68 protein-coding genes, 2 tRNA genes, 1 pseudogene and 1 riboswitch (2 of these 72 cut by a window edge) are annotated in these 54397 nt (G+C 64.0%); of the genes and pseudogenes, 42 read left to right on the forward strand and 29 right to left on the reverse strand.

Features of this window, described 5'->3' with window-relative positions; genetic code table 11:
* On the forward strand, positions 1-55 hold the 3' portion of the coding sequence (locus tag LCM4576_RS28720; protein WP_071035776.1) for a glutathione S-transferase. It extends 542 nt beyond the left edge of the window; the window shows 55 of its 597 coding nt (coding positions 543-597); the start codon falls outside the window, past its left edge; it ends in the stop codon at positions 53-55.
* A 91-nt stretch (positions 56-146) separates the two neighbouring features.
* Positions 147-527 carry a TfoX/Sxy family protein gene (locus LCM4576_RS28725; protein WP_052457857.1) on the forward strand — a complete coding sequence of 127 codons (381 nt, stop codon included), beginning with the start codon at positions 147-149 and terminating at the stop codon, positions 525-527.
* Between the two features lie 90 nt (positions 528-617).
* On the opposite strand, the gene LCM4576_RS28730 is transcribed toward LCM4576_RS28725, so the two are convergent.
* Entirely contained in the window at positions 618-1265 is a 648-nt protein-coding gene (locus LCM4576_RS28730; protein ID WP_071035777.1) for an outer membrane protein, read from the reverse strand.
* A 410-nt stretch (positions 1266-1675) separates the two neighbouring features.
* Between LCM4576_RS28730 and LCM4576_RS28735 the strand changes: the two genes are divergently transcribed.
* From LCM4576_RS28735 to LCM4576_RS28780, 10 genes are all read left to right on the forward strand, one after another.
* Positions 1676-2440 (forward strand): SDR family oxidoreductase, encoded by a 765-nt coding sequence (locus LCM4576_RS28735; protein ID WP_071035778.1) that lies wholly within the window; start codon positions 1676-1678, stop codon positions 2438-2440.
* Entirely contained in the window at positions 2437-4521 is a 2085-nt protein-coding gene (gene uvrC, locus LCM4576_RS28740; RefSeq protein ID WP_071035779.1) for an excinuclease ABC subunit UvrC, read from the forward strand. Before LCM4576_RS28735 ends, uvrC begins: the two co-directional genes overlap by 4 nt.
* Positions 4522-4685: 164 nt before the next feature.
* Entirely contained in the window at positions 4686-5282 is a 597-nt protein-coding gene (pgsA, locus tag LCM4576_RS28745; RefSeq protein ID WP_071035780.1) for a CDP-diacylglycerol--glycerol-3-phosphate 3-phosphatidyltransferase, read from the forward strand.
* Between the two features lies 1 nt (position 5283).
* Positions 5284-5541, forward strand: a complete 258-nt coding sequence (gene moaD, locus LCM4576_RS28750; protein WP_071035781.1) for a molybdopterin converting factor subunit 1 — start codon at positions 5284-5286, stop codon at positions 5539-5541.
* A 1-nt stretch (position 5542) separates the two neighbouring features.
* Positions 5543-6019 (forward strand): molybdenum cofactor biosynthesis protein MoaE, encoded by a 477-nt coding sequence (locus tag LCM4576_RS28755; protein WP_071035782.1) that lies wholly within the window; start codon positions 5543-5545, stop codon positions 6017-6019.
* Between the two features lie 189 nt (positions 6020-6208).
* Complete coding sequence (locus LCM4576_RS28760) at positions 6209-6622, forward strand: YbaY family lipoprotein (RefSeq protein ID WP_083354914.1); 414 nt, start codon at positions 6209-6211, stop codon at positions 6620-6622.
* Between the two features lie 211 nt (positions 6623-6833).
* Positions 6834-7103, forward strand: a complete 270-nt coding sequence (locus LCM4576_RS28765) for a hypothetical protein (RefSeq protein ID WP_041010778.1) — start codon at positions 6834-6836, stop codon at positions 7101-7103.
* 206 nt (positions 7104-7309) lie between these two features.
* Positions 7310-7371, forward strand: a riboswitch (Fluoride riboswitch).
* A gap of 97 nt (positions 7372-7468) precedes the next feature.
* A complete protein-coding gene (gene crcB, locus LCM4576_RS28770) occupies positions 7469-7903 on the forward strand; it encodes a fluoride efflux transporter CrcB (RefSeq protein WP_071035783.1) in 435 nt (144 codons plus the stop codon).
* A 3-nt stretch (positions 7904-7906) separates the two neighbouring features.
* A complete protein-coding gene (crcB, locus tag LCM4576_RS28775; RefSeq protein ID WP_071035784.1) occupies positions 7907-8329 on the forward strand; it encodes a fluoride efflux transporter CrcB in 423 nt (140 codons plus the stop codon).
* A 31-nt stretch (positions 8330-8360) separates the two neighbouring features.
* On the forward strand, positions 8361-8705 hold the full coding sequence (locus LCM4576_RS28780; protein WP_040984734.1) for a DUF190 domain-containing protein: 345 nt from the start codon (positions 8361-8363) through the stop codon (positions 8703-8705).
* On the opposite strand, the gene LCM4576_RS28785 is transcribed toward LCM4576_RS28780, so the two are convergent.
* Together LCM4576_RS28785 and ndk are read right to left on the reverse strand one after the other, a co-directional pair.
* Complete coding sequence (locus LCM4576_RS28785) at positions 8680-8928, reverse strand: hypothetical protein (protein ID WP_131803310.1); 249 nt, start codon at positions 8926-8928, stop codon at positions 8680-8682. The genes LCM4576_RS28780 and LCM4576_RS28785 overlap by 26 nt on opposite strands.
* Positions 8929-9101: 173 nt before the next feature.
* On the reverse strand, positions 9102-9524 hold the full coding sequence (gene ndk / locus LCM4576_RS28790) for a nucleoside-diphosphate kinase (protein WP_071035786.1): 423 nt from the start codon (positions 9522-9524) through the stop codon (positions 9102-9104).
* Positions 9525-9716: 192 nt separating this feature from the next.
* Between ndk and LCM4576_RS28795 the strand changes: the two genes are divergently transcribed.
* Positions 9717-9941 (forward strand): hypothetical protein, encoded by a 225-nt coding sequence (locus tag LCM4576_RS28795; protein WP_071035787.1) that lies wholly within the window; start codon positions 9717-9719, stop codon positions 9939-9941.
* Here LCM4576_RS28795 and LCM4576_RS28800 read toward each other — a convergent pair.
* Positions 9938-10234 carry a DUF1905 domain-containing protein gene (locus tag LCM4576_RS28800; protein ID WP_071035924.1) on the reverse strand — a complete coding sequence of 99 codons (297 nt, stop codon included), beginning with the start codon at positions 10232-10234 and terminating at the stop codon, positions 9938-9940. The genes LCM4576_RS28795 and LCM4576_RS28800 overlap by 4 nt on opposite strands.
* A gap of 22 nt (positions 10235-10256) precedes the next feature.
* Positions 10257-10949 carry a glutathione S-transferase family protein gene (locus tag LCM4576_RS28805; protein WP_071035788.1) on the reverse strand — a complete coding sequence of 231 codons (693 nt, stop codon included), beginning with the start codon at positions 10947-10949 and terminating at the stop codon, positions 10257-10259.
* 54 nt (positions 10950-11003) lie between these two features.
* On the opposite strand from LCM4576_RS28805, the gene LCM4576_RS28810 reads away from it, so the two are divergent.
* The 3 genes from LCM4576_RS28810 (at position 11004) to LCM4576_RS28820 (ending at position 13453) form a co-directional block, all read left to right on the forward strand.
* Positions 11004-11513 carry a DinB family protein gene (locus LCM4576_RS28810; RefSeq protein ID WP_071035789.1) on the forward strand — a complete coding sequence of 170 codons (510 nt, stop codon included), beginning with the start codon at positions 11004-11006 and terminating at the stop codon, positions 11511-11513.
* A 267-nt stretch (positions 11514-11780) separates the two neighbouring features.
* Positions 11781-12398, forward strand: coding sequence for a hypothetical protein (locus tag LCM4576_RS36630; protein ID WP_071035925.1), 618 nt, complete (start codon positions 11781-11783; stop codon positions 12396-12398).
* Between the two features lie 269 nt (positions 12399-12667).
* The gene (locus tag LCM4576_RS28820; RefSeq protein WP_071035790.1) at positions 12668-13453 is read left to right on the forward strand and encodes a GGDEF domain-containing protein; all 786 of its coding nucleotides are present in this window, start codon (positions 12668-12670) and stop codon (positions 13451-13453) included.
* Between the two features lie 33 nt (positions 13454-13486).
* Here LCM4576_RS28820 and LCM4576_RS37590 read toward each other — a convergent pair whose 3' ends face one another.
* From LCM4576_RS37590 to LCM4576_RS36950, 4 genes are all read right to left on the reverse strand, one after another.
* Entirely contained in the window at positions 13487-13615 is a 129-nt protein-coding gene (locus LCM4576_RS37590; RefSeq protein WP_274534988.1) for a hypothetical protein, read from the reverse strand.
* Between the two features lie 253 nt (positions 13616-13868).
* Positions 13869-14171 (reverse strand): DUF982 domain-containing protein, encoded by a 303-nt coding sequence (locus tag LCM4576_RS28825; protein ID WP_071035791.1) that lies wholly within the window; start codon positions 14169-14171, stop codon positions 13869-13871.
* A gap of 252 nt (positions 14172-14423) precedes the next feature.
* Complete coding sequence (locus LCM4576_RS28830; RefSeq protein ID WP_071035792.1) at positions 14424-16505, reverse strand: ATP-dependent helicase; 2082 nt, start codon at positions 16503-16505, stop codon at positions 14424-14426.
* 120 nt (positions 16506-16625) lie between these two features.
* Entirely contained in the window at positions 16626-16793 is a 168-nt protein-coding gene (locus tag LCM4576_RS36950) for a hypothetical protein (protein ID WP_198540329.1), read from the reverse strand.
* A 151-nt stretch (positions 16794-16944) separates the two neighbouring features.
* Here LCM4576_RS36950 and LCM4576_RS28835 point away from each other — a divergent pair, with 151 nt between their 5' ends.
* A complete protein-coding gene (locus LCM4576_RS28835; RefSeq protein ID WP_040984755.1) occupies positions 16945-17127 on the forward strand; it encodes a hypothetical protein in 183 nt (60 codons plus the stop codon).
* A gap of 328 nt (positions 17128-17455) precedes the next feature.
* Here LCM4576_RS28835 and LCM4576_RS28840 read toward each other — a convergent pair whose 3' ends face one another.
* Positions 17456-18424 (reverse strand): LysR substrate-binding domain-containing protein, encoded by a 969-nt coding sequence (locus LCM4576_RS28840; protein ID WP_071035793.1) that lies wholly within the window; start codon positions 18422-18424, stop codon positions 17456-17458.
* Positions 18425-18537: 113 nt separating this feature from the next.
* On the opposite strand from LCM4576_RS28840, the gene LCM4576_RS36955 reads away from it, so the two are divergent.
* From LCM4576_RS36955 to LCM4576_RS28865, 6 genes are all read left to right on the forward strand, one after another.
* A complete protein-coding gene (locus LCM4576_RS36955) occupies positions 18538-19371 on the forward strand; it encodes a hypothetical protein (RefSeq protein WP_040984759.1) in 834 nt (277 codons plus the stop codon).
* Positions 19371-20495 carry a DMT family transporter gene (locus LCM4576_RS28850; RefSeq protein ID WP_083354913.1) on the forward strand — a complete coding sequence of 375 codons (1125 nt, stop codon included), beginning with the start codon at positions 19371-19373 and terminating at the stop codon, positions 20493-20495. Before LCM4576_RS36955 ends, LCM4576_RS28850 begins: the two co-directional genes overlap by 1 nt.
* Positions 20473-20697 (forward strand): hypothetical protein, encoded by a 225-nt coding sequence (locus tag LCM4576_RS28855; RefSeq protein ID WP_244508478.1) that lies wholly within the window; start codon positions 20473-20475, stop codon positions 20695-20697. The genes LCM4576_RS28850 and LCM4576_RS28855 overlap by 23 nt, the downstream gene beginning before the upstream one ends.
* Before the next feature lie 29 nt (positions 20698-20726).
* Positions 20727-20864 (forward strand): hypothetical protein, encoded by a 138-nt coding sequence (locus LCM4576_RS36635; protein WP_157900519.1) that lies wholly within the window; start codon positions 20727-20729, stop codon positions 20862-20864.
* A gap of 188 nt (positions 20865-21052) precedes the next feature.
* Positions 21053-21493 (forward strand): MucR family transcriptional regulator, encoded by a 441-nt coding sequence (locus tag LCM4576_RS28860; protein WP_040984823.1) that lies wholly within the window; start codon positions 21053-21055, stop codon positions 21491-21493.
* Positions 21494-21496: 3 nt separating this feature from the next.
* Complete coding sequence (locus tag LCM4576_RS28865; protein ID WP_071035794.1) at positions 21497-21802, forward strand: hypothetical protein; 306 nt, start codon at positions 21497-21499, stop codon at positions 21800-21802.
* Between the two features lie 100 nt (positions 21803-21902).
* On the opposite strand, the gene LCM4576_RS36405 is transcribed toward LCM4576_RS28865, so the two are convergent.
* The 4 genes from LCM4576_RS36405 to LCM4576_RS28875 all read right to left on the reverse strand — a co-directional run bounded on the left by LCM4576_RS36405 (position 21903) and on the right by LCM4576_RS28875 (position 23580).
* The gene (locus tag LCM4576_RS36405; protein ID WP_131803312.1) at positions 21903-22103 is read right to left on the reverse strand and encodes a hypothetical protein; all 201 of its coding nucleotides are present in this window, start codon (positions 22101-22103) and stop codon (positions 21903-21905) included.
* Positions 22104-22178: 75 nt separating this feature from the next.
* Positions 22179-22373 carry a hypothetical protein gene (locus LCM4576_RS36410; RefSeq protein WP_131803313.1) on the reverse strand — a complete coding sequence of 65 codons (195 nt, stop codon included), beginning with the start codon at positions 22371-22373 and terminating at the stop codon, positions 22179-22181.
* Positions 22374-22404: 31 nt separating this feature from the next.
* Positions 22405-23130 carry a lysozyme inhibitor LprI family protein gene (locus LCM4576_RS28870; protein ID WP_071035795.1) on the reverse strand — a complete coding sequence of 242 codons (726 nt, stop codon included), beginning with the start codon at positions 23128-23130 and terminating at the stop codon, positions 22405-22407.
* Between the two features lie 204 nt (positions 23131-23334).
* On the reverse strand, positions 23335-23580 hold the full coding sequence (locus tag LCM4576_RS28875) for a hypothetical protein (protein ID WP_041010790.1): 246 nt from the start codon (positions 23578-23580) through the stop codon (positions 23335-23337).
* A 105-nt stretch (positions 23581-23685) separates the two neighbouring features.
* Between LCM4576_RS28875 and LCM4576_RS28880 the strand changes: the two genes are divergently transcribed.
* Entirely contained in the window at positions 23686-25563 is a 1878-nt protein-coding gene (locus LCM4576_RS28880; RefSeq protein ID WP_071035796.1) for an ABC-F family ATP-binding cassette domain-containing protein, read from the forward strand.
* Between the two features lie 38 nt (positions 25564-25601).
* Here the strand turns inward: LCM4576_RS28880 and LCM4576_RS28885 are convergent, their stop codons facing one another.
* The 4 genes from LCM4576_RS28885 to LCM4576_RS28900 form a co-directional block, all read right to left on the reverse strand.
* Positions 25602-26918 (reverse strand): LLM class flavin-dependent oxidoreductase, encoded by a 1317-nt coding sequence (locus LCM4576_RS28885; protein ID WP_071035797.1) that lies wholly within the window; start codon positions 26916-26918, stop codon positions 25602-25604.
* Between the two features lie 15 nt (positions 26919-26933).
* The gene (locus tag LCM4576_RS28890; RefSeq protein ID WP_244508477.1) at positions 26934-28250 is read right to left on the reverse strand and encodes an NtaA/DmoA family FMN-dependent monooxygenase; all 1317 of its coding nucleotides are present in this window, start codon (positions 28248-28250) and stop codon (positions 26934-26936) included.
* A gap of 139 nt (positions 28251-28389) precedes the next feature.
* On the reverse strand, positions 28390-28701 hold the full coding sequence (locus tag LCM4576_RS28895) for a hypothetical protein (RefSeq protein ID WP_071035798.1): 312 nt from the start codon (positions 28699-28701) through the stop codon (positions 28390-28392).
* Positions 28702-28712: 11 nt separating this feature from the next.
* On the reverse strand, positions 28713-30242 hold the full coding sequence (locus LCM4576_RS28900; protein WP_071035799.1) for a sodium:solute symporter family transporter: 1530 nt from the start codon (positions 30240-30242) through the stop codon (positions 28713-28715).
* A 206-nt stretch (positions 30243-30448) separates the two neighbouring features.
* Here LCM4576_RS28900 and LCM4576_RS28905 point away from each other — a divergent pair, with 206 nt between their 5' ends.
* Complete coding sequence (locus LCM4576_RS28905; protein WP_071035800.1) at positions 30449-32554, forward strand: molybdopterin oxidoreductase family protein; 2106 nt, start codon at positions 30449-30451, stop codon at positions 32552-32554.
* 24 nt (positions 32555-32578) lie between these two features.
* Here LCM4576_RS28905 and LCM4576_RS28910 read toward each other — a convergent pair whose 3' ends face one another.
* Positions 32579-35359, reverse strand: a complete 2781-nt coding sequence (locus tag LCM4576_RS28910) for a sel1 repeat family protein (protein WP_071035801.1) — start codon at positions 35357-35359, stop codon at positions 32579-32581.
* 201 nt (positions 35360-35560) lie between these two features.
* Here LCM4576_RS28910 and dapB point away from each other — a divergent pair, with 201 nt between their 5' ends.
* From dapB to LCM4576_RS28930, 4 genes are all read left to right on the forward strand, one after another.
* Positions 35561-36334 carry a 4-hydroxy-tetrahydrodipicolinate reductase gene (dapB, locus tag LCM4576_RS28915; RefSeq protein WP_071035928.1) on the forward strand — a complete coding sequence of 258 codons (774 nt, stop codon included), beginning with the start codon at positions 35561-35563 and terminating at the stop codon, positions 36332-36334.
* Between the two features lie 213 nt (positions 36335-36547).
* Positions 36548-37507 carry an ABC transporter substrate-binding protein gene (locus tag LCM4576_RS28920; protein ID WP_071035929.1) on the forward strand — a complete coding sequence of 320 codons (960 nt, stop codon included), beginning with the start codon at positions 36548-36550 and terminating at the stop codon, positions 37505-37507.
* A 159-nt stretch (positions 37508-37666) separates the two neighbouring features.
* Positions 37667-38521, forward strand: coding sequence for an ABC transporter ATP-binding protein (locus LCM4576_RS28925; RefSeq protein WP_071035802.1), 855 nt, complete (start codon positions 37667-37669; stop codon positions 38519-38521).
* 13 nt (positions 38522-38534) lie between these two features.
* Positions 38535-39407 carry an ABC transporter permease gene (locus LCM4576_RS28930; RefSeq protein WP_071035803.1) on the forward strand — a complete coding sequence of 291 codons (873 nt, stop codon included), beginning with the start codon at positions 38535-38537 and terminating at the stop codon, positions 39405-39407.
* Here LCM4576_RS28930 and LCM4576_RS28935 read toward each other — a convergent pair whose 3' ends face one another.
* Positions 39408-40796, reverse strand: coding sequence for a sensor histidine kinase (locus tag LCM4576_RS28935; protein WP_071035804.1), 1389 nt, complete (start codon positions 40794-40796; stop codon positions 39408-39410).
* The gene (locus tag LCM4576_RS28940; protein WP_071035805.1) at positions 40793-41470 is read right to left on the reverse strand and encodes a response regulator; all 678 of its coding nucleotides are present in this window, start codon (positions 41468-41470) and stop codon (positions 40793-40795) included. The genes LCM4576_RS28935 and LCM4576_RS28940 overlap by 4 nt, the downstream gene beginning before the upstream one ends.
* A 481-nt stretch (positions 41471-41951) precedes the next feature.
* Between LCM4576_RS28940 and LCM4576_RS28945 the strand changes: the two genes are divergently transcribed.
* From LCM4576_RS28945 to LCM4576_RS28960, 4 genes are all read left to right on the forward strand, one after another.
* Positions 41952-42185, forward strand: coding sequence for a DUF680 domain-containing protein (locus LCM4576_RS28945; protein ID WP_071035806.1), 234 nt, complete (start codon positions 41952-41954; stop codon positions 42183-42185).
* 63 nt (positions 42186-42248) lie between these two features.
* Positions 42249-42455, forward strand: coding sequence for a DUF680 domain-containing protein (locus LCM4576_RS28950; protein ID WP_041010800.1), 207 nt, complete (start codon positions 42249-42251; stop codon positions 42453-42455).
* A 333-nt stretch (positions 42456-42788) separates the two neighbouring features.
* A complete protein-coding gene (locus LCM4576_RS28955) occupies positions 42789-42995 on the forward strand; it encodes a DUF680 domain-containing protein (RefSeq protein ID WP_041009182.1) in 207 nt (68 codons plus the stop codon).
* Positions 42996-43290: 295 nt separating this feature from the next.
* Positions 43291-43548, forward strand: a complete 258-nt coding sequence (locus LCM4576_RS28960) for a DUF680 domain-containing protein (RefSeq protein WP_040988316.1) — start codon at positions 43291-43293, stop codon at positions 43546-43548.
* Positions 43549-43653: 105 nt separating this feature from the next.
* Here the strand turns inward: LCM4576_RS28960 and LCM4576_RS28965 are convergent, their stop codons facing one another.
* Genes LCM4576_RS28965 through purM form a run of 3 tightly spaced genes read right to left on the reverse strand, consistent with a single transcriptional unit; the run spans position 43654 to position 45961 of the window.
* Positions 43654-44169, reverse strand: a complete 516-nt coding sequence (locus LCM4576_RS28965; protein ID WP_071035807.1) for a histidine phosphatase family protein — start codon at positions 44167-44169, stop codon at positions 43654-43656.
* Between the two features lie 8 nt (positions 44170-44177).
* A complete protein-coding gene (gene purN, locus LCM4576_RS28970; protein WP_071035808.1) occupies positions 44178-44885 on the reverse strand; it encodes a phosphoribosylglycinamide formyltransferase in 708 nt (235 codons plus the stop codon).
* Positions 44882-45961, reverse strand: a complete 1080-nt coding sequence (gene purM, locus LCM4576_RS28975; RefSeq protein ID WP_071035930.1) for a phosphoribosylformylglycinamidine cyclo-ligase — start codon at positions 45959-45961, stop codon at positions 44882-44884. Before purM ends, purN begins: the two co-directional genes overlap by 4 nt.
* 175 nt (positions 45962-46136) lie before the next feature.
* On the opposite strand from purM, the gene LCM4576_RS28980 reads away from it, so the two are divergent.
* The 5 genes from LCM4576_RS28980 (at position 46137) to LCM4576_RS29000 (ending at position 49377) form a co-directional block, all read left to right on the forward strand.
* Entirely contained in the window at positions 46137-46769 is a 633-nt protein-coding gene (locus tag LCM4576_RS28980; protein ID WP_083354911.1) for a CDP-alcohol phosphatidyltransferase family protein, read from the forward strand.
* On the forward strand, positions 46666-47928 hold the full coding sequence (locus LCM4576_RS28985; protein ID WP_116398028.1) for an AI-2E family transporter: 1263 nt from the start codon (positions 46666-46668) through the stop codon (positions 47926-47928). Before LCM4576_RS28980 ends, LCM4576_RS28985 begins: the two co-directional genes overlap by 104 nt.
* Position 47929: 1 nt before the next feature.
* A complete protein-coding gene (gene hdaA / locus LCM4576_RS28990; protein ID WP_041009186.1) occupies positions 47930-48634 on the forward strand; it encodes a DnaA regulatory inactivator HdaA in 705 nt (234 codons plus the stop codon).
* Positions 48635-48703: 69 nt separating this feature from the next.
* Positions 48704-48958, forward strand: a complete 255-nt coding sequence (locus LCM4576_RS28995; RefSeq protein WP_041009750.1) for a FitA-like ribbon-helix-helix domain-containing protein — start codon at positions 48704-48706, stop codon at positions 48956-48958.
* The gene (locus LCM4576_RS29000) at positions 48955-49377 is read left to right on the forward strand and encodes a type II toxin-antitoxin system VapC family toxin (RefSeq protein WP_041009188.1); all 423 of its coding nucleotides are present in this window, start codon (positions 48955-48957) and stop codon (positions 49375-49377) included. Before LCM4576_RS28995 ends, LCM4576_RS29000 begins: the two co-directional genes overlap by 4 nt.
* 30 nt (positions 49378-49407) lie before the next feature.
* On the opposite strand, the gene LCM4576_RS29005 is transcribed toward LCM4576_RS29000, so the two are convergent.
* Positions 49408-49989 (reverse strand): hypothetical protein, encoded by a 582-nt coding sequence (locus tag LCM4576_RS29005; RefSeq protein WP_131803314.1) that lies wholly within the window; start codon positions 49987-49989, stop codon positions 49408-49410.
* A gap of 332 nt (positions 49990-50321) precedes the next feature.
* Positions 50322-50398: transfer RNA gene (locus tag LCM4576_RS29010), tRNA-Pro, on the reverse strand.
* An 81-nt stretch (positions 50399-50479) separates the two neighbouring features.
* Between LCM4576_RS29010 and LCM4576_RS37595 the strand changes: the two genes are divergently transcribed.
* The gene (locus LCM4576_RS37595; protein ID WP_274534989.1) at positions 50480-50602 is read left to right on the forward strand and encodes a hypothetical protein; all 123 of its coding nucleotides are present in this window, start codon (positions 50480-50482) and stop codon (positions 50600-50602) included.
* A gap of 15 nt (positions 50603-50617) precedes the next feature.
* Here the strand turns inward: LCM4576_RS37595 and LCM4576_RS29015 are convergent, their stop codons facing one another.
* The 3 genes and pseudogenes from LCM4576_RS29015 to LCM4576_RS37830 form a co-directional block, all read right to left on the reverse strand.
* Positions 50618-51793, reverse strand: coding sequence for an NAD(P)/FAD-dependent oxidoreductase (locus tag LCM4576_RS29015; protein WP_071035931.1), 1176 nt, complete (start codon positions 51791-51793; stop codon positions 50618-50620).
* A 134-nt stretch (positions 51794-51927) separates the two neighbouring features.
* Positions 51928-52362: a YybH family protein gene (locus LCM4576_RS37825; protein WP_407067409.1), complete on the reverse strand. Its 435-nt coding sequence runs from the start codon at positions 52360-52362 to the stop codon at positions 51928-51930.
* Positions 52336-52896 (reverse strand): annotated as a pseudogene (locus LCM4576_RS37830) (NADPH-dependent FMN reductase); the annotation flags it as partial. The pseudogene LCM4576_RS37830 and the gene LCM4576_RS37825, both read right to left, overlap by 27 nt.
* A 245-nt stretch (positions 52897-53141) precedes the next feature.
* Between LCM4576_RS37830 and LCM4576_RS29025 the strand changes: the two are divergent.
* The 3 genes from LCM4576_RS29025 to LCM4576_RS37605 all read left to right on the forward strand — a co-directional run.
* Positions 53142-53447, forward strand: coding sequence for an ETC complex I subunit (locus LCM4576_RS29025; RefSeq protein WP_041009755.1), 306 nt, complete (start codon positions 53142-53144; stop codon positions 53445-53447).
* 54 nt (positions 53448-53501) lie between these two features.
* Positions 53502-53578 (forward strand) — tRNA-Arg (locus tag LCM4576_RS29030).
* A gap of 295 nt (positions 53579-53873) precedes the next feature.
* Positions 53874-54397, forward strand: partial view of a CatB-related O-acetyltransferase gene (locus LCM4576_RS37605; RefSeq protein WP_071035812.1) — the 5' portion only. It continues 97 nt past the right edge of the window; the window shows 524 of its 621 coding nt (coding positions 1-524); it begins with the start codon at positions 53874-53876; its stop codon lies beyond the right edge, outside the window.

Below are 54397 nucleotides of genomic sequence, written 5' to 3' on the forward strand. Positions count from 1 at the left end.
GGCCGCGCGGTTTGATGAGAAGTTCCCGGAACTGAAAGGCAGCGTGYCGGGGTAGATACAGCTGATCTCCCCCCTCGGAGATTGGCGAGCTTGAACACCATCCGCCTCCATGCTTGCATGACATCACCCAAGTCGGAGTGGTGAGCATGGCAAAGCCCTCGACCAGTGCCGCGCCTGACCCGATGGTCGCACGCCTGCGCGCCGCTCTCGGCAAGCGCGCCTTCACCGAGCAGAAGATGTTCGGCGGCACCTGCTTCATGATCGACGGCAACATGCTGATCGGTACTTCGAAGCGCGGGCTTCTGGTGCGCGTCGGCAAGGACGCGCATGCGGCCGCCGCGGCACTTCCTCATGCGGGCACGATGGAGATGGGCGGGCGCTCGATGGAAGGCTATATCCGCGTCGCGCCGGAAGGCACGGCAACCGATGCCGATCTCGCCGGCTGGCTCGACCGCGCATTGGCTTTCGTCGGGACGCTGCCGGCGAAGGCAAAGGCCAAGTCGCCGAAGGGTCGACATGAGGGCTGACCGAGGGGCGCACAACCCTTTGCCGGTTTTACGGGCACAAAAAAAGCCGGGCGCAAGGCCCGGCTTTTCCGTGTCGTGGCTTCTAACGACTTAGAACTTCATACCGACGCCGAAGGTGACGCGGTTGTCCGAAGRCTTGACCTTGCCGGTGTCGCCGAAGTTCTTGCTGCCGTAGTCGRTGTAGCGGTACTCGACGCGGCCGAACACGTTGTCCGTGATCTTGATGTCGGTACCGGCACCGGCGGTCCAGCCGAGCATGGCCTTGTTGTCGTGCACGCCGGTGAAGCTGTCGTCGATCTTCTGATCCTTAACAGCCAGACCGCCCGTGCCATAGAGCAGGATTTCGGGGGTCACGGCATAGCCGAGGCGAGCGCGCAGCGAGCCTTCGATGCCGGTCTTGGCCGAAAGGTCGTTGTCCGAACCTTTGGTGCCGTTGTAGCCGAGGTCGGCTTCAGCACCGTACACGAAGTTCTCCTGCTGCCAGTTGTAGCCGCCGAAAACGCCGCCGATGAAGCCCTTGGTCTTGGCGTCGACGCCGGGGGCCTTCACATGGCCGCCGAAGCCGTAGCCGAGATTGATACCGGCATAGGGCCCGGCCCAGGAAGCGACCGGAAGCTCGGCAACCGGGGCGGGAGCCGGCGGCTCTTCGGAAACGACGTCGGCCGCAAAGGCGGTACCACCAAGGGCGAACAGCCCGAGCGCAGCGGCGAGCGGCGCGAATTTGAGATTGGTCTTCATTATATACTCCTTAAGCCACAAGACACTTAGGCTTGTTTGTTCATGAAACGCCCCGGCCCGTCCGGGGGGATAAACGGGCTTGGCGCTCAACGGTTCCAAATGTCGTGCTGAAATGCGGCTGAAGCGAACCTGAACTTGGGTCATTCCCCGGCGCGAATGAGGCCGAAAAGTGACGTTGCATCTTCGCAACAGCGAATGTCAGCAGGTTAAACATGTTGCGCTGCACACCRCTTGGTTCAAGGGGTCCAGCGACATATATTGCGGTGAGTGGYGCCCCGAATCCGGCGGGGCGCAAGCGCATCCGGGCCGCTTTGCCACATTCCTGCCCCAGGTGGAAACGGCATTTAACGCTTGGCCCGTCATATTGTGCCGGCTTCCCGGAATCGTGAAGCCGATTGAGGATTGACACCATGAGACAAGCCACGGCCGTCGCGCTGGTGACGGGTGGAGCAAGGCGGATCGGCAAGGCGATCGTCGAGGATCTGGCCGCCAATGGCTTCGCCGTCGCCATCCACGCCAACCGGTCAAGCGACGAGGCCGAGGCGCTGGTGCGGAAGATCATGGGCCAGGGCGGTCGCGCCGCCGTGGTCGTCGCCGACCTCACAAACATGGATGCTGTCGGCGATCTCATCGGCAGGGCGCAGGCCGCGCTCGGCCCTGTCACACTGTTGGTCAACAATGCGTCCCTGTTCGTCGACGACCGCGTGGAGGATTTCGACTGGCGGGCCTGGGACCGCCATTTCGCTATCCATGTCAAGACGCCGGCGCTGCTGGCGCAGCACTTCGCCCATGCCCTGCCCGAAGGCGAGGAGGGGCTGATCGTCAACGTCATCGACCAGCGCGTCTGGCGGCCGACGCCGCGCTATTTCTCCTATGCGCTGTCGAAATCGGCGCTTTGGACGCAAACGCAGATGCTGGCGCAGGCGCTCGGGCCCCGCATTCGCGTCAACGCCATAGGCCCCGGTCCGACGCTGAAGAACAAGCGCCAGGACGATGATGACTTCGGCAAACAAGTCGAGGGCCTGATCCTGAAGCGTGGCCCGCAATTGCCCGAATTCGGCGCCACGATCCRCTATCTCTGGCAGGCGCGCTCGGTGACAGGCCAGATGATCGCGCTCGACGGCGGCCAGCATCTTGCATGGCAGACGCCCGATGTGACAGGCATGGTGGAATGAGTCCCACAGCCCAAAGACATAAACGCAACGGCGCCGCCGACGACCTGCCGCCCGATGTCGATCTCGACATCGAGGACGAGGCGGCGGAGGAGATCGTCGAACCGGAGTCGATCCCGACCGGCCCCGAAGTCGCCTTCACGGCCATCGACTGGACGCCGCATGCCGGCGACGCCGACGGCATGGTCGGTGCGGAGGTGATCCAGACCTTCGTCAAGCGGCTGCCCAACCAGCCCGGCGTCTATCGCATGATGAACGCTGCCGGCGACGTGCTCTATGTCGGCAAGGCGCGCAGCCTGAAGAAGCGCGTCACCAATTATGCGCAGGGGCGTTTCCACACCGCCCGCATCGGCCGCATGGTGCGCGAGACGGCGACGATGGAGTTCGTCGTCACCCGCACCGAGATCGAGGCGCTGCTGCTCGAGGCCAAMCTCATCAAGCGGCTGAGGCCCCGCTTCAACGTGCTGATGCGGGACGACAAGTCGTTCCCCTACATCCTGCTCACCGGTGACCATGTCTCGCCCGGCATCTACAAGCATCGCGGCGCGCGATCGCGAAAAGGGGACTATTTCGGCCCCTTCGCTTCCGCCGGCGCGGTCGGCCGCACCATCAATTCGCTGCAGCGCGCCTTCCTGCTTCGAAGCTGCACCAACTCCTTCTACGAGAACCGCACAAGGCCCTGCCTGCTCTACCAGATCAAGCGCTGCGCCGGTCCCTRCACCGGCGAGATTTCGCATGAGGGCTATGCCGAGTTGGTCGCGGAAGCCAAGGATTTCCTCTCCGGCCGCAGCCAGAAGGTGAAGACCGAAATCTCGGCCGCCATGCAGYAGGCCTCCGAAGAACTCGATTTCGAGCGCGCCGCCATCTACCGCGACCGTCTTGCCGCGCTCTCGCATGTGCAGGCACATCAGGGCATCAACCCGCAGACGGTCGAGGAGGCGGACGTCTTCGCCATCCACCAGGAAGGCGGCCAGACCTGCATCCAGGTGTTCTTCTTCCGCACCGGCCAGAATTGGGGCAACCGCGCTTATTTCCCCAAGGCCGATCCGGCGCTCGAGCCGGCCGAGGTGCTGGGCTCGTTCCTGGCGCAATTCTATGACGACAAGCTRCCGGCGCGGACGCTGCTGCTGTCGCAGACCGCGCAGGAGCAGGAACTGCTCGCCGAGGCGCTCTCCACGCATGCCGGCCGCAAGATCACGATCTCGGTGCCGCAGCGCGGCGAGAAGAAGGACCTGACCGATCACGCGCTGCAGAATGCACGCGAGGCCCTCGGCCGCAGGCTGGCCGAGACCTCGACCCAGGCCCGGCTGCTCAAGGGTTTTGCGGACACCTTCGGCTTGGAAAAGCCGCCGGTGCGCATCGAGGTCTACGACAACTCGCACATCATGGGCACCAACGCGGTCGGCGCCATGGTCGTGGCTGGCCCGGAAGGTTTCGTGAAGAACCAGTACCGGAAATTCAACATCCGCTCGACCGAGATCACGCCGGGCGACGATTTCGGCATGATGCGCGAAGTGATGCAGCGGCGCTTTTCGCGGCTGCTCAAGGAGCATGGCGACGTCCAGCCCGGYCCGACCGTCGAGGACGAAGCCGGCGAGGAGGATCTGGTCGCCGGCAATGGCGGCTTTCCGGCCTGGCCCGACGTCATCCTGATCGACGGCGGCCAGGGCCAGATGACGGCCGTGCGCCAGATCCTGGCCGACCTCGGCGTCGAGGACCGGGTTGTCGCCATCGGTATCGCTAAAGGCCAGGACCGCGACGCCGGCCGCGAGYGCTTCTTCGTCAAGGGCAGGGAAAGCTTCATGCTGCCGGTGCGCGACCCGGTGCTCTATTTCGTCCAGCGCCTGCGCGACGAGGTCCACCGTTTCGCCATCGGCTCGCATCGTGCTCGCCGCAAGAAAGAGATGGTCAAGAGCCCGCTCGACGAGATCGCCGGCATCGGCCCCGGCCGCAAGCGCGCGCTGCTGCTCGCCTTCGGCACTGCCAAGGCGGTCAGCCGCGCCGCGGTCGAGGACCTGATCAAGGTCGACGGCATTTCGGAGCATGTGGCGAAGCTGGTCTACAATCACTTCCACGAGAGCTGAAGGCCGGTTTCGAGCACGGAAGTTTGACAGATCGGACGATGGGCCGCAGAGGCCCCGGTAGACACAAATGCTATTTTTCCCTGGTCAATCGAATCTCGCCTGTTGACCCCCTACATTCGCTTCTGATTTGAGTACGTCTGGCGGAGGAGATTTCCCGAGACGACATGGCACAACGCGCGTTCAACCTGCCGAACATCCTCACCTATGCTCRCATCGTCGCGGTGCCGTTGGTCGTGCTGTGCTTTTTTCTTGAGGGACATCTGAAGTCGTCCGACTTCGCCCGCTGGTCGGCGCTGGTCATTTTCCTGCTCGCCTCGATCACCGATTACTTCGACGGCTATTTCGCGCGCGCCTGGCAACAGACCTCCAACATCGGCAAGATGCTCGATCCGATCGCCGACAAATTGCTGGTCGCCACCTGCCTGCTCCTGCTTGCCGCCGACACCGACCGCCATGGCGGCATCGCCGGCTGGTCGTTGTGGGCGGCCATCATCATCCTGTGCCGCGAGATCCTGGTCTCGGGCCTGCGCGAATATCTGGCCGCCTTGAAAGTGTCGGTGCCRGTGACCCAACTCGCCAAATGGAAGACCACCATCCAGATGGTCGCCATCVCCTTCCTGTTGGTCGGCCCGGCCGGCGACAAGATCTTTCCGCTGACCACCCAGATCGRCCTGGTGCTTCTGTGGGTCGCGGCCCTCGTCACGCTCTACACCGGCTATGATTATTTCCGCGCCGGCCTCAAGCACATCATGGACGAGTGAGATGTCCACGAAGCTCATCTATTTCGCCTGGGTACGCGAGCGGATCGRCAAGCCGGAAGAGGATGTCGACTTGCCTTCCGGCATCGAGACGGTCGCCGACCTGCTGCGCTGGCTGAAGTCGCGCGGCGAGGAGTATGAGAACGCGCTGCGGTATCCGGACGTCATCCGCGTCGCCATCAACCAGGAACATGTCGGCCACCGCGAGAAGATCGCCGGCGCGCGCGAGATCGCGCTGTTTCCGCCGATGACCGGGGGCTGAGATGGCCGGCGTTGTGYCCGCCATCCGCATCCAGCGCGAGGACTTTGACATCGCCGCCGAGATCGCCGGCCTGACCGTCGGCAGGACCGATATAGGCGCCGTGGTCACTTTTTCCGGCCTTTGCCGTGACGAGCAGGGCGCGCTGTCGGCGCTCGAGCTGGAGCACTATCCCGGCATGGCGGAGGCCGAGATCGGCCGCATCGCCGCCGAGGCGACTGAGCGCTGGCCGCTGCAGGGGCTCACCGTCATCCATCGGCATGGCAAGATAGCGCCGGGCGAGAACATCGTGCTGGTGGTCGCGGCCTCGTCGCACCGGCAGGCGGCCTTCGAAGCTGCGAATTTCCTGATGGATTATCTGAAGTCGCGCGCCCCCTTCTGGAAGAAGGAACATCGCGCCGACGGCACCGAGGGCGGCTGGGTAGAGGCCAAGGAAGCCGACGATCGCGCGGCGGACCGCTGGAAGAAACAGGGCGAATAATGCATGTCGCCCAGAAGTGTGCAGCGGTTCTGGGGCAACGACATGCATCAAAAAATGCATGTCGCCCAGAAGTGCGCAGCGGTTCCGGGGCAACGACATGCATCAGAAAAAACTCCCGTTCGGCCAWCGAACGACCGCAATCCTTCCCAAGCCTGCCGGTTGGTTTGATTTGCTTGGCGGAGCAGGGTCATGCTGGACCGCATCGCGGAGTTCTTCATCTTCGGGCTGGTGCCGCTGGTCGTCGGCGTGCTTGCCGTGCCGGAAGTGACCGAGGCCGGCGAGAAGACGATCGCGGGCGAGGTGACCTATCGCGAGCGCATCGCCTTGCCGCCGGATGCCGTGCTCATGATCGAGCTCGCCGATGTCTCGCTGGCCGATGCGCCGGCGACCGTGATCGCCAAGCGCAGGATAGCGCCCACCGGCCAGGTGCCGATCAAGTTCGACATCGGCTTCGATCCCGAGGCGATCCAGAAGGACCGGACCTACGCTCTGCAGGCGCGCATCACGGTCGGCGAACGGTTGATGTTCATCACCGACACAAGCCGCCAGCTCGATCCGCTGGCCGGGAAGCCGCAGACGGTGCTGCTGAAAATGGCGCGCTGACGTCGCGCGCCGGCTCGACCGCGCGAAGCTTGCCATCGCAGAAAAGGACAGCCGCATCTTTTCACCCTGGAAACTGTGTTCGCCGGAATAAACCGGCGGCGCCAAGCGTTGACTTATGCAGATGGCGGGCAGGCAAAGGGACGAACGTCCCTTCACTCAAACCGCCAGGCCGAATGCGCAGGATCGATCTGGCACTCAATGGAGACCAGATATGAAGAAGCACACGCTCATTCTCGCAGTCACAGGCGTATCGCTGATTGCCTTCGCCGGTTTCGCCCGCGCGGACGACCATCTGTTCAATGCCACGCAGCATGGCCTCAGCCCCGACAGCCAGCCCTTCCAGACCAACAAGGCCGGCCATAGCGGCGACCTTGCGCCTGGACAGGGCAGTCCGTTTACCGGCGAGGAGACGAAGACGCCGTCCACTGACACCGAGGCGGCGAACGCCCACGCGAATGTGAAAGACCGTCAAGCCAAATGATCTTTTGCCCGCCGGGAGGGGCGGCGGGCTTTTTGAGTGGTTCCAGGAAAAGCGAGACCCGGTTTTTCGTCCGGAAATAAAGCGACAGAACGGGTTCGCCGTTTCCACGAAACGGTGAAGCATCCCACAGGCCGACCCGTCTCGACGGTTCCGCCTTCATTCAGCCACGTAGCAATTGACCGCGCCGCCGCGACTGCCTAGGCTCGTTCGAAAATGGGGATGGGGTTCCCCCGAAACCGCCCTTGTGGCTGATGACTCCTGCCAGGCGTGCTCTTGCGCGGCAGGATTTGTTTTCCCGCTCGTATCATGCCTGATTTCGTGAAGTGATTCCGGTGCGGAATCGCGTTTGGAAAGGCATTGAAGCGATGACCCTTGCGGCTTGCGCCCTGGTCCTGATCGGCGGTTTCCTCGGCGGCGTTTGCCGCTTTTTCCTGTCCGGCGTGGTCGGCCGCGGCGTCGGCGAGACCTTTCCCTGGGGCACGCTGGCGGTCAACGTCTCCGGCGCCCTTGCCATCGGCGCCTTCGCYGGCGCGGCGCGGTCCGTCGGCGGCATCTTCGCCAGCGATCTCGTCCGCGACCTCGTCGTCGTCGGCCTGTTCGGCGGCTATACGACCGTGTCGTCCTTCTGCCTGCAGACGCTGAACCTCGGGCTCGACGGCGAAGGGCGGCTCGCCGCCTTCAACGTCGTCGCTTCGGCGGCGCTGTGCGTGCTGTTCGTCGCCCTCGGCTTTTGGGCGGTGGTCTGGGTGGTTGGTTCAACCACCTGGGTGGTTGGTTCAGCCACCGGGGCTGCGGGCTGAGCGATGGTGGACAGGCAGACGGCGATGCGGCTTTATCTGGCGGTCGGCTGTGGCGCCGCTGTGGGTTCCCTGACCCRCTTCCTGTCGGGCTACGTCATCGTCTCGCTGCTCGGCCTGAACGCGCTTTGGTCAACCGCTTTCGTCAATGTCGTCGGCTCGTGGGTCATCATGGCCTTCGCCACGATGACCGGGCCGGACGGCCGTCTGATGGTCAGCCAGGCTGCCCGCAATTTCGTCATGGCCGGCTTTTGCGGCGGGCTCACCACGTTTTCGGCAATGAGCCTCGATACCTTCCTCCTGCTGTYTCAGGGCGACTGGCCGCTGGCCGCGACCTATCTCATCAGTGTCGTCGGGCTGTCGCTGGCCGCCGCATGGCTGGGCTATCTCATGGCGTCCAGGCTCAATCGTTTGCCGGTCGAAAGGTGATCGGGCTAAAAGAGATCAGGGAGAAGAGAAGATGGAACTTCCCGCGCAATGCGCGCTGCTCAGGATCTTCTTCGGCGAGGACGACAGGGCCGCTGACGGCAAGCCGCTGCACGAGGCGATCGTCATCAAGGCGCGCGAGGCGGGCATGGCCGGCGCCACGGTGCTGAGAGGTCCGCTCGGCTTCGGCCGTTCCAGCGTGCTTCACACCGCCAAGATCCTGCGCTTGTCGCAGGATCTGCCGATCGTCGTCGAGATCGTCGACGCGCCGGAGAAGATCGATGCGCTGATCCCGGAGATCAAGGCGCTGACCAAGACAAAGAGCTGCCTGATCACCAGGGAGAAGGTCGAGGTCATCCGCTACGGCGACGGGGACTGAACCCGCCGTCTTCCGTCACCCCGCCACRAAGCCGGCGGCCGATCGTCCCTTCGTCGAAGATACCGGCGGAAAAGAGCTTCATGGCCTCTATCGCCAAGTCCGACGCCTCGGGACTCCCTATGACGATGCCGCGCTCCTCGCAGACCTCGTCATAGATGCGTTTTAGCAGGACGAGATCGTCCGGATAGGCAACGCCACTTTTAGAAACATGAGGCTTGATCATGCTTCCCTCCCTCTGTTCGAGCGGAGCGCGGTGGTCGCTCACAGCTGGCGACGCCCAGCGTAATTTCGTCGCCGACGTCATCGAACCTAGGGCAGACGGCGGATGCGACCACCCGTTTCGAAACAAAAACGGCCCGCTCGAGCGGGCCGTTCCGTAGAACTCGAGTTTGCGGCTCAGCCGACGATTTCGGTATCCGAGAACCAGTACTTGATCTCCTGCGCGGCGGTCTCCGGCGCGTCCGAGCCATGCACCGAGTTTTCGCCGATCGACAGCGCATGCACCTTGCGGATGGTGCCCTCGGCGGCATTGGCCGGGTTGGTGGCGCCCATCACTTCGCGGTTCTTGGCGATGGCGTTCTCGCCCTCCAGCACCTGCACGATGGTAGGCGCCGACGACATGAATTCCACCAGCTCGCCGAAGAAGKGACGATCCTTGTGGACAGCGTAGAAGCCTTCGGCCTCGCGGCGGCTCATCCATACGCGGCGCGATGCGACGACGCGCAGGCCGGCGTCTTCCAGCATCTTGGTGATGGCGCCCGTCAGGTTGCGCTTGGTCGCGTCCGGCTTGATCATGGAGAAGGTGCGTTCGATCGCCATAGGGTCGTCCTTGTTCTTGGGAATGGAAATTGGGGTGGCGGGCTCTATACAAGCCGCCCGGCGGCTTGCCAAGGGGAGGCGGGACAGGGGAGGCGGGTTCTGGTCAAGGCGAACCCTTTGCGGGATAATTAGGCGGCTGCGAATGTGCTTCGCACGGAAATCCGGGGCGTTGCGGCAGCGGAGCCCGAGGCGATGAACTGGCCTTATCTCAGGCGCGGCGATATCTGCGGCATCATTATCATGGCGGTGGTTCTTGCCGCGATCGTCTTGGTCGGACTGTTCTTTCCACGGCTCGGACAGCAGAATTTCGGCTTCGGCCCGGAATGGCAATGTATCCGGATGGAAAAGGGCGACCCGATCTGCGTCAAGCTGGTCGAGAAGGACGCGTCGACCAAGGAGCGCCGGAATAGACGCTAAAGCTCGATCTCGATGGTCAGGGTCGGCTTGTCGCCCGCCTTGAGATCTTCGCGCTGACGCACCGGGGACTTGACCGGTAACAGCAGGCTGCCGGATGCCTTGTCGGGAAAGAGCGATGTCTGCCACCTGGTCTTGCCGATCACTGCCGTGACGCCGAGCGAGCCCCAAGGGCGCGCCAGTCCCGTCATCGCCGCCTTGATCCGCGCCGCGACGTCCGTCGGCAGCGTCACGAAATGCCAACCGCCCTTGCCGGGGTAGACCCAAATCTCGGCCCGCATCTCATAGCGCAACATGGCAGTCCGGTGCTCGCCGCGTTCACGCCGCGGCCGCGACCTGCCGGCCGATCCCGCCATGCAGGTCGAGGCAGCGCTCGAACCAGCGCGCGATGCTGTCGCTGTCGTCGAGCAACTGGAAAGGCGAGGCAATGCGAGCCCATTGCAGCGCGCCGAAGACGATGTAGTCGGCAAACAGCGGCGAGGCGCCGCCGATGAAGGGCTGATAGGTGAGCGTCGAGCRCAGCGGCTCCAGCGCGGCGCGGAAGGCCGAGAGGCCGGCATCGCGATTGGCCACGACGTCTTCCAGCCGCTTGCCGTAGCGCCGTTCACGATCCTCGCGGAAGTAGCGGCCATTCGTCTCGTCCTGCATAGCATGCAGGTCGATCAGCGCCACCGTCGCGACATAAGGGTGGATGGTGAGTTGCGACCAGCGCTCTACGAAGCGCGCCGTCGCCTTGCCGCCTTCGCCGCCGAATAGCGTCGGCCGGTCCGGATAGGTTTCGTCGAGATAGAGCGCTATGGCGAAGGAATCGGCCACCACGCGCTCGCCGTCGCGGATCACCGGCACCGTCTTCGACACGCCGCCTTCCACCTTGGGCACGTCGAGGAAGCGCGTCGGCACCTTGGTCGCGGTAAGCCCCTTGTGGGCCAGCGCCATCTTCGTCTTCCAGCAATGCGGGCTGAACGGGCGTTCGGTGTCGCGGCCGACGAGGTCATAGAACAGAATGGTCATTGCGGTTCCTGCGGGTTACGAAGAGACGGGATTCGTTGCGAACCGGATGGAAGAATGAAACAGCATTTCATGATGTTTGCGGCTTACAATCAATGGGCCAACACGCGCATCTATGATGCCGCCGCCGATCTCGACGAAGAGGAACTCGGCCGCGACGTCGGCGCCTTCTTCGGCTCGATGCTCGGCACGCTCAACCATCTGCTCGTCACCGACCGCGTCTGGATGAAGCGCTTTACGGGCGAAGGTGATGCGCCCTCAAACCTTGCGGCGATCCTCTATCGCGCCTTCCCGGGCTTGYGTTTGGCGCGCGAGGCCGAGGACAGGAGGATCGTCGAGTGGGTGGGCGGCATGACCGACAAGGCGTTCGCCGGACGTTTTTCCTATATGACGACCGACATGCGCACCGTTTCGCAGCGGCTGGCGCCAGCGCTCAGCCATCTTTTCAACCACCAGACCCATCATCGCGGCCAGGCGCATATGTGCCTTACCGTGCTYGGCCGGCCCTCGGTGCCGCTCGACCTGATGCTGTTCCAGCGCTCGGAGGAAGGCCGCGCCTACGCCTGAGCGATCTGGCCGGAAACGCCTTCGGATCACGCGGCAATAGCTAGGCGAGTACGTGACGAAGAATTGTTTCAGACAGTTTTAAGAAAATACTAATACATTTTGGGCGGCAGAAAAAAGCAATAGCAAACCAAAACCCATTCTTGCGAATGGGTCGGCGAAACCGGGCGAAACCTTACGCGTAACTGATCCGTGTATTCAGCGCTTGTATGCAGGCGGTGCTTGCATACTGCAGTGCTGAATGTGCTGTCTTCGAAAAAGGAGAGTGTCATGCGCAGTATCGTTGAGAAAGCCGCCGCTACTCTGGCCTTTGGCACGATCGTCGCCATTTTGGCCATGCCTGCGAATGCGGCGGGTCTTGGTGTTGGGGCAGGCGCATCTGTCGGCGGATCCGGCGGCGTCAATGCTGGTGTTGGCGCGTCTGTCGGTGGTGGTGGCGGCATCAACGCCGGCCTTGGCGCCTCAGTCGGCGGTGGCGATGGCGTTAATGCCGGTCTTGGYGCGTCCGTCGGCGGGTCGAATGGCGTGAACGCCGGCGCGGCCGCATCGGCGGGYGGAGGGGGCGGTGTCGACGCGGACGYCACAGCGTCGATCGGCGGCTCCAGCGGCGTTGACGCGAATCTTGGCGCGAATGTCGGCGATACCGCCAACGCGATCCTTGGTCTCGGCATCGGTGATGATGCAGGCGTCACCGTCGGAAGGTTCTCCACCCTGGGCACGCCGAACACTCTCGGGACTCCGGACCGTGCTGCCATGAAGAGTGCGGTGGCTCAGATGTCCGGCACGAAACTGACCCGGATGAAGAAGCGTTGCGCCGACGTGCTCTCCAGCGAAGGAACGTATGACAAGGATCTCAGGATGCTCTGCCTGATGATTTCGCGCCGTTGACTTACTGTCGCAAGGCAACAGCCAACGTGAGTGTCTAACCGGCCGTGCGGCTCTGCGRCCTACCGCGTCRCCGGCTGCGGCCGGYGGCRYGCTGACGAGAAACTTCGGCCAGTCGGAGAGCCCGCCGCCTTTGGTGGCGGGCTTTCCGCTTGTCCCCACTGCGGGCGGATCGAGCGGCCTGTTAACCAGACTTGCATTGAAGCTAATGTATTAGGACTTCGTTTGCGCTCCCGCTGCACAATGGGCCCAACTGCAGTGGGRGCAATGCCATGCGCATCGATTTGTCCCCGACGAGTTGGGGCAGGGTCGTGGTGGTTACCGCCGCCGGCACTGCCTTTTTCATTGCCGCCGCGTTCTTCGTCGATTCCTTCAATTTCCCTTCGCTGTCGCCGCAGGCACTGCTGTGGGCGAAGCTCACGGACCTGTTCCTGCCGCTCGTCCTTGGTGGCTCCTTCCTGTTCTTCCTGATGTGGAAGATGYGCCAGCTCGCGATCGCCCAGAAGGAGCTCAGCATCGTCGCGGCGACCGACAGCTTGACGGCCGTCTTCAATCGCGGCGCCTTCTCGATGCTGGTGGAGGCCTATCTCGAACAGGYACGCAGCCACGACGTCGCCGACACCGGCGCGCTGCTGATCGTCGACGCCGACCATTTTAAATCGATCAACGACCGCCTCGGCCATGATTGCGGCGACCAGGCGCTGAAGCTGATCGCCAGCACGATCCAGGGGCAACTGCGCGGCGCCGACATTGTCGGCCGCATCGGCGGCGAGGAATTCGCGGTCTTCCTGCCGGGCGCCGACGCGACGCGCTCCTTCCTGGTCGCGGAATCGATCCGGCTGCGCATCCGCGAAGCCGAGTTTGCGCCCGGCGGCCAGCCATGGCCGCTCTCGGTCAGCATCGGCGGCATCGCCTTCAGGGGTCCAACCACCTACCACGACATGTTCCAGGTCGCCGACAAGCATCTCTACAAGGCGAAATCGGACGGACGCGACCAGGTGAGCTTCGAAAGCCCGCGCGGTTTGCCGTCGGCCGACATCGCCGGCACGGTCCACTGAACGGCTTCGCGGCGGGATTTGGCTGAACCGCTCTCAGCGGCGGCTGCTGTTGAGCAGCGGCCTATGCTGGCGGATCACCTGGCGCTCGACATCGAGATAGGGCCTGATCAGGCCCGCCACGGTCGGGGTCGGTTCCGGCTGATGCATCACGGCCGTCAGCATGTCGTGTTCGGTGAGCAGGCTCAGCCACTTCAGCGCTTCCCATTTGGGCGTTGCGCCGCCGCGCCCCGTGAGGCTGCGATTGATATAGCAGGATAGGAAAGCAGGCGCTTGCCACTGAGATGGCGGCCGAGCCGGCCGCGCCGATCGCCGAAGCTTCGCCGGCGGCCGCCAAACCGGAATGACGGTATGGAAATGCCTGCGATCCCGTGAACTGATATCCGGGGCCGGTTCCGTGAAAGGTAATGTCTTGTTGTCAGGCGGCGAAGCCAMCCTGGCCGCGCGCCACCGGCTTGACGGAGGCAATCGGCTGCTCCGAAGGCCAGAGCACGCCGGCCGTCACCGCGAAGGTGATCAGCGCGTCGCGCGCGGCCTCGGCCGAGATCCCTCCACTCCGCGCGGCCTCGCAGGCCTTCACCGCGGCGCCGTAGCTGAGGCGGCGACGCGACGGCGGAAACTCGGTCAGGAAGTCGTGCATGTCGAACAGCGAGGCGATCATGCGTTTGTGGCCGGCGCCGACGCTGAGGGCGACCGGGGTGAAGAACGTCCTGTCGTGCATTCGGACCTCGTTTGTTGGCCGCGGAGGCGCTGAGCCTCCGGTCTGGGGGAGGGACGCCACACAACGCGGCTTGCGGCGGGAGGTTCCGCGCATGCCGATTTTTCCGCATCGGACCTGGTCCGTCGTGTGAATCGGCTAGAGCAATTCCAGGAAAGTGTGAGCGGTTTTCCGCCCCGGAATTGCGTAAAAACAAAGGGATAGAGCGTTTCCCCGCTTCCGTGAAACGGTGAAACGCTCTAGAGGGCAGGCAGCCTATTTCCACATGCCGCGCATGCGGGCGCCGAGATCGACCTTGACGCCCGGCCTCTGGCGCGGGTCGTCCTTGAGCGCGGCGCTTGCCCAGGACGATTGCTCGAACGCCGAAAGCATCGAGGCGGGGATGAAACGGGTGCGCGAGGCATAGACATGGCGGTCGCCGCGCGCCGCCTGGTTGTGCGGGTAAAAGCGCTGCGGCACCACCAGATGCAGACTGTCCTTGGCCCTGGTCATCGCGACATAGAGCAGGCGCCGCTCTTCCTCGATGTCCTCCTTGGTGCCGACGCCGAGATCGGCGGGAATGCAGCCGTCTACCGTGTTGAGCACGAAGACGTTCTTCCATTCCTGGCCCTTGGCCGAGTGGATAGTCGACAGGATGAGGTAATCCTCGTCGCGATGCGGCGGCCCGGCCTGGTCGCTTGTGGCGTCGGGTGGATCGAGGGTGAGCTCAGTCAGGAAGCGCTCGCGCGACGGATAGGTCGATGCGATCTGCTCGAGCTGCAGAAGGTCGGCGCGGCGCGTGACCGCGTCCTCATGGATGCGCTCCATATGCGGCTCGTACCAGAGCCTGATCCGCTCCAGATCCGCCGGCCATTTGGCGCCGGCGCGTAAGCCGCTATAGATGTCGAGGAACACCGGCCAGTCCTGCGCGGCGCGCTGCGGTGGCCGGAAGCGAGCAAGGCCGAGCGCCTCRTCGAGCGACGTCGCCATGGCGTCCACGATCTGCGAGGCGGCGGACGGGCCGATCCCCGGCATCAGCTGCAGCACACGGAAACCGGCGACGMGGTCACGCGGGTTCTCGGCGAAGCGCAGCATCGCCAGCATGTCCTTCACATGCGCGGCGTCGAGGAATTTCAGGCCGCCGAACTTGACGAAGGGGATGTTGCGGCGTGTCAGCTCCACCTCCAGCGGTCCGCTGTGGCTAGAGGTGCGGAACAGCACCGCCTGCGCCTTCAGCGCAGTGYCGGCCTCGCGTTCGGCCAGGATCGCCTGGCAGACATAGTTGGCCTGCTCGGCCTCATCGCGCACGCTGACCAGTTGCGGCTTGTGCGAGGACCGGCGCTCGGTCCACAGATTCTTGGTGAAGCGCTCGCTCGCCTCGCCGATCACCCTGTTGGCGGCGGCCAGGATCGTCTCTGTCGAGCGGTAATTGCGCTCCAGCATGACGATCTCGGCGGGCCTTGCGAATTGTTTCGGAAAGTCGAGGATGTTGCGCACTTCTGCGGCGCGGAAGGAATAGATCGACTGCGCGTCGTCGCCCACCACGGTGAGCCCGGCGCCATCCGGTTTCAGCGCCAAAAGGATCGAGGCCTGCAGCCGGTTGGTGTCCTGGTATTCGTCGACCAGCACATGGTCGAAGCGGGAAGCGAGATGCGCGGCGATCTCGGGCTCGGCCGCCATCTGCGCCCAGTAGAGCAGGAGGTCGTCGTAATCGAGCACGTTCTGCGCCTGCTTGGCCTCGACGTAGGCCGCGAACAGCTCCTTGAGCTGGTCGGCCCATGCCGCGCACCAGGGGAAGGCGGAGCCCARCACTTCGCCAAGCGGCGCCTGCGCATTCACGGCCCGTGAATAGATCTGTAGGCAGGTGCCTTTGGTCGGGAAACGGCTTTCGGTTTTCGAGAATCCCAGCTCGTGCCGGGCAAGGTTCATCAGGTCGGCCGAATCCTCGCGATCATGGATGGTGAAGGCGGGATCGAGCCCGATCTGCTCGGCATAATCGCGCAACAGCCTTGCGCCGATGCCGTGGAACGTGCCTGCCCAGGCCAGTGCGTCGGCGATGACCGCCGCGTCACGGCCGAGCACCTCGCCGGCAATGCGCTCGACGCGCTTGGCCATCTCGGCCGCGGCGCGACGCGAGAAGGTCATCAAAAGGATGCGGCGCGGATCGGCGCCCTTGACGATGAGATGGGCGACGCGATGCGCCAGCGTGTTGGTCTTGCCCGAGCCGGCGCCGGCGATCACCAGCAGCGGCGTCGTCACCTTGCCGTCGCCATGCACGACCGCCAGCCGCTGCTCGTCATTCAGCCGGGCAAGATAGGCGGGCGTCTCGAAGGACGAATCATGGGCGGCGATGTTCATCGCCCATCAAGCATCGTTTCCGCTTTGTTCGCAATAATTTCCTCGCCCCGCGCGAGCGGGGAGAGGTGGCCGCGAAGCGGCCGGAGAGGGGATTACGCGGCTACCTTGCCCCCGAGGCAACTACCGCTTCGGTTCCACCCCCATCGCGGCCGACTGCCGCCGTAGCCTGCGCCTTTCGTCGCTCGGCATATCCAGCGGCGCGACGTTTCCCGGCACCTCGTCGATGATCCTCACGGCAACGCGATAGGCGGTGTAGGCAAAAAGGCCGGCAAGCAGAAGGCGGACCATGATCAGTTCCTCGTTGCGTTCGATTGGCTCGGGATTTCAACCGGACGCGGGCTTGTTGGTTCCCACCCGCCTACGCAACCACCGTCCACGCAACCAAACCGCTATCGCCTCGTTTGCCCTTCATGAAAGGGGCGAACGAGAGGAGGTCGTCATGAAGAAACTTCCTGTACTGCTGGCTCTCGCGGCAGGGCTCGTGCTCGCCGCCTGCGACAACAGCGTGCAGCCCACCAAGGCACCGGGCGATGAAGTCAACCGGAACCCTCAGGTCGACAAGAACCCGGTGCCGAAATCGACCACCGGCGGAGACCAGCAGGGTACAGCGCCGAAGCAATAGGGCAGGGGGCGGGTTCAATTGTTGTCGGCCTGAAACGAAGAAGGCCGGCGCTGCTTGGGAGGAAGCTGGGTAGCGCCGGCCAAGCGGGAAAATCRGGCCCGCCGCACGATCCAACATAGCTGAGTCTCGACGTTGCGTCATGGCGTGATCGCGGTAGCCGGCTATAAGCGGAAAGATCACTGAAAAATCCTGAAATCCGCCGGGGTCCGCCTTCGCGTGCCTTGGATGTCGTGTCTTGATGCACGAAGTGGCGACCGGTGCCGACGGTTGGGTACTGGAGGCGTCGAGCAAGAAGTGCRCCAACGCTGGTAGGCGGCAATCCTGGCTCTCACGCCAGCGCCGAGCGGYCCTGCTGTCCGCCGGCGATCTCGACGTCRAGTTGGCGTTGCGTCAGCGCCGCCTCGGCCATGATCCACTGCTTGAACAGCTCGACCTTGYGGGCGCCGAGCGCCTTGATGGGGCTGACGAAATACCAGCCCGCCGTGTTGGGATGGTGGACCGCGAAGGGCGCCACCAGCCTTTCGGCGCGGATGTCGCTTGCCATATAGGCTCGGTTGGCGACGGCAAAGCCCATTCCGGCATTCGCCGCCTCGTAGGACATCATGCAGCTATCGAAATAGACGCTCCTGGTTTCGCCAAGCACGAAGCTCGCGCCGGCGAAGCCCAGCCATGACTGCCAGTTCTGCGTGCAGGTATCGGAATGCAGCAGCGTGAAGTAGCGCAGGTCCTCCGGCACCACCTTCGACAGCGGCTTGTTGCCCAGCACCTCATGGAAGAGCTTGCGGCTGCACACCGGCGTCAGATCTTCCTTGAACAGCAGTTCCGACGTGAGGCCGGGAAAGTTGCCGTCGCCGTAACGGATTTCGAGATCGTATTCGGAATTCGAGAATTCATGCGTGGCGTAAGAGGTCGACACCCGCATCTCGATCTCGGGATATTGATGCTGGAAGGCCGAAAGCCGCGGAAACAGCCAGCGCGCCGCAAAAGTCGGCAGCACGCAGATGCGCAGCACATGCGCCTGCGACTGGCCGGTGGCCTCCATGCTGGCCGCCACGATGCGCTCCAGCGCCTCGCGCACGCGCGCGACATAGGTCTCGCCCTCCGGCGTCAGCGACACGGCGTTGCCGCCACGCTCGAAGATCTTGAAGCGAAGCTGATCCTCCAGGCTTTTCACGCGCTGGCTGACGGCGGAAGCGGTGATGAACTGCTCCTCGCCGGCGCGCGTGAAATTCCTGTGCCTCGCGGCGCTCTCCACGATTTTCAGCGAGTTGAGGTTGACCTGACTGAGCAGACGCACGGGGTTTTCGACCTTAAGCTGGGCTTACGCTACCACCAGCATTCCTAAATTTACAGGGGTAGGCGTTTAAATGACTGTTAACCAAGTGTTGCCCCCACCTTGGAGAAAGTAGAATGAACGCCCATACAATTCCCGAACTGCGCTGTGCAATGAGCCGCGAGGCCATCATTGGTCATGAGACGGCCTGGAAAGTGTCGACCTTCGGCGTCGCCCAGTATCGTCATGGTTACGACCCCGCTCTGCTTGCCGCGATCGAGGAAGCTGCCCTGAAGCTGAAAGCCAGCCATGCCGTGCATAAGCATCTCGACCTCACCTTCATCACCGGCGCCGACCGCTACATTCCGGAGATCAAGGAGCTTTTGCACGACAAACTGCGCCTGGAAAAGCTGTCCGACATGATGGGAACCAAGCTGGAGCCGTATCCGCTGTCGATCGTCGGCTCGACCGTCACCTTCATGAATCCCAAGGACGGCGCGGTCGAATGGCATTGCGATGGCGTTCCGGTGACCGAGCTCATTCCGCTGTCGATCAGCGAGCCGCTCATCGGCGGCCATCTCGAGATCTATTGCGACGATTCCGAAACCGGCCGCTCGATCCTGGAATCCGGCCGCGACCTGCCGCGCAACAAGATCATGCGCATCGACCACAAGATGAACTATGCCACGCTCGGCCAGTTCCTCGGCGTGCTCCACCGCACGGCGCCGATCCAGCTCGGCGAGCGCGTCACGTTGGTGCTCAACCAGCGTTCGGCGACCAAACCCTATGTCGACGACAACCGCATGTTCTACCTCGCCGCCGACAACGACCATGACCGTGCCTGGGTGAACGAACTGGCCGAGGATGTCTGGACCAACCAGTTGCCCGCCTACCGCCGCCATGCCGAAGAGCATCCCGTGCCGCAGCCCGCCGCGGAGCCCGTTGCCGGCGGGGCGAGGGAGTCGTGGTAATGAGCCACGATCCGGTCGAGCGTCAGCCGCCTTCAGTGTCGCTGCGCCTCGGGCCGGTCGTGCCGGAAAGCCAAAGCCGTTCCGGCGCCGCCCTCGGGGCGTCGCTGGCCTTCGCCCTCGGCGCCGTGGCGCTGTGGGCGACCAACGCCTTGGTCGGCAAGACGCTGCTTGCCGCCTATCCGGTGTCGCAGGTCCAGCTCCTGCAGTTTTGCGGCGCGGCTCTGGTCTTTGCGCTGATCCGGCTGATGAGCGCTTCTCCTTCTCCCCTTGTGGGAGAAGGTGGATCGGCGCGCAGCGCCGAGACGGATGAGGGGTGTTCCAGCGGAGTGAGACGTCGGCGTTCCCCGGAGCACCCCTCATCTGACCTCGCTTCGCGTGACCCCCTTCTCCCACAACGGGAGAAGGGAACGTCCGCGCTTGCCGCTTATACCGTCGGCTTCCTTGGCCTGGTCGGCACGATGGTGCTGCAATATATCGGCTTCGCCTCGATGCCGGTTATCGAAGCAAATCTCGTCGCCTATACTTGGCCGTTGATGACCGCCGCTGCGGTCATCGTGCTTGGCCGGCCGCGGCGTCCGCTGCTGCTCGGGCTGGCGGCGGCGCTTGGCTTTGTCGGCGTGGCGCTGGTGATTTCCGGCGGCCGCGCCCATTTTTGGTTCAACAGGGCCTGGTTCGAAGGTGGCAGCCTCGTCGGCTATCTCGCCGCCTTCGGCTCGGCGCTCTGCATGGCCTTCTACTCGCTCGCTGTCGGCCATCTTACCGTGTCGCCGGAGCGCCTGCTTTTGCCCTCGGCGCTGATCGGCGTCGCGCTCACCTTCGCCTGGTGTCTGCATGATGGCGTCGTGCGCCCGAGCGGCGCGCACCTTCTGCTCGGCCTTTATCTCGGCGCCGGCCCGATGGGGCTCGGCTACTATTTCTGGTCGCGCGCGGCAAAGCTCGACCATGGCGGCAGGATAGCGGTCGTCGCCTATCTGACGCCGATAGCTTCCACGTTTCTGCTGACGCTCTCGGGCGAAAGCCTGTCGATGACGGCGGTTGCCGGCGCCGTCCTCGTCATCGGCAGCTGCCTTGTGGTCGGGATCGAAGGTATGGAGACCAGGCATGATGTCCAAAATGGCCGTTGACGAGGACGAACGCCGCGCCAGGCAGGAGGCGCATTGGCTGGTCAGGGAGTTTGGCGCGGAGGCGCCGCTTTATGCGGCCATGAAGGCGGAAAAGGCCATCGAGCAGAAGGATTTCGGCCGCTGCGCGCGCTGGAAGCGCGTGCTGGAGATCCTCGCGGAGAAGCCGTCCTCGGAGCTCAGGCGCGGTGCCGCCGCCAGATAGCGATTTGCCGTGGGGCCGCCGAATCGCGCATGGTCAAGTATCCGGCCGGCGGGATCATGCTTGCCGTGCTGGAACTTGGCCTGAACTTCGATTTTTCAGCAACTTCCATCGCAAATCGAAGTGCTATAGCGCCTTTTGTGCATCCGGGCGCACCGCCGGTGCTATAAAAAGTTAGCTATAGCTATTAGAATTCCTAACTTGCGCGTCTCCAGCCCGCGTAGAAACATCACCCCTGTATTGAGTCTGGTAGCTTTACTGACTATGGACGGTCCGTTGGGGGACAGGTCCAATACGATACACCGACGAAAGTCTTAAAAACGCCTGGCGATTTGAGGGCCAGCAGAAGGTGAAAAAATTGTCCAACATCGACGACAAGACTGCAATCGAACTGACCGCCGACATTGTCTCGGCCTATGTCGGCAACAACCCGCTCCCTGCCTCTGGCCTGCCTGACCTGATCGCCAGCGTCAGCGCCTCGGTGCGCAAGCTCGCCAGCGATAGCGTTGTCAAGGAGGCGGTGGCGCTGACGCCAGCCGTCAACCCGAAGCGCTCGGTTTTCCCCGACCACATCGTGTGCCTCGAGGACGGAAAGAAGTTCAAGTCGTTGAAGCGCCACCTCGCGACCGATCACGGCCTGACGCCGGACGAATACCGCGCAAAATGGAGCTTGCCCGCCGACTATCCGATGGTGGCGCCGAGCTACTCGGCGACCCGCTCGGCGTTGGCCAAATCGTCCGGCCTTGGTCGCAAGCCGGCCGGCGACGCGGGCAAGGGCAAGCGCAAGGCCAAGGCCTGAGGCATGGTGGCTGCAACGGCCGACGTCGCGCCATTACCATGGCGCGACCATCTGGCTGTCCTCGGTGCGCTGCGCCGTGGCGTAGCCATCCAGTCCTCGGTGGATGCGGCCGACGGCATCAGGGCGCGGCGCATCCTGTTTTCGCTGGGCCAGCCGTCCGGCGATATGCTTGCCGCGCTCGACGCGCTTGACCGGTTCGAGCGCGCCATCGTCGAACGCGACGACCCGTCGACCATCGAAATGCGCAGGCGGAATTGCCTGGTCATTCTGGATCGCCTTGCAGCAAAAGGTCTGCCGCGCGCGAGCTAAAGCATGTCTCCCGAAAGTGGGAACCGGTTTCGGGATGAAGACATGCGTAAAATCAAAAACCTAAAGCGCATCGAGCGAATCCGAAAGATCCCGACGCGCTTTAGCGTCGGGCCTGAGACGGCTTGACCGGCCGGGTGCGTTTGGGATCCTGCTCGCCGGCAAGGCTCTCCGCCTCAACCGCTGTCATTTCAAGAAGATAGACAAGCATCTGATAGCGCGTGCGCGAAAGCATTTTCGCCAGCTTGCGCGTGATCTCCGCGACATATCTCAACGTTCGTAAATCGCTGGGCGCTCCATCCATCGTGAGCTCCTGACACGGCCAAGTTATTTGGGCCAAGTTACGGGGACCAAGTTATCGTTGGCGCCCACTCCCGACTCACGGCGCGTCTACAGATTTGCAGGTTTCCGATAAAACTGAAATCAATTTTTGATAAGCATCACGCTTGGCTCGTAAGATTTTGCCGTCCTTTTTTGGTGGCATCGTCGCTTGTACCGCCAATATTCCGACAAACCGGACTTGCGGTTGTCTTGCCGTGCCGCGTTGATCTTCCGCTGGGGCACGTTTGATCACCGCGGCACCTGTGGCGCGCGAGCCGCGCCGCTCAGCCTTTGTACGCAGAACAGAAGCCCGGCGGATTGTCCTTGCCGATCATGGCGCAGCCGCGCTTGATCTCGTCGATCATCATGCTGCAGGCATTCTGCCCGTTGCAGGGCGGATTGGTGGCCGGCGACACCTGGATGCACTGCGAGACGTACTGGTCCGACTTCGCCTTGCCGGCGGATTGCACGCATGGTCTCGTGTCGTTCTGGCTTGCCTGGGCAGGGGCGGGTTTCGCAGGCGCGGTCTTGGYCGTCGCAGGCGCGTTCTTCGTGGGGGCGGCATCGCCACCGCTTTGCGGTACGCAGGAGAGGTCGCCTTCGGGGCATTGCAGTTGGTGCTGCAACTGCGCCAGCCGTACCTTGGTCAACTCCGCCCTGCAGGTCTCGACCAKGGTCGAATACACCGAGCCATCGGCATAGGGCTTGGTGCGGAAGGCGCATTCCTTGTCGCGGAACGGGATCCAGGCGCGCTGCGCGTCRCGCAGGCGCTTCAGGTCGGCGGGAGCGAGGCGTCCCGCCAGCGCCTTGTAGACCGCGTTGAGCCCGACGTCCGCCGAAGCGGCATTCGCGGCCGTGCAGGTAGCAAGGTCGGCCTGCGTCTTGGCTGCCGCGCAGTCGATGGCTGCCGCACGGGCAGCGGGCGTGGTGAGAAGCATAGCCAGCCCAGCGGCGACTGCGAAAATCGCGACCGCCAGTGAGATCGAAAGGAGCGTGGTTTTGCCAGACATCTGATCTGCCCTCTGTTTGAATCGACCCRCCACTCGCGCCAGCATAGGTTGAGACAACAGCGGCGATCAACGCCAAACTTGTGACGTGGCAAGCAAAGTGTGACCGGGCKGGATCGGCGACGGCGAAGGAGCGAACAATCTCTCCTTGTGGTCCCCTTACGGGGAGATGCCCGGCGGGGCATCGCTGTCCTGACTCTCAGTCACTCAAGGGCGACGGGCCGGGATATTTCCGTTGTCGATTTGGATCAGCAGGTGCTCTGTCGCGTCCCCTTCCGGCCTGCCGGCCATCTCCCCCACAAGGGCGGAGATTGGCTGTGCCGGCGGCGCTCCGCCCATGGATTCGACTGGGATGGCGATTTGGGCATCCTCGAATAGAACCACCTGCGTCGCCAGAGCGGTTGTCGTGGCGACCTGGAAGAAAATGAAGGCGAGGGCGAGATAGCGGATCACGGGCCTCCAAACGCTTCGGCAGGCAAGTGGTTCCCTTATCGGGTTTCGCCGGCATCCGGGCGCTGGCACTTGCGAAGCGCCGATGTCCCGTGCAAAAGCGCGGCTATGCTTATCATCAACGACCTTACGCTGCGCATGGCGGGGCGGCTGCTTCTCGATCATGCCTCATTGACCTTGCCGGCCGGCACCAAGGCCGGCCTGGTCGGCCGYAACGGCACCGGCAAGACCACGCTGTTCAAGGCGATCACCGGCGATTTCCCTTCGGAGACCGGTTCGATCAGCCTRCCGAAGAACACGCGCATCGGCCAGGTGGCGCAGGAAGCGCCCGGAACCGAGGAGCCACTGATCGAGATCGTGCTGAAAGCCGATGTCGAGCGCCAGGCTCTGCTCGAAGAGGAAAAGACCGCGACCGACCCGCACCGCATCGCCGAGATCCACACGCGGTTGGCCGATATCGACGCCCATTCGGCCGAATCCCGCGCCGCCACCATCTTGGCCGGCCTCGGCTTCGATGATGCCGCGCAGAAGCGTCCGGCCTCTTCCTTCTCCGGCGGCTGGCGCATGCGCGTGGCTTTGGCCGCCGTGCTCTTCTCCGAGCCGGACCTTTTGCTGCTCGACGAGCCGACCAACTATCTCGACCTCGAAGGCACGCTGTGGCTGGAGAACTACGTCTCCAAATATCCGCACACGGTCTTGCTGATCTCGCACGACCGCGACCTGCTCAACCGCGCCGTCAATTCGATCGTCCATCTCGACCAGAAGAAGCTGACCTTCTGGCGCGGCGGCTACGATCAGTTCGAGCGCCAGCTCACCGAGCAGCGCGAGTTGCAGGAAAAGAGCCGCATCAAGCAGGAAGCGCAACGCAAGCACATGGAATCCTTCGTCGAGCGTTTTCGCRCCAAGGCTTCCAAGGCGAGACAGGCGCAGTCGCGCCTGAAGGCGCTGGAGAAGCTGAAGCCGATCGCGGCGGTGGTGAACGACACGGTGCGGCCTTTTTCCTTCCCGGAACCGGTGAAGACGGTGGCTTCGCCGATCGTGGCGCTGAACGGCGTCAATGTCGGCTACGCCGAGGGCAATCCGGTGTTGAAGAAGATGACGCTGCGCATCGATGCCGACGATCGCATCGCGTTGCTCGGCGCCAACGGCAACGGCAAGTCGACCTTCGCCAAATTGCTCGCCGGCCGGCTGAAGGCCGAGACCGGCTCCATGACGATCGCGCCGGGCCTGAAAGTGGCGATCTTCGCCCAGCACCAGCTCGACGATTTGCGTCCGGAGGAAAACGCCTACGAGCATGTGCGCCGGCTGATGCCCGACGCACCGGAAGCCAAGGTGCGCGCCCGCGTCGCCCAATTCGGCCTCTCGACCGAGAAGATGAACACCGCCGCGAAAGATCTGTCCGGCGGCGAGAAGGCGCGCCTGCTGATGGGCTTGTCGGCCTTCGAGGGACCCAACCTTTTCATCCTCGACGAGCCGACCAACCACCTCGACATCGACAGCCGTGAATCGCTGATCCATGCGTTGAACGACTTTCCGGGCGCCGTGATCCTGATCTCGCACGACCGGCACCTGCTCGAAGCCACCGCCGACCGGCTCTGGCTCGTCAAGGACGGCGCGGTCAATCCCTATGACGGCGACCTGGAGGACTACAAAACCCTGGTCACCGGCGTGTCGTCCAACCGGCGCGAACAGAAGGAAGCCGACAAGGCGTCCAAGGCCGACCGCCGCCGCGAGGCCGCCCAGCGCCGCGCCGCGCTCGAGCCTTTGGCCAAGGAAATCCGCGCCACCGAGGCGCTGATGGACCGCATCCGCAAACGCATCGACCTGATCGAGGACGAGCTCGCCAATCCGGCCGTCTACGAAAAGGACCCCTCGACCGCGACGCGGCTCGCCAAGGAGCGCTCGCAGCTGGCGCACACGCTGGCGGTGAACGAGGACAAGTGGCTGACCATGTCGGCGGAATATGRGGAAGGGATCGCGGAGTAAGCGTCATGCCTCCCGCGCGGGGAGGGCACGCGGTCGCATCAGTCGTTCAGCAAGTTTTCGCGCAGCATCGTGCCCGGATACTCCGTTCGATAGCGTCCACGCCTTTGCAGTTCGGGAACGACGAGGTCGACGAATTCCTCGAAGCAGCCGGGTGTGTAGGTGGCGATCAGCATGAAGCCGTCGGCGCCGCCATCGTCCATGAACTCCTCCAGCCTATCGGCGWTGTCGGCAGGCGTGCCGACCAGCACGGGCATTCCCATGCCCTGCGCGTAGATGATGGCGGCGTCGCGGATCGTTACCGGGGCGCCGTCGCGTGCGTAGAGGATCGATTCGAACAGGCCCTGGATACCGGGGACCTCGATGTCCTGGATCAGGTCGTCCAGATCGAATGTCGAGAAGTCGARACCGAAATGGCCCGACATCCAGGCCAGCGCGCCCTCGGGAGGAATGCACGCCAGGATCCGTTCATACTTGGCCTGCGCCTCCTCCCGTGTTTCCGCAACGACTGTCTGGACACCATAGATGAGACGTACGCTGCCATGCGGGCGATTGAAGCGCTCGCTGACGCGGGTATTGAGATCGTCGCTGTATTGGCGCATGCGGGCGACAGTCGGCAGCACCGCAAAGATCGCCTCGGCATGCTTTGCCGCGAAATCGCGGCCGCGGTCGGACGAGCCCGCCTGCCACAGCACCGGYTGGCCCTGCGGCGACGGCGCTACGAAATGGCGGCCGCGCGACCGGAAGAATGTGCCTTCGTGCACCACCTCGTGTACTTTGGAAGGGTCGGCGTAGACGCCGCTTTCCTTGTCGGCGATGATCGCGTCCAGCTCCCAGGAGTTCCATAGCTTGTAGCAAAGCTCCATGTACTCATCGAGCCGCTCGTATCGGTGGCTGCGATCGGTCATCTCGGCTCCATACGCCTCCCACTCGCTCTTCGAATAGGACGAGACGATGTTCCAGGCGATGCGGCCGTTGGAAAGATGGTCGAGGCTCGAAAGCCTGCGGCACATCGAGTAGGGGTGCTCGAAGGCGGTCGACAAGGTGACGCCGACGCCGAGATGCGTGGTCGCCGAGGTGATGATTGGCGCGATGGTCGACGGTTCATGCGTCGGGAACTGCACCGCGTATTTCACGATCGGATCGGATGAATTCGCGTGGGTGTTGTAAGGCGCCAGCTCGTCGGCGATGAACATCGCGTCGAACAGGCCGCGCTCCATGGTCCGGGCCATGTGCTGCCAGTATTCGGGGCGCGCATAGTTCCAGCCGACTTTGTCTTTCGGGTGGCGCCACATGCCGGTTGCGTGGCTGTTCACGCCATGCTGAATGAAGCCGAGCAGATGTGCTTTCTTTGCCATTGACGGTCCTGACTGTTAGTACTGAAGGAGGTTTTCGCGCAACGTCGTTCCAGCGTAGGCTCTGCGGTAGCGGCCGCGCCGCTGCATTTCCGGGACCACCAGATCGACGAATTCCTCAAAGCATCCAGGTGTGTAGGTTGCCAGCAGCATGAAGCCGTCGGCGCCGCCCTCGTCCATGAACGTCTCGAGTTGGTCGGCGATGTCGGCGGCGGTTCCCACGAGTGTCGGCATGGCGAACCGCATCGAATAGATTTCCGCCGCCTCGGCGATGGTCACGTCRCTGCCGGCACCCGAGCGCACCAGCGCGTCCCTGACGCCCTGAATGCCAGGGACGTCGATGCTGTCGAGCGGCGAATCCGGATCATACTTCGAGAAGTCGAGGCTGAGCTGGCCCGACAGCAGCGCAAGCGACCCCTCCCGCGGCAGCAAGGCGCGGATGGTCTCGTATTTGCGCTTTGCCTCGTCGCGGGTCTCGCCGACGATCGGCTGCACGCCGTAGATAAGCTTCACGCCGCCGGCACGTCGCCCGAATTTTTCGAGGCGGCGGTTGAGGTCTTCGGAGTAGAGGCGCATCTCGTCGACATTCGGATGGATCGCGAAAATCGCTTCCGCCTGCCTGGCCGCGAAGTTGCGGCCCGGCTCGGACGATCCGGCTTGCCAAAGGACCGGCTTTCCCTGAGGCGACGGCGCCACGAAATGTCGGGCGCGGCATTGGAAGAATTCGCCCCGATGCACCACTTCGCGCACCTTGGATGGGTCGGCGTAGATACCGCTGTTCCTGTCGGCGACGATCGCGTCCGGCTCCCATGAATTCCAGAGCTTCAGGCAGAGCTCGAGATACTCTTCGATGCGATCGTAGCGGCGGCTGCGGTCGTCCATCTGCGCGCCATAGGCATCCCACTCGCTTTTCGAGTAGGAGCCGACGATGTTCCAAGCGATGCGCCCGTTGGAAAGATGGTCCAGGCTGGAGAGCCGGCGGCACATCGAGTACGGATGTTCGAATGCGGTCGACAGCGTCAGCCCGACGCCAAGATGGGTGGTGGCGCCGGTGACGATCGGCGCCAGGGTCGATGGTTCGTGTGTAGGGCACTGAACGGCCCATTTCACGGTCGCATCGGAGTTGTCGGCAAAGCTGTTGTAGGGCGCCAGCTCGTCGGCGATGAACATCGCGTCGAACAGACCGCGCTCCATGGTCCGAGCCATGTGCTGCCAGTATTCGGGGCGCGCATAATTCCAGCCGACCTTGTCTTTGGGATGCCGCCACATGCCGGTCGCATGGCTGTTAACCCCATGCTGCATAAATCCGAGGAAGTGCGCTTGCTTCTTGGTCACGGACTGGTCTCGGTACTTGAAAACTGATTTTTGCTGGCACCCTGAAGCGCCGGCTCTCGGATTTGCGCGCGGTGAGGGCGTGGCGCGCCGGAAGCCGTTCGYGCCACGCCCGACCGACCGGTGGTCGTCGGATCGCGATCTATGGCTTGGTGGCCGGCACCTTCTTTTCGATGAAGAAGGCCAGGCCGACGCCGAATGTCGTTACCAGCACCAGGAACGGCCCGGCATAGACGAAACACGGCGTGTAACCGATGCCTGCTATGCTGACGATGGAGAGTGCGAACGCCAAGGCGATGCCGCCCCAATGGCCGTCCTGCGGCACCGGCGCCTCTTCCGTTTCGCCTTGGCGGAAGTCGTTGATCGCGTTCTGTACGCCACGCCAGTATCCGGCGRCAAAGACCGCCGTCGCCAGCACCGAGCCGATCGTGATGATGAGAGTGATTGCCGACATATCCATTCCCCTTATTCAGCCGGTGCCGTGACGGCGCCGGGCAGGGCGCTKTCAGCCGTTGCGTTCGCGTCCAGTGTGGTGCTCTGCCGCAGGGCGGCGTAGTCGAAGCGTTCGGGTCGGATGAGCGCTCCCAGCACCACCGTCAGGCCGCTGATCGCGACGATGCTGATCGTTCCCACCAGATCGCCGTAGACGTGGCGCAGCGGCATGCCGATGCCGATCRCCAGGACGATGCCCCCGACGAAGCCGATCGTATTGGTTCGCGGCCAAAGGATCGCCAGCACCAGCGGCAGCAGGATCGAGGTCTTGAGTGCATAGGTGGTCAGGACCAGCGTGGTGAAGTCGACGCCGGAAAGGACGATGCCGAAGGCAACCAGGCCGCCTATCAGGGTCGAAATCTTGGTGATGACGAACAGCCGGCTTTCAGCCGTCCTCGGGGCGAAGCGCTTGACGATGTCGACGGCGACGATTGAGGAAAGCGCTGACCCGGCACCGTCGATCGTCGAGTAGCAGGCGGCCAGGATCATCAGCACATAACCGATGATGATGAAGAACGGCAGGCCGAGATGCGAAATCAGATACGGCCCGATCGCCGCCGAGTCGCCGCCGATATCCGATAGGTTCAGGCCGTATGCGATACCGATCAGACCGAGTGTGCCGAGCGCGATCGGGATGGGATAAAACAGCGCGCCGGCCCAGAGGAAGGTGCGGTTGACATATTCCGATTTGATCGCCCACGCCTTCTGCCAGAAGGTCTGGTCGGCGATGGCGRCTGCGAATATGCCGAATGCCAGGGTGATGCCGAAACCGGCGGCGGCGTCCCAGCGCAGCACCGACAGATTGGCGGGGTTCACCTCTCCGACCTTGGCGACGACCGCCAGYGCGCCGCCCGGCACCTTGTCGAAGGCCAGCGAGACGATGATCGCCGCCGGCACCGTGATCATCAGAAGGTTGATGGTCGCGGTCATGACGCTCGTCCACAGGCCGCCGAAATAGGAATAGACCAACACCGAGATAAGGCCGACAAGCGCTGCATAGGTCCAGTCGATATTGAAGATCGTCGACATGACCACCGAAGCGCCCTTCAGGTTGATCAGGATCTCCAGGACGATGCCGAAGACCATCGTCAGCGTCACGATGGATGTCGCGACTCCCGACTGCTTGAAGCGGTTCTTAGTGAACTCGGAGATCGTGTAGCCGTTCGGCATCTGCCGGCGCAGGACGCGCGTGAACGGGATCAGCATCATCACCGCAAGCCCATTCGGCGCCACGAACCAGAACAGGCCCGACAGGCCCCATTCGAAAGTCATGGCGGAGGTCATCATCACCGCCATCGACCAGGTCCAGACGGAGATTACCGAGCCGACGCCGAAGCCAAACCCGATCTTGCGGTCGGAGATGATGAAGTCGTGGGTGTTGCGCACCAGCAGCCGGCGAATGACGATCGCCGCCACGAGGGTGGCCAACCCGAGCCCCACGAGAAGCGAATAGCCCAGAGTCGGGGTAAGCCCCTGTGTCAATTGGAGAGTTGTCTTGTCCATGTCAAATGTCCCGCTCGTTAGCTGGCTGCAAAGCGTTTCGTCCCCACTGGGCCAGCGCCGGGCGGAACTTAAACACCGGGTGTGCGACCGCCGAGAAAGAATTTTATAAAGTTGATAGATTTAGTAGATAAATAGGCTCGCGCAGGGGAGTCTTGACCGTCTATCTGACCCTACACCTCTCCCGCAAAACCCGCTAAACACCCCGCATGAACCAGCACGCCAAGCTCAGGATCGGCCATTCCGCCTGTCCGCATGATTGCCCCTCCACCTGCGCGCTCGAAGTCGAGCTGCTCGATGACAACCGCATCGGCCGCGTGCATGGCGCCAAGGCGAACAGTTACACGGCGGGCGTCGTCTGCGCCAAGGTCGCGCGCTATGCCGACCGCGTCCATCATCCCGATCGCCTGCTGAAGCCGCTGGTGCGCGCCGGCGGCAAGGGCGAGGGCGCCTGGAAGGAGGCGAGCTGGGAGGCCGCGCTCGATCTCGTGGCGGAAAAATTCATCGCGGCCGAAGCGAAATACGGCTCGGAGACGGTCTGGCCCTATTACTACGCCGGCACGATGGGGCTGGTGCAGCGCGACGGCATCGAAAGGTTGCGGCACGCCAAGAAATATTCCGGCTTCTTCGGCTCGATCTGYACCAATCTCGCCTGGACCGGCTGGATGATGGGCGCGGGCGCTTTGCGCGGGCCTGATCCGCGCGAGATGGCGAAGTCCGATTGCGTGGTGATCTGGGGCACCAATGCGGTGGTCACGCAGGTCAACGTCATGACCCATGCGACCAAGGCGCGCAAGGAACGTGGGGCGAGGATTGTCGTCATCGACATCTACGACAACGCCACGATGAAGCAGGCCGATCTCGGCCTGGTCCTGAAGCCCGGCACCGACGGCGCGCTCGCCTGCGCCGTCATGCATGTGCTGTTCCGCGACGGCATGGCCGACCGCGCCTATCTCGAGAAATACACCGATGATCCGCGCGGCCTCGAAGAGCATTTGCGCACCCGCACGCCCGAATGGGCAGCCGCCATCACGGGCTTGAGCGTCGCCGAGATCGAGACGTTCGCCCGGCTCGTCGGCACGACCAAGAAAACCTATTTCCGCCTCGGCTACGGTTTCGCGCGCCAGCGCAACGGCTCGGTCAACATGCATGCCGCGGCCTCGATCGCCGCCGTCACCGGCGCCTGGCAATATGAGGGCGGCGGCGCCTTCCACTCCAATTCCGGCATCTTCAAGCTGAACCAGGACGTGCTCGAGGGCACCGCGATGCGCGACCCGAACATCCGCTATCTCGACCATTCGCGCATTGGCCCGGTGCTGACGGGCGCGGCGGACGCGCTCTATGGCGGCCCGCCGGTGACGGCGATGCTGATCCAGAACACCAATCCRGCCAATGTCGCGCCGGAGCAGCGGCTGGTGAGAAAGGGTTTCCTGCGCGACGACCTGTTCACCTGCGTGCACGAGCAGTTCATGACCGATACGGCCAAGCTCGCCGACGTCGTGCTGCCGGCGACGATGTTTTTGGAGCATGACGACATCTACAAGGGCGGCGGCAACCAGCATATCACGCTCGGCCCCAAGCTGATCGAGCCGCCGGAAGGGCCGCGCACCAACCACTATGTCAATGAGGAACTCGGCAAGCGGCTGGGTGTCGGCGACCGTCCGGGCTTCGGCCTGACCGAGCGCGAGCATATCGACATCATCCTCGGCAAGCGCGGCCTCGGCAGCTTCGACAGTTTGAAGGCTGAGAAGTGGGTCGACCTGCAGCCCGACTTCGACGACGCGCATTTCATCAACGGCTTCGGCCATGCCGACAAGAAATTCCACTTCCGGCCCAACTGGACAGGCCAGTCGGCGCCCAACCGGCCGCCGAAAAGCATGGGCCTGTTCGGTCCGGTCGAGCGGCTGCCGGAATTCCCCGACCATGTCGAGCTGATCGAGGTCGCGGACGAGGAGCATCCATTCCGGCTGGCGACCTCGCCGGCGCGCAACTTCCTCAACTCCAGCTTTGCCGAAACGCCGGTCTCGAAGGCCAAGGAAGGCAGGCCCGAGCTGCTCATCCACCGCGAAGATGCAGCAGTGCTCGGCATCGAGGATGGCGGCCGTGTCGAGGTCGGCAACCGCCGCGGCGACCTGGTGCTGCACGCCAGGTTCTTCGACGGCGTGAAGCGCGGCGTGGTGATCGCGGAAGGCATCTGGCCGAACAGCGCGCATGAGCGCGGCGAGGGCATCAACGTGCTGACCGGCGCCGACGCTCCGGCACCCTATGGCGGCGCCGCCGTCCACGACAACAAGGTCTGGCTCAGGGCGCTTTAGACATTTGCTTTGATTACGCCCTGATCACTTCGCCGCCTGCGCGTCCAACGCCTTGACCTCGTCCGCGGCCGCCTTGCGCGCCGCGGCGTCGGTACCAGACGCGCCTTTGTCCTTGGCGAAGGCAATGAGGGCGGTGCGCGTGTCCTCGTCGCATCCGTCCTCGCCGACGCCGTCGATGCCGGCTTTCCTGGCCGCGGCCAGCACGGAGTCGCAGGCGTCCGGCGCGAAAGCGAACTGGCCCATGATGGCCCCGAGCGTCAGTGGATCCTGCAGGCGCGGATCGTCGCGGATCGCCTGCAGCGTCGCATTGCCGACCGCTTTCGATTTCCGGTCCTGCGCGATCTGCGTCAGGTCGAAGATGAACTCGAATTCCGGCTTGTCGACGCCCTCGGGTTTCGACACCAGTATGTCGAGCGCATAGCGGGTGATCTCCTCGGGCGTGACGACCGATCGGATTGCTTTTGCCTGATGGTAGTTGCGCACCAGCACCCAGCGCGCGGGAAGGTCGCCATAGCGGGCGAGAATGCCAAGCTGCTTGATGGCGGCAAGCTTCTGCTTGTCAGTCTTGGYAGCCTGCGCCTGGGCGAAGACCTTGTCGCGGATGCGGTTGAGAACTTCCGCGTCGAGCCCGCCCGGAGCGGGAGCGGCCTGCTGTGTCGCTGTGGCTTGCGAGGCGGGAGCATCGCCAAGCGGACCTTTCGCGTCGACCCAGGCGGCGAGCGCCTTGCGCGCGTCCGGGCCGAAATAGCCCTTCGGCTCGCCGGTATAAAAACCTTCGCTCTTCAGCGTCGTCTCGATGGCGATGCGGATCTCGTCGGGCAGCGCCTTGCCGATGCCGACGAGGTTCTCTTCCGCGAGCCCCGCCGGCGCTTCGCGGAACGCATCCATCACCGCTGCCGCGACCGCGGCGTTTCCGGCGCTCGAGGCCGGCCCGGAAAAGAGGCCGCTCAGTTCGATGCTCGCTGCGTCGCCGCCGAACACGCCGGCGCCCATCCTGCCGATGCCGTCATTGTAGAGCGCAATGCGGTCGGTGATGCCTTCGCGCAGCGTCATCAGATGATCGAAACTGTCGAAGGTGAAGGCGTTGGCGAGCTTGGCCTTCGCCTTGAGCGAACCGAGCCGCGCCGCCTCGCGCCAGGCATGCAGCCGCTCGCGCGGGTTCTTGTCGATACCGACACCGTCGGCATAGGCATCGCCCAGCAGCACCATGGCCTCGACGCTGCCGAGATTGGCGGCGTTGATCAGCATCGCCGTCGCCTTCTGGTCGTCCTGCGGATAGACCGCGCCTTTGCGCAACAGCTTCGCGTGCAGCAGATAGGCCTGTTGCTCCTTCTTGGCCTCGCCTTCGTCGATCAGCGCTTTCAGCTGGTCGTCGTTCAGGCCGTCGTCGCGGCGCGACGGGCGATAGCTGGTCGAATCGAGATTGGCATATTGCGTCGAGGCGTAGAGCCAGAGCGCGTCACGGTCGCCCGCGTCTGCCAGCGGCTTCAGCATGGCGCGCGCCACATCCTCGTTCTTGAACTGCTGGTCGTCGGAGAGCTGCAGCCGCGCCAGCGCAAGGGGAGCACCCGGCTCGCCGGCCTCGGCGGCATCGCTCAGGCGCTCGACCAGTTGGTCCGGATTGTCGATCTGAAAGCCGTCATAGTCGGGAAGCAGGTTCGCAAGCCTGATGCCGGTGTCGAGGTCCCAGGAGCCGTTGAGCAGCTGGATCGCCTCACGCGGCTGGCGGCCGACGAATTTTCCATCCAGGAGCAGGCCGGCGAGCATCGGCCCGGCCTCGGCGGCAGTCTTGGTTGCGGCGCGCAGCATGGCGATCGCGCGCTTGCCGTCGGTGGCGCCGCCTTCGCCCTTGGCCAGCATGTCGGCCAGCACAGGCACGGCATACTGATCGCTGCCGACGCGCGCTTCCAGCAACTGCCTGGCCTTTGTCGCGTCCTGCGAGGTCCCGCGGCCCAGCCGCAGCGCCTTGATGTAAGCCAGCGCCGATCGTCCGGAGCCGTTCGTCCCGGCCTGCGAATCCGTTTCGACTGCATGAAAGGCCTTTTGCTGCTCCTCGCTGGAAAATCCGTCATTCTCCAGCGTCGTCCGCGCAATCAGCAGGGGCATGGCGGCGCGGAACTGGCTGTCCCATTCGCCGGGCGACTGACCCTGGGCCGGCGCGTCGATGACGCGTTGCGCGGTCTCGACCACCTTGTGCGGGTCGCGACGCAGCAGCGGCCCGTCGATATACTGACGGAGCAACGTCTCTAGCGCCGTGAGATGACCGGCCTTGCCGGCCTTCTGCAAGGCATCGAGCGCCATGTCCCGGGTGACCGGCGGCGGACCGGCATCGGCGCCGTCGTGGCGATGCACCGAATAGAACTCGTAGAGCAGATAGTTCGCCTCCGGGCTGCCGCCGTCGGYGAGTAGCTTGATCTGCGGGAGGAGAAAGGTAAGCCCCGGCTGGTTGAGCGCGACCTGGACCCGCAGCCATTGCAGCGCCAGCCRCTTTTCCTGCGGCGCGCCGAGCATCGCAGCCTGGCATTTGTCGGCGAGGGTCTTGAGCTTGCTGAGATCAAAATCTTGCGGGAAGAGCTCGCCATATTGGACAGGYGGCGCCTTGGCTTCAGGATCGAGCGGCACGGAAGCGCCCTTGTCGCAGGTGCCGATTGCCTCGGCGAGCGCGGCCTTCTTCGCCGCATCGTCCGCAGCCTTCTTGGCCGCATCGTCAGATTTTTCGGAAGACGCCTGCSCCCCCAAGGCCGTTCCGGCAAAGGGCGTCAAGGCGAGGCAGGAAAGAACCAGGGCATGCACTGGCCGCARCATGAGCGTCCCCCCTCGGACTTGGGTCCGGGTGCTGCCGGACCCACAGGCGCTAAATTAGCATGCCATGTCAACGGTGATGAGTGTGGCGCTTCACATTCGCCTACAATTCGGCCTTCGTATCGCCCTGCGGTCGTTTAAATCAATTTGCCAAGGCGGCGTGCTAGAGGATTGTTCCGACTCAAGCTTTCGACAGGGATCGCCATGCCGCAGCTCAAGATAGCCATCGCCGGCGCGCTCGGCCGCATGGGCCGGCAGATGGCGCAGACCGTCGCGGCAGATCCGCGGCTGGAACTCGTCGCCCGCTTCCACAGGCCAGGCAGCATGGGCGAGGGGCTGGTCGAGCGCGACAGGGCGCTGGCGCTTGCCGATGTGGTCGTCGACTTCACCACGCCCGCGGCATCGGCCGAACTGGCAACAGCCTGCGCGGCGCGGGGTGGTCCGGCGCTGGTCATCGGCTCGACCGGTTTTGACGCCGCAGAGCTGGAAGCCATTGCGGAAGCCGCGAAGAAGATCGCCATAGTGCGTTCAGGCAGCTATTCGCTCGGCCTCAACATGCTGACCGGCCTGGTCGAGCAGGCGGCGCGGGCCCTCGGCCCTGACGATTGCGACATCGAGATCTTTGAAGCACATCATCGTATGAAAGTCGACGCGCCGTCGGGGACAGCGCTGATGCTGGGCGAGGCGGTTTCGCGAGGACGCGGCGTCGAGCTGGACGATGTGGCGAAGCGCGCCCGCGACGGCCTCGTTGGTTCGCGCAATGCCGGCGAGATCGGCTTTGCCGTCATGCGCGGCGGCAGCATCGTCGGCGAGCATAGCGTGAGCTTCCTAAGCCAAGGTGAGACRCTCACGCTCTCCCATGCCGCCGGAGACCGTTCGATGTTCGCGCGCGGCGCCATTGCGGCCGCACTCTGGGTCGTCGGGCGGTCGCCCGGCCAATACGACATGCACGATGTGCTGGGGTTCGCTAGCTCGTGAAATTCGCCGGATTGCATTTCAACGCACGCCAAAAAGGCTGAAAGCCAGCTGAAAGCTTGGCCGTGCCATGACGGTTTTGTGGCGTTCGCCACATGAGCGGCTGGGAGTGGCCGCAAGGAGGAAATGCGGCGCGCCGCGCCGCCCAGTGGAGGAAGTCACGTGACCCGTCTCATCTCTAAACGCGTCCTGCGCTCGGTGGCGCTGACGCTTGCCATGGTCGGCGCCGGCACATCGGCGGCTTCGGCTGCCGACAAGATCACCATCATCGTCGGCGGCATGGAAAAGCAGATCTATCTGCCGGCCGTGCTCACCCAGCAGCTCGGCTACTTCAAGGATGAGGGGCTGGACGTGGAGTTGGTGAACTCCCGAGCCGGCGTCGAGGCGGAGAACGAGTTGCTGGCCGGCGCCGTGCAGGGTGTCGTCGGCTTCTACGACCACACCGTCGACCTGCAGTCGAAGGGCAAATACATCCAGTCGATCGTRCAGTTCAGCCAGGCGCCGGGCGAGGTCGAGCTGGTTTCGGCCAAGCACCCGGAGATCAAGTCRCCGGCCGACTTCAAGGGCGCGACGCTCGGCGTCACCGGCCTCGGTTCCTCAACCGATTTCCTCACCCAGTATCTCGCGGTCCGCAACGGCCTGAAGCCGGGCGATTACACGCTGCTTCCGGTCGGCGCCGGCAACACCTTCATCGCCGCCGTCAAGCAGGATCAGATCCAGGCCGGCATGACCACCGAGCCGACCATCGCCAAGCTGCTCCAGACCGGCGAGGCCAAGGTGCTCGTCGACATGCGCACGCCCGAGAAGACCAAGGAAGCGCTGGGCGGCGACTATCCGGCAGCCTCTTTCTACGTTCAGTCGAGCTGGCTCGAGGGCCACAAGGACGAGGCGCAGAAGCTTGCCAACGCTTTCGTCAAGACGATGAAGTTCATCGCCGGCCACTCGGCCGAGGAGATCGCCGACAAGATGCCGAAGGACTATTACGCCGGCAGCAAGGACCTCTACGTGCAGGGCCTTGCCGGCGGCAAGGCGATGTTTACGCCTGACGGCCGCATGCCGGCCGACGGACCGGAGACGGTGCTGAAGGTTCTGTCGACCTTCTCCAAGAGCCTGCAGGGCAAGCAGATCGACCTGTCGAAGACTTACACGACCGAGTTCGTCGACGCGGCGAAGTAAGCGCCGGCGGGCGAGGGCGACGGACCCCGTCCGCTTCAGAAAAACAAGAGCTTGCGCCGGCTGCCTGAATCAATTTGGCAGCCGCGCTTTTCGGATGCCGGCGAGCAGGCCACTGGCCCGAGCCGCGCCACCCCCGCGCCACCACAACAGGAGTGTGCCATGCAATCGCAGACCATGGCGGCCGAGAAACTGTCTCCCGCCGCGCCGCCGACCGATGCCGCCATAGCCATCGACGATGTGACGCTGCGCTTCGTCACGCCGGACGGCCACATGATGACGGCGATCCGCGATTTCACGATGACGGTGGCGCGCGGCGAGTTCGCCTGCGTCGTCGGCCCGACCGGCTGCGGCAAGTCGACGACGCTCAACCTCGTCACCGGGCTCTTGCGTCCGACCACCGGCAATGTCCGCGTCATGGGCAATCCGGTCACCGACATCAGCCGCGACATTGGCTTCGTCTTCCAGGCCGACGCGCTGTTTCCATGGCGCAGCGTCATTGACAATGTCGCCGCCGGTCCGCTCTTCCGCGGCACGCCGAAGCAGGAAGCCTACGACAAGGCGCGCGACTGGATCGGCCGCGTCGGCCTTTCGCGTTTCGAGAAGCATTATCCGCACCAGCTCTCGGGCGGCATGCGCAAGCGCGTCGCGCTAGCCCAGACCTTCATCAACCAGCCCAAGATCCTGTTGATGGACGAGCCCTTCAGCGCGCTCGACATGCAGACGCGCACCGCCATGCAGGACGAGCTCTTGGGCCTGTGGTCCGGACTGAAATCCTCCGTCGTCTTCGTCACGCATGATCTGGAGGAAGCGGTGGCCCTGGCCGACAAGGTCTATGTGCTCACCGCCGGCCCAGGCACGGTAAAGAGCGTCTACCGCATCGACCTGCCGCGCCCGCGCGTCATGGCCGATATCCGCTACGATCCGAAATTCATCGAGATCGCCAAGGTGATCTGGAACGATCTGCGCGAGGAAGTGCAGCTCGGCCAGAGCCGTGGCCTTCAGACCGGCCATTGAAAGGAGACCTGCCATGACCGCCATCTCTCCGACCGATCAAGCCGCCCGCGCCACTTCGATTGTCGCCGCCGAAGCGCAGGCAAAGGCGCGGCTGCGCAAGCGCCACACGCTGGTCATCGGCCTGCGCCTCGCGATCCTGGTCGTCTTCCTTGGCCTTTGGGAACTCTGCGCCGACTACAACATCATCGATCCGTTCTTCTTCTCCAGCCCGTCCGGCATCTGGGAACAGATTTGGTCCTGGGTCACCGAGGGCACCTCGCAGGGGCCGCTCTGGCTGCAGATCTACGTGACGCTTGAGGAAACCTTCCTCGGCTTCGCCATCGGCGCCGTCGGCGGCATCGTGGCGGGCATCATCCTCGGCCGCAACAAGCTCCTGGCCGATGTGTTCTCGATCTACATCAAGATCGCGAACTCGGTGCCGCGCGTGGTGCTCGGCTCGGTATTCATCATCGCGCTTGGTCTCGGCATGGCGTCCAAGGTGGCGCTGGCTGTCGTGATGGTGTTCTTCGTCGTCTTCGCCAACGCCTTCCAGGGCGTGCGCGAGGCCGATCGCGCGATGATCGCCAACGCGCAGATCCTCGGCGCCTCGCCAATGCRGATCACCACATCGGTCATCATCCCCTCGGCGATGAGCTGGATCCTCGCCAGCCTGCACGTCTCGTTCGGCTTCGCCCTTGTCGGTGCGGTCGTCGGCGAGTTCCTCGGCGCCAAGCAGGGCATGGGTCTCTTGATCTCCACCGCGCAGGGCGCCTTCAATGCCAATGGCGTCTTTGCCGCCATGATCATCCTGGCGGTGATGGCGCTGGTGGTGGAGTTCCTGATCACCCGCTTCGAGAACTATGTGGTGAAATGGCGCCCGGCGCCGTTCAACGAGCAGGGGACGTGATCAGGCAGCGGAGTCTTTAGCCGCAGCCAGCGGCAGCCTCACCTCGACCTTGAGCCCGCCGGCAGCGGCGTCGCCCAGCGTGACGCTGCCGCCGGCATTCTCGACCACCTCGCGCACGATGGCGAGACCAAGCCCRCTGCCTTCCTCGGTTGCGCCGGCAATACGATAGAAGCGCTCGAAGACATGCTCGCGCTCTTCAGGCGCAATGCCAGGCCCGGCATCGCTGACCGTGAGCTCGGCCTCGCCGTCCGAGGCGGCGAGCCTCACCGTGACGCTGCCGCCCGGTTTGGAATAGCGCAGCGCGTTGTCGACAAGGTTCACGATCATCTCGCGCAGCATCGTGCCGTCGCCGACCACCGTCACCGGTCCGTTCTCCTCGAGACCGAGGTCGATGGCGCGGTCGATCGCCGCCGGCGCCTGCGCTTCCAGCACATGGCGCGCAGCTTCGGTGAGGTCGATGCGATCGGCGCGCGGCCGTCGGCTGCCGGGTTCTGCCCTGGACAGGGTTAGCAACTGTTCGGCCAACCGCGCCAACTTGCCGGAACTCGCCTGCAAGGCGACCAGCGCCTCCTGGCGCCGGTCGGCCGCGGTTTCGCGCAAGGCATAGCTTGCCTGCATCGACAAGAGCGCCAGCGGCGTGCGCAGCTGGTGCGCGGCATTGGCGATGAAGCGCCGCTGCGCCGCCATCTGCGCCCGCACGCGCTCCATATAGGCGTTGAGCGCGTCGATCAGCGGTCGGATCTCGCTCTGCGCGCCCGAGACCTCCACCGGATCGAGATCGCTGCGGCTTCGCGAGCGCACGGCATCGCGCAGCCGGATGAGCGGCGCCAGCCCGCGGCGCAGGCCGAGCAGCACGAACACGCCGGCAATAGCCACCAAGGCAAGCTGCTGGGCGAAGGCGCTGAGCCACAGGCGCCTAACCATCGCGTCATGGCCGGCGAGCGTGACGCCGACCGTGACCTTGATCGGCGAATCCGTGCCGGCGCCGATCACGGCATGGCTGAGCGTCGCCAGGCGCAGCGGGTGATCGCGATAGGAGGCTTCGATGCTGCCGTGCTCCGGCGCCACGGGCAGGTCGGGATAGCCGGTCAGCAGCCGTCCGCCGGCCGTCTCGACGTGATAGTAGACGCTGTCGCGGTCGCCGGTGTCGAACATCTCGATCGCCGCCGGCGGCACGGTCGCGTCCAGCACGCCGTCGGCCATCGCCACCTGTTCGGCGATGGCGCGCGCCGAGCCGACCAGCATGCGGTCGGTGACGAGGTCCGCGGTCGCCAGCGCGTTGCGCTGGCTCGTCCACAAATTGATGGCGGCGAGCCCGGCCAGCGGCAGCACCACCCAGGCCAGCAATTGCAGGCGAAGGCTGCCGATCCGAAGCCTGCCGATCCTCATGGCGCCGGATCGTCGTGGCGCAAGAGATAGCCAAGGCCGCGCAAGGTTGCGATCTGGACGCGCGAGCCCTCGAGCTTCTTGCGCAGGCGATGCACATAAATCTCGATGGCGCTGGGGTCGGCATCCGTCTCGAAGTCGTAGATCGCGGTCGAGAGCGCTGCCTTGCTCACCGTGCGCCCGGCCTTGACGACGAGCTGTTCCAGCACGGCGTGCTCGCGCGGTGTCAGCGACAGCGTCGCGCCGGCAAGCGAGAACAGGCGGGTGTTGGTGTCGAACACAAGGTCGCCGCAGGCAATGACCGGCGCGGTGCGATCGTTGGCACGGCGCAGCTGCACGCGGATGYGGGCTTCCAGCTCCTCGATCTGGAAAGGTTTCGCCAGGTAGTCGTCGGCGCCTTCGTTGAGGCCCTTGACCCGGCCGTCGAGGCTGGCATTGGCGGTGAGCACGATCACCGGYACCGGGTTGCCGCGCGCCCGCAGCCTTTTCAGCACCTCCATGCCGCCCATGCGGGGCAGGGCGAGGTCGAGGATGATCAAGGCATGCTCGCCGGCAGCCAAGGCATGCTCGACATCCTCGCCGTCATGCACGACGTCGACGACATRGCTCGCCTGGCGCAGCGTCTTGCTCAGCCAATCGRCCAGTTCGCGATTGTCCTCGACARGCAGCAGCCGCATCGTTTGTCGCTGTTTCCTCCCAACGGCGCCGACCTTCRCCAAGTGCGGCGGGCGACGTCCAAATTGGTCCCTGAGGCAACCGATAGTATCGATCGGCCCGCAAGGCAAACGTGGTTTCCCGGCGGTCGCCGCCCGGTCACGGCGCCTGCCGAACCACCTGTCGGGCCATGCAAGTAATAAAACCGAACCGTTCGGTTCAATTAATGTTGACGGTTCGTGTAACCCTGGTGAACACCGCCAGCCCATATCAGGGTGCCCCATCTGGCGATGATGGCCCTAAACGACTGGTATTAAATGATAAAAATGTGGCCGCTGCATCGTTCACGCAATTTCAAGATCGAACCGAACGGTTCGGTTCACAACTTTTCGTGATTGGAAATGGCAACAGGGCCGACCCATTTCGGGGTGGTCCGAGCGACGCGAATTTCCATTAAGGCACGCCACTAGACGGACACGACTTTTGAAATCTGGAGTACCTAAAATGAACAAGATTGCTTTTGCCGCCGTTGCCTTCCTCATTGCCACGGGCAGCGCTTTCGCCGGCAGCGACCACTTCAACCCCAATGATGCCAACCAGTCGGCGGTAACGGCCCCGGCGGRCAACGTCGATCGCACCGTCACCGGCTCGATCAGCAAGTTCGAACAGCGCTTCATCAAGAACGCGCCGAGCTCGAACCAGCAGGAATCCGGCCAGGGCCTCTGGGGCAACCACTAAGCTGGTTCCAGTCCTGACCAATATCTCAACCCAATCATCAACTTTGAATTTGGAGTAACTCAAATGACCAAGATCGCTCTTACCGCCGCCGCCCTGCTTGTCGCCACTGGCGCCGCTTTCGCTGGGTCCGACCACTACAACCCCAACGAAGCCAACCGGCCGGCCGCTTCGGTCGACACCTCGGTCACCGCTTCGATCAAGAAGTCGGACGCGAATGTCCAGAAGCCGGCGGCTCAGGCTCCTGCCCAGGATCTGTTCGGCAACCGCTGAACGGCCCGGTCTTCCAAGACTCTCTCCCAAGACTTCGAAGCGGCGGGCTTGTCCCGCCGCTCTGTTTTTCTGCAGCCGGCTACCCTTGGGCCGGCTTTCCGGGGTTGATCAAGCATTCATCACGAAGCGGTGATGCCTGTAACGACGCCCCTGGTGCCGTCGAAGTGGGAGCAAGGGCCGATAGACGGGGCCGATGCCAGGAAATTCAAGGAGTGGAGCGAGCGGGCGGCACCCGGGCGATTGTCCGAGGCTGTCCCATGCCGATCCACCAGGTCATCGGATCGTCAATCGCGCCCGACCAAACAGCTCAACCCGAAACCAGGAGTATTTGAAATGACCAAGATCGCTCTTACCGCTGCCGCCCTGCTTGTCGCCACTGGCGCCGCCTTCGCTGGGTCGGATCACTACAATCCCAATGAGGCCAACCGGCAGGCTGCTTCGGTCGACACCTCGTTCACCGCTTCGATCAAGAAGTCGGACGCGAATGTCCGGAAGCCCGCGCCCCAGGCCGAGGCCCAGGACCTGTTCGGCAATCGCTGAACGGCCCGGTCTTCCAAGACCCTCTCTTCCAAGACCCTTGAGCGGCGGGACAAGCCCGCCGCTCTGCTTTTCGACAGCCGGCTATCGCCGGGTTGGATCGATCACAAGGATTTGTCATCACAAGCATTTGTAATTGTTTGTCTTTTTCCGGGCCAAATCCAAGCCGAGGCTGCTGTGGTGGCTGAAAAACGGATTGGCCGGGAATAAATCCCGACCGTCGCGGGTCTTGTCGGCAGCGGGGCCATCCTCCCAAGGCCACCGCCCCGACGAAACCAGATGAACAAGGAAAACTGAAATGACCAGGATCGCTCTCACCACTGCCGCAATGCTTCTCGCGATGGGCTCCGCCTTCGCCGGCAGCGATCATGCCGGAAGCAGCCATTATGACCCTAACGATGCCAATCGGCCGACCGCCGGCGTCGACACCAGCCTCACCGCTTCGATCCGCAAGCATGAGGTGGCGAGGCCGGGTGATGTCGACAATTCGATGACCACCGGTCCCGCCGGTTCCAAGGCTTGGCCCGATCCGGGCCAGGGCATCTGGGGCAACTGATTTTCACCCCGAAATGTCAAAGGCGGCGGGCTTGCTCCGCCGCCTTTTGTACTGAGCGGCGACGAAGCGCCAATTCTTTTCTTGCCGGGAGATTGGCGGCGTCGTCTACGCCAGATCCTTCGGCCGAATGCAATGGGTCAGCCGGGCGCCGCGAAAGTCGAGGTCCACCCAATCCTCGTCCAGCGTGAATCGCGCGAGCGCCGCCGTCGGAAACTTCGCTTCGATCTTCTTGAAGACGCTCTCATCCGATCCGGCGCCCGCCAGCCGCAACCCAAACTGCTGCAGGCCGGGATTGTGGCCGATCACGAGCAGGTTGGTTGCCTTGGCCTGCCGCACCCGCGCCAGAATGGTGGCAGGCGCCGCCTCGTAGAGTTCTTCCGCAAATTCCGCCTGCACATGCTTCGGCAGCTCCTGGGCAACCAGCCGCCAGGTGTCGCGGGTGCGCAGCGTCGGCGAGACCAGCGCCAGATCCGGCAGCCAGCCGCGCCGGGCAAGCTCCCGCCCCATCAGCGGCGCCGTCTTCAAGCCGCGCGGGGCCAGCGGCCGGTCGAAATCGGCAAGTGCCGGACCGTCCCAGCTCGACTTCGCGTGGCGCAGGATCAGCAGTTGTTTCAGGAGCATTGACGCCTCTACGGCGTGATCCGCGCCAGCTGTTCGAGGTCGGTTTCTTCGCGCAGTGGATCCGGCGCCATCACCACCGAGGTGGCGTTGTCGGCGTCGTCGGCGAAATGGGCGAGCACGGTGTGGCCCTTTTCCATGCGCGCCTTGCCTTCGGCGACCAGACCGAGCGCCAGCGGGTAGAGCCGGTGTTCCACCTTCAACACCCGTGCGGCAAGCGTATCCTCATTGTCGCCGACCATCACCGGCACCGCGGCCTGGGCGATGAGCGGGCCGTCATCCATCTMGGGCGTAACGAAATGCACCGAGCAGCCATGGATGCGAACGCCGGCGCGGATCGCGCGCGCATGCGTGTCCAGACCCTTGAAGGCCGGCAGCAGGGCGGGGTGGATGTTGATCATGCGCCCCTGCCATTTCTCGACGAGGCCGCGGCCGAGGATGCGCATATAGCCGGCGAGCGCGACGATGTCGGCGCCGAAGCCGGTAAGCGCCGCGTCGATCGCGGCGTCATAGGCATCCTTGCTCGGATGGTCGGCGCGCTGGATGACCTTGGTGGCGATGCCGCGCGACTGCGCGATGCCGAGGCCCGCGGCGTTCGCCCGGTCGGAGATGACGCCGACGATCTCGGCCGGATAGGCTGGGTCGCTGGCCGCCGCAATCAGCGCCGTCATGTTCGAGCCGCGTCCCGAGATCAGGACGACCGTGCGCTTCCTGCTCATAGGCCGATCGAGCCCCTGTAGATGACACCGGCGTCGCGTCGCGGCACGATTCGGCCGATCGGCGTCACGGTCTCGCCGGCTTCCTGCAGCACCGCCGCGACCTGTGCTGCCTGGCCGGAGGCGACGGCGAGGATCATGCCGATGCCGCAGTTGAAGGTGCGCATCATCTCTTGCGGCGCGACGCCGCCGGTCCTTGCCAGCCACGAGAACACCGGCGGCACGTCGATCGCCTCGAGGTCGAGCTCGGCCGAAAAATCCTTGGGCAGCACGCGCGGAATGTTTTCCGGGAAACCGCCGCCGGTGATGTGCGCGAGCGCCTTGATGYCATGCGTGTTGCGGATCGCCTTGAGGATCGACTTCACATAGATGCGCGTCGGCTCGAGCAGCGCCTCGGCTAGGCTGAGTTCCTCGTTGAAGGGCGCCGGATCGCTCCAGGCAAGACCGCTCGTCGCCACGATCCGGCGCACCAGCGAAAAGCCGTTCGAGTGCAGCCCCGACGAGGCGAGGCCGAGCAGCACGTCGCCCTCGACGATGTCGTCGGTCGGAAGCAGTTGTCCGCGCTCGGCGGCGCCGACCGCGAAACCGGCAAGGTCGTAGTCCTTGTCGTGATACATGCCGGGCATTTCGGCAGTCTCGCCGCCGATCAGCGCGCAGCCCGCCTGCCGGCAGCCTTGCGCGATGCCACCGACGATCGCGGCGCCCTGGTCCGGATCGAGCTTGCCGGTGGCGAAATAGTCGAGGAAGAACAGCGGCTCGGCGCCCTGCACGACGATGTCGTTGACGCACATGGCGACGAGGTCGATGCCGATCGTGTCGTGCTTACCGGAATCGATAGCGATCTTGAGCTTGGTGCCGACGCCGTCATTGGCCGCGACCAGCACCGGGTCGGTGAAGCCGGCGGCCTTCAAATCGAAGAGGCCGCCGAAGCCGCCGATCTCACCGTCGGCGCCCGGCCGGCGCGTCGCGCGCACCAGCGGCTTGATCTTCTCGACCATCAGATTGCCGGCATCGATATCGACGCCCGCCTCGGCATAGGTGAGCCCGTTCTTGCGCTTGGCCTTGTCGCCCTTGCTCATCGTCGGCTCGTCCCTGTTGGTCATTGCGGGCTCTTCGCATGAATGGTTTCGGGGAGCAAGGCGCGAGAGCTAATCTCCCTCAAGGGGGAGATTGCTCGCTTCATCGGCTCGCCCTTGCGCCCACCTCCCATCTACCTCATCTTTTCCCCAACAAACAAAGACGACGGGACATCACGTGACCTTTCCCAACATGATCACGATCATGCGGCTGCTGCTCGTGCCCGCCGTGGTRCTGGCCATGCTGCAGTCGCTTTGGGGTTGGGCCTTTGCCGGCTTCCTCGTCGCCGGCATTTCCGATGGTGTCGACGGCTTCATCGCGCGTCGCTGGAACCAGTCGTCCCGCCTCGGCGCCTATCTCGATCCGGTCGCCGACAAGCTCCTGCTGGTCTCCGTCTTCGTCGTCATGGGCTTTGCCGGCGAACTGCCGCTCTGGCTGGTGGTGACCGTGGTCTCGCGTGACGGGCTGATCGTCTGCGCGGTGCTCTTGTCCAGCGTGATGAGCCATCCGGTCGAGGTGAAGCCGCTCTTTGTATCGAAAGCCAACACCGCCGCGCAGATCGTGCTGGCGGCGCTTGTGCTGGGCGAACTTGCCTTTTCCGTGCATCTCGGCCCGTTGCGGACCGCGCTCATATTGCTGACCGGGGTCTTGACCGTGGCTTCGGCCGCAGCCTATCTCGTGGCTTGGCTAAGGCATATGAGCGGCTATGGCGAAGGCTCCCGGACGAGCAACTCCCAAACCGGCGACATCAAGTCGGGCGACACCAAGTCGGGCATCGGCAAATCAGGCGGCTCAAGCACGGACGTCTGACGATGATGGCGCGGTGATCGCCGTTGAGGACGGCTCGGGCGGACTTCGCCGCCAGGTCTTCTTCTGGCTGGCGACGGCGGTGCTGCTGGCRCTGTTCCTCTATGTCTTCTCGGRCATCCTCCTGCCTTTCGTCGCCGGCATGGTGCTCGCCTATYTCCTCGATCCGGTCGCCGACTGGCTGCAGCGGCTCGGCCTCTCGCGCCTCATGGCGACGGTGGTGATCCTGATCGCTTTCATCGTCGTCGTGGTGCTGGCCTTCGTCATCCTGGTCCCGGTGCTGGCCACGCAGATGGCCGATTTCGCCCGCAAGCTGCCAGAATACCTCACGCGCCTGCAGTCGCTGATCACCAGCTTCGACCCGAAATGGCTGGAACAGCGTTTTGGCGTCAACGCCGCCGGCCTGCGCGACGGGCTGAACTCGCTCTTGACCTCCGGCTTCARCCTGCTCACCACCGTCTTCACCTCGATCTGGAGCTCGGGCGTGGCGCTGGTCTCGGTGGTCAGCCTGTTCGTCGTCACCCCGGTCGTCGCCTTCTACATGCTGCTCGACTGGGACCGCATGGTGGCCGAGGTCGACGGCTGGGTGCCGCGCGACCATGTCGAGACTGTGCGCGCGCTTGCCCGCGACATCAACACCGCCACCGCCGGTTTCGTGCGCGGGCAGGRCACGCTATGCCTTGTGCTCGGCGCCATGTACGCCACCGGGCTGACGCTGAYCGGATTGAACTTCGCCATCCTCATCGGCTTCTTCGCCGGGGTGATCTCCTTCATCCCCTATGTCGGCTCGCTGACCGGGCTGGTGCTCGCCGTCGGCGTCGCCTTCGTCCAGTTCTGGCCGGACTGGACCRTGGTGGTGCTGGTAGCCTGCGTGTTCTTCGTCGGCCAATTCATCGAGGGCAACATCCTGCAGCCCAGGCTGGTCGGAAAGAGCGTCGGCCTGCATCCGGTGTGGCTGATGTTCGCGCTGTTTGCCTTCGGCGCGCTGTTCGGCTTCGTCGGCCTGTTGATTGCCGTGCCGGCCTCGGCGGCGATTGCCGTGCTGGTGCGCTTCGCCATCGCCCGCTACCTCGAATCGCCGCTCTACAAAGGCCATGCCGCCCAGCCCGTGCCGCCYTTGCCGGCCGATCGCGGCGGCGGCCATCGCTCGACGCGGGGCTGAAATGGCTGCTCAGCCAGCAGATACGCCGCGCCAGCTGCCGCTCGATCTCGGCCACGGCACCGGCTATTCGCGCGACGAGCTCGTCGTCTCGGGCACCAACGCGCAAGCCGCATCCCTGATCGACCGCTGGCCGGATTGGCCGTCGCCGGTGGTCGTGCTGGCCGGGCCGCCGGGCTCCGGCAAGACGCATCTCGCCCGCATCTGGCAGGATCGCACGCATGCCGTCGCCATCGATCCCGGCCGCATCGGCGGGCACATTGCCGGGCTCGGCGTCAGGCCGGCGCTCATCGACGACATCGACAAGGCGGCGATCGACGAGCAGGGCCTTTTCCATCTGATCAACGCCGTGCGCGGCGCGGGTTCGACGCTGCTGCTCACGGCGCGGCGTTTCCCTTCGGCCTGGCGCGTCGCGCTGCCCGACCTCGTCTCGCGGTTGAAGGCGGCGGCGACGGTCGAGATCCACGAGCCCGACGACCTGCTGCTCGCCGGCGTCATCACGAAGCTCTTCGCCGACCGTCAGGTCGAGGTCGAGCCGCATGTGGTGCAATATCTGGTACGCCGCATCGAGCGCTCGCTAGGTACCGCCATGCGCGTCGTCGAGCGCCTCGATCGCGCAGCCCTCGAACGCAAGACGCCGATCACCCGCGCCCTGGCCGCCGAGACCGTCAGCGCCATGGACGAAGGGCAGGGCGAGTTCGATATCTGATGTTGCCCGCCAGTGACATCAGGAACGCTTGGTGCTATTGATGATATCAGTGATATGGGACTGATATCAATGGGTGCTGTTACAATCAGAAATCTTCCGGAGGAGACGCATCGCGCCTTGCGTGTGCGCGCGGCCATCAATGGCCGCAGCACCGAAGCGGAAATCCGCGCCATCCTTGAGGATGCCGTTCGACCGGAGGGGCGTGTCAGGGTGGGCACGCTTTTGTCCGCCATCGCTCGGCGGGCGGGCGTGACGGACGAGGACGTTGAAGCACTTGAACAAGCCCGTGAGAAAAACCCGGCTGAGCCGCCGAAATTCGAATGATTCTCCTGGACACCAACGTCGTTTCGGAGGTGATGAGACCGCAGCCTAATCCCGCGGTCCTGGCCTGGCTGGACGACCAGGTCGCCGAGACACTCTATCTGTCCAGCGTCACGCTGGCGGAAGTGCTGTTCGGCATCGAAGCTATGCCCGCCGGCCGGAGAAAAAATGCGCTTGCTGAAACCTTTGCCGGGGTATGCACAATCTTCGATCAGCGCATGCTCGTCTTCGATGTCGAGGCGGCGCGCCGCTATTCCAGCCTTGCTGCAAAGGCGAGAGCCGCCGGAAAGGGGTTTCCGGTGCCTGATGGGTACATCGCAGCTATCGCCGCCGCGAAAGGCTTTCAGGTTGCTTCGCGTGACACGGCGCCGTTTCATGCGGCTGGCGTGTCCGTGATCAACCCGTGGAAGCCTGCGGCCTAGCTGYCCCATTCCGGAACAGTCTTTCCGGCATCACTCTTGCAAAGCAGACAGTGCCGGCTGATCCCGGTCCCGGTCGCGTTCCAGATCGGGTTGTAGGCTCGCCGGGCTCGAGGTGTTGGGGTTCTCGCCCGGCGGGTTTACCGTTCGGCGGCTTGAAATGGGCCAGGTCCGCGCACTCTTGAGCCGGTCCCGCAGCTTTCGCCATTTTCGCCACCACCTTGGCTTGGGCTTGCGCGGGATCAGGACCATCTTGCCGTCGATGACGGCGTCGTCCACCCAGTCATGTACCTGCATGCGCCAACCGGCGGTGACGCGGGCAAGCAGGGGCAGYGGATCCTCGCCCGTGATCCGCACTAGGTCCGGTTCCTTCAGCACGAGGCGGAAATCGAATCCCTGGGCAATGAGCGCGCGCAGGAACACGATCTGGCGCTCCATGCGATGGAAGTCGGTGCCCTTGCGATTGACCATCGTGCGGGCGCCAATCCACTGGTGCAACCGTTCACCGGATAGCATTTCGCCCGGTGGTCGGAAGGAAACCTGTTGGCGCCCGTCCTCAAGGCGGCTCGTCGGCGCCATCGGATACCAGAAGTCAAGCGGCGTGCGGATCGGCACGCTGACGCCTACTGCTGCAAGCGCGGCCTCGCTCGCGCCGCGCCGGAGGCAGATCGCGCTCTGCGCCGTGAATCCCAGTCCCGCAACCGCAGCAAGCTGCCGCCGCCATCGCAAAGGCGGCGTTGACGCGGTCGCCTATGAGAGGAGACCACAAGTCGCGCGGCACCCATTTCAGCCGCTGCCCGGCAACATCCACGACGACGATGATGTCGGTGTGGYGCCCCAATTGTCCCTGTGGAGGGGCGCCACGGCCACGGCTGTCACGATATGCGCCTCTCCGGCTAGGCTCATTGGGCCGCGCCGCCGGCCTGGATGTCTTAGGGAAGAAGCGATGGTCGGAGTGGCGTGATTCGAACACGCGACCCCCTGATCCCAAATCAGGTGCGCTACCAGGCTGCGCTACACTCCGACGTCCCGCGGCGTATAGGGGGCGGACGCTTGGAAGGCAACACAAAAACGGCAGGCCCTGACCCGAACCGATGCCGCGGTGTTGAACGGCACCGGCGACTATTGGTCCGTTCCGACCGGCGGCGTGACGAAGGCCTGTCTGAAGTCGATGCTGGAAGCCTTCGCGACCTCGGTGGAGACCGTCGCCACCTTCTTGGATAAATGACGACCGGGCTTCCGCTCAGCGCTTCTGGCCGGCGATCTTCCTGGCGATCGCGGCGCCCTGGATTATTGCGTTGGCAAAGCAGCCGCGAATGCTCGGCCGCATGCCGGTGAACCAGAGTCCGGGCAGCTTCGGATCGTTCAAGGCGCCGTTGAACAGCGGCACGCTCTTGGCGTCGAGCACGCCAAGCCCACCCAGCATCGTCTCCAGCCCGGTGCGATAGCCGGTGGCGGCAATGACGACGTCGGGCGCGATCGTCTGGCCATTGTCGAGCACGACGCCATCGGGCCTGAATTCGCGCAGTTGCGGCACGACGATGATACGCCCGGCCTTGATGGCTTCGACCGCGCCGTCATCTGCGGCGATTGCCGTATAGTCGGAACCGAGCCGGCTGGCGCCGCCTGCCGGGGCAGGCGGCAGGCCGTATTTCGTCAGATCGCCGAATACCAGGCGCTGTGTTGCCGCCATGGYCGCGTCAGCGAGCCTTGTCGGCAGGCTGGCCATCAGCGGCGATATGCGGTGTACGGCGATCTTGCGGATGCGTTTGGGCAGCAGCGAAGGTCCGTTGCGCGCCGAAAGCCACATCTGGTTCGTCTCGACGCCCGAAAGATGGTTGAGCGCATCGAAGCCGGAATTGCCGGCGCCGACCACCAGCACCTTCTTGCCGGCATAGTCGCTTGCCTTGCCGAAATCAGCGGAGTGGATGATCAATCCCGAAAAATCCTCCATGCCCTTCCAGGCCGGAATGAAGGGTTGCCGGTCGCGCCCGGTGGCGATCACCACATACCGCGCCGCCATCAAGCCCACATTCGTCCGCAGCAGCCAGTGGTCGTCGCGAAATTCGATCTTGTCGACCCCGACACCGAAGGCGATCGGCAGYCGGTGCGTTTTGGCGAAATCGTTGAGGTGACGGATGACGGCGCTGCGATGCGGGAAAGCCGGCGTCCCTGCCGGATAGGAAACGCCGGGCAGTGYGGAAAGGTCGCGATGCGTGTTGAGATGCAGATTGTCGTGACGGCGATGCCAGGGCTCGGCCARCCGCCCCTCGCGTTCCAGGATTTGCACCGTCACGCCGGCCCCGGCCAGCGCGTGCGCGGCGGCAAGCCCTGCGGCGCCCGCGCCGATGACAATCGCTCCGTCCAGTATCGCTGGCTCGCCGACCCCCGACGGCAAGACTTTCGCTTCCGCGCCCATTCGTGTCTTTATCGTCGTCATCATGCCTTCAAGTGGCACGATCATGTAACTGACATATGYCGCCCACCGGCCAAAAGGAATAGGTGGCTGTTGCAAAAAACCTCCGGCATTGTGTCGCGGATTACAAGCGCYGGCTAATGAACCGGGTCGGCGTGGCGATGCACCAGCTTGAAGGCGCCATCCTCCAGCCGGAACACCTCCGTCACCCGCAAGGTCATCTCGGTCGCCTCGCCGTTCCTGCCCATGCGTGTTTTGGCATGCTGCAAGCCGGTCCAGAAGGCCAGATCGCCGCTTGCCGACGCTTGCAGCACCTCGAGGTCTGTGCTGCCACCCTTGTGGAAGCTCGCGGCGTCGCGTTCGTAGCGGCCCGCAACCGCCTCGGCGCCTTCGACATGGTCGCCGCGCGGCGAGAAGAATGTCGCCGGCCCGGCATGGGTGACGATCGCCTTCAGCGAGGTGGCATCGCCGTTGACATAGTCATCGGCGATCTTCTCACGCTGCTTCATGAAGGCATCGAAGGACGAGCCGCCGGGATGCACCCTCCTGATCCAGGTTTCCAGGCCGGCCATGAAATTCTCGAGGAAGGCGGCGGTGTCGGCATTGGTAACGGCGCCCTTGTCGTCGAGCAGGTCCGCGACATTGCCGATATAAGCCTCCGGCTGCTGCATCACCGGCATGTCGAGGAAAACGAAGGTCTGCCGAAGCGCCTGGTTGGAGCCGAAGGCGCCGATCTTGCTCGGGCTGACGCTGACGACCCCGGCGGGCAGGCCCTTGAACACGTTCTTGCCCGGTGGCCGCGAGCCGACATCGAGCGCATTCTTCAGACAGCCCGGGACCGAGCGGTTGTATTCCGGCGTGACGAACAGCACCGCGTCGCATTCGCGTATCGCCGCGCGGAAGGCCGACCACTCCGCGGGCGGGCGGTCGCCATCCAGATCCTCGTTGTAGAGCGGCAACTCGCCGATCTGGACGAAGCGGCAGCGCACCGAATCCGGCGCGCGGGCGGCCAGCGCCTTGGCGATCTTGCGGCTGAAGGATTGGGCGCGCAGGCTGCCGACGAGCACGGCGAGCTGCAGGACGGCATGTTCTGTTGCATCGGTCATGGCGAAACGTCCGTTTTGGTGGCTCACAGGGAAGGCCGGCAGGGCTCGGCCCGCCTGACGTTTCGATAATGTCGGCAGCCGAGCGAGGTTCCCCGCGCGGTCGCGGTCGCGCCTCGGCGCTTGCGGCCTTGCCGCCGCGGTGATTGCACAGTAATGACGGGTTGGCGCGAGGTTCAGGCTCCCGATGGGACCCTGGAATGGCGCTGAACAACGGTGCCCGGTCTTCGGGCGGCAAAGAGGTGGTCATGTCCGCGCGCATTTTCAGTCCAGCCAAAACCGCGATGCAATCCGGCAAGGCCAAGACCGGATATTGGGTGCTGGAATTCGACCCCGCCCAGCGCAAGAAGATCGACCCGCTGATGGGCTACACCACCTCGGGCGACATGCTGAGCCAGGTGAAGCTCACTTTCGACACGAAGGAAGAGGCGGTCGCCTATGCCGAGAAGGAAAAGATCGCCTATCGCGTCGAAGAGCCGAAGGAGGCCAAGCGCCGGCAGATTTCCTATTCGGACAATTTCCGCTATGACCGCAGGACGCCCTGGACGCACTGACTTTCGAGTCTTGCCCCACGCGGCATGAATGACCAGCCGGCTTGGCCGGCCGACGGTCCCGTAGCTCAGCTGGATAGAGCACCGGCCTTCTAAGCCGATGGTCGCAGGTTCGAATCCTGCCGGGATCGCCAGTTTATTCAGGGTCCGTTCCGGACACATAGGTTACAGTCTATACCGGAGACATGGGTAACACTTTTGGCCCGAAGGCCTTGGTGGGCAACGGTTCCGCCGGAGTAGGGCGGCGAGTCTGCTGCGGTGGAGATCATGCCCCGATCTACCGAAGTCTAGGCTGTGAATATTTCTGGCCCGGTGCAACATTCTTACGGACCGCGATCCTCTTTGCTATGATACGGCCTTCTCGTTTTCGRCAGGGGGCGAGACACGGCCAGTTGGAATGCACGGGTGCGCCTGGGCAGTTCGAGGRCTATGTCGCTGCGCGCCGAGGTGAGTTTCAAAGTGTCGACTTTTTCGAAGTGGTTGAAGGACGTTCGCCACTATCTGCCTGAGAACGCGTCCGTGGGGYGCCACACCTATGGCGTGACATGGCGAAAGATCCTTTACTGCTCGAAGGATACTCCGCTGAGGATCGGAGCCTTCTGCTCTGTCGCTCGTGAGGTGCTTTTCATGTGCGGCGGGCAGCATCTGACCGACAGTGCGACCTCCTTTCCAATCTACAGCCGCATGCTGGATCAGCGCGACCCGGTTCCGAACGCAGGCAGGCCCGGCGGGATCACGATTGGCAATGATGTCTGGATTGGCTATCGCGCCATAATGCTTCCAGGCATCGAAATCGGCGACGGTGCGGTCATCGGCGCAGGCGCAATTGTCACCAAGGACGTGCYGCGCTATGCCGTCGTCGGTGGATCTCCAGCCAAGCTGATCAGATATCGCTTTCCGCAGGATATCATCTCGAAGCTGCTGGACATCCAGTGGTGGCAATGGGACGACGA

The sequence above is a fragment of the Mesorhizobium sp. LCM 4576 genome (assembly GCF_001854815.1).
Lineage (GTDB): Bacteria > Pseudomonadota > Alphaproteobacteria > Rhizobiales > Rhizobiaceae > Mesorhizobium > Mesorhizobium plurifarium.

Coding starts and splice junctions, on each gene's coding strand:
- LCM4576_RS28725 (WP_052457857.1), top strand. CDS start 147: ATGGCAAAGCCCTCGACCAGTGCCGCGCCTGACCCGATGGTCGCACGC.
- LCM4576_RS28760 (WP_083354914.1), top strand. CDS start 6,209: ATGCTGGACCGCATCGCGGAGTTCTTCATCTTCGGGCTGGTGCCGCTG.
- LCM4576_RS28765 (WP_041010778.1), top strand. CDS start 6,834: ATGAAGAAGCACACGCTCATTCTCGCAGTCACAGGCGTATCGCTGATT.
- LCM4576_RS28780 (WP_040984734.1), top strand. CDS start 8,361: ATGGAACTTCCCGCGCAATGCGCGCTGCTCAGGATCTTCTTCGGCGAG.
- LCM4576_RS28795 (WP_071035787.1), top strand. CDS start 9,717: ATGAACTGGCCTTATCTCAGGCGCGGCGATATCTGCGGCATCATTATC.
- LCM4576_RS28800 (WP_071035924.1), bottom strand. CDS start 10,234: ATGTTGCGCTATGAGATGCGGGCCGAGATTTGGGTCTACCCCGGCAAG.
- LCM4576_RS37590 (WP_274534988.1), bottom strand. CDS start 13,615: ATGCTGACGGCCGTGATGCATCAGCCGGAACCGACCCCGACCGTGGCG.
- LCM4576_RS36950 (WP_198540329.1), bottom strand. CDS start 16,793: ATGGTCCGCCTTCTGCTTGCCGGCCTTTTTGCCTACACCGCCTATCGC.
- LCM4576_RS28835 (WP_040984755.1), top strand. CDS start 16,945: ATGAAGAAACTTCCTGTACTGCTGGCTCTCGCGGCAGGGCTCGTGCTC.
- LCM4576_RS36955 (WP_040984759.1), top strand. CDS start 18,538: ATGAACGCCCATACAATTCCCGAACTGCGCTGTGCAATGAGCCGCGAG.
- LCM4576_RS28850 (WP_083354913.1), top strand. CDS start 19,371: ATGAGCCACGATCCGGTCGAGCGTCAGCCGCCTTCAGTGTCGCTGCGC.
- LCM4576_RS28855 (WP_244508478.1), top strand. CDS start 20,473: ATGATGTCCAAAATGGCCGTTGACGAGGACGAACGCCGCGCCAGGCAG.
- LCM4576_RS36635 (WP_157900519.1), top strand. CDS start 20,727: ATGGTCAAGTATCCGGCCGGCGGGATCATGCTTGCCGTGCTGGAACTT.
- LCM4576_RS28865 (WP_071035794.1), top strand. CDS start 21,497: ATGGTGGCTGCAACGGCCGACGTCGCGCCATTACCATGGCGCGACCAT.
- LCM4576_RS36405 (WP_131803312.1), bottom strand. CDS start 22,103: ATGGATGGAGCGCCCAGCGATTTACGAACGTTGAGATATGTCGCGGAG.
- LCM4576_RS28925 (WP_071035802.1), top strand. CDS start 37,667: ATGCAATCGCAGACCATGGCGGCCGAGAAACTGTCTCCCGCCGCGCCG.
- LCM4576_RS28950 (WP_041010800.1), top strand. CDS start 42,249: ATGACCAAGATCGCTCTTACCGCCGCCGCCCTGCTTGTCGCCACTGGC.
- LCM4576_RS28955 (WP_041009182.1), top strand. CDS start 42,789: ATGACCAAGATCGCTCTTACCGCTGCCGCCCTGCTTGTCGCCACTGGC.
- LCM4576_RS28960 (WP_040988316.1), top strand. CDS start 43,291: ATGACCAGGATCGCTCTCACCACTGCCGCAATGCTTCTCGCGATGGGC.
- LCM4576_RS28965 (WP_071035807.1), bottom strand. CDS start 44,169: ATGCTCCTGAAACAACTGCTGATCCTGCGCCACGCGAAGTCGAGCTGG.
- hdaA (WP_041009186.1), top strand. CDS start 47,930: ATGGCTGCTCAGCCAGCAGATACGCCGCGCCAGCTGCCGCTCGATCTC.
- LCM4576_RS28995 (WP_041009750.1), top strand. CDS start 48,704: ATGGGTGCTGTTACAATCAGAAATCTTCCGGAGGAGACGCATCGCGCC.
- LCM4576_RS29000 (WP_041009188.1), top strand. CDS start 48,955: ATGATTCTCCTGGACACCAACGTCGTTTCGGAGGTGATGAGACCGCAG.
- LCM4576_RS37825 (WP_407067409.1), bottom strand. CDS start 52,362: ATGGCCGGCCTGGAAACCTGGATCAGGAGGGTGCATCCCGGCGGCTCG.
- LCM4576_RS29025 (WP_041009755.1), top strand. CDS start 53,142: ATGTCCGCGCGCATTTTCAGTCCAGCCAAAACCGCGATGCAATCCGGC.